This is a genomic window from Musicola paradisiaca NCPPB 2511 (assembly GCF_000400505.1).
GTDB lineage: Bacteria > Pseudomonadota > Gammaproteobacteria > Enterobacterales > Enterobacteriaceae > Musicola > Musicola paradisiaca.
This window is the reverse complement of sequence record NZ_CM001857.1, coordinates 3,296,614-3,348,629: the sequence shown is the minus strand read 5'-3', so window position 1 is coordinate 3,348,629 and position 52,016 is coordinate 3,296,614. Positions and strand designations below refer to the sequence as shown.

General features: G+C 51.5%; 47 protein-coding genes and 1 other annotated feature. Of the genes, 27 read left to right on the top strand and 20 right to left on the bottom strand.

The features are described from left to right. From dxs to xseB, 3 genes are all read right to left on the bottom strand, one after another. Window positions 1–1,849 (bottom strand): 1-deoxy-D-xylulose-5-phosphate synthase (dxs, locus tag DPA2511_RS21890; RefSeq protein ID WP_023638419.1); only part of this gene is annotated, 1,849 nt, incomplete at its 3' end. Between the two features lie 32 nt (window positions 1,850–1,881). After that, window positions 1,882–2,793: a (2E,6E)-farnesyl diphosphate synthase gene (ispA, locus tag DPA2511_RS14875; RefSeq protein ID WP_015854571.1), complete on the bottom strand. Its 912-nt coding sequence runs from the start codon at window positions 2,791–2,793 to the stop codon at window positions 1,882–1,884. After that, the gene (gene xseB / locus DPA2511_RS14870) at window positions 2,790–3,038 is read right to left on the bottom strand and encodes an exodeoxyribonuclease VII small subunit (RefSeq protein ID WP_015854570.1); all 249 of its coding nucleotides are present in this window, start codon (window positions 3,036–3,038) and stop codon (window positions 2,790–2,792) included. The genes ispA and xseB overlap by 4 nt, the downstream gene beginning before the upstream one ends. Before the next feature lie 236 nt (window positions 3,039–3,274). Between xseB and thiI the strand changes: the two genes are divergently transcribed. Continuing rightward, window positions 3,275–4,723, top strand: a complete 1,449-nt coding sequence (gene thiI / locus DPA2511_RS14865) for a tRNA uracil 4-sulfurtransferase ThiI (RefSeq protein WP_015854569.1) — start codon at window positions 3,275–3,277, stop codon at window positions 4,721–4,723. 60 nt (window positions 4,724–4,783) lie between these two features. Here the strand turns inward: thiI and yajL are convergent, their stop codons facing one another. Both yajL and panE read right to left on the bottom strand, forming a co-directional pair. Further along, the gene (gene yajL / locus DPA2511_RS14860; RefSeq protein ID WP_015854568.1) at window positions 4,784–5,374 is read right to left on the bottom strand and encodes a protein deglycase YajL; all 591 of its coding nucleotides are present in this window, start codon (window positions 5,372–5,374) and stop codon (window positions 4,784–4,786) included. Further along, the gene (gene panE / locus DPA2511_RS14855; protein WP_015854567.1) at window positions 5,337–6,245 is read right to left on the bottom strand and encodes a 2-dehydropantoate 2-reductase; all 909 of its coding nucleotides are present in this window, start codon (window positions 6,243–6,245) and stop codon (window positions 5,337–5,339) included. Before panE ends, yajL begins: the two co-directional genes overlap by 38 nt. A gap of 339 nt (window positions 6,246–6,584) precedes the next feature. On the opposite strand from panE, the gene DPA2511_RS14845 reads away from it, so the two are divergent. Then, window positions 6,585–7,076, top strand: coding sequence for a YajQ family cyclic di-GMP-binding protein (locus DPA2511_RS14845; RefSeq protein ID WP_015854566.1), 492 nt, complete (start codon window positions 6,585–6,587; stop codon window positions 7,074–7,076). Window positions 7,077–7,181: 105 nt separating this feature from the next. Here the strand turns inward: DPA2511_RS14845 and DPA2511_RS14840 are convergent, their stop codons facing one another. The 8 genes from DPA2511_RS14840 to DPA2511_RS14805 all read right to left on the bottom strand — a co-directional run bounded on the left by DPA2511_RS14840 (window position 7,182) and on the right by DPA2511_RS14805 (window position 16,025). Continuing rightward, the gene (locus DPA2511_RS14840) at window positions 7,182–8,549 is read right to left on the bottom strand and encodes an MFS transporter (RefSeq protein WP_015854565.1); all 1,368 of its coding nucleotides are present in this window, start codon (window positions 8,547–8,549) and stop codon (window positions 7,182–7,184) included. Between the two features lie 148 nt (window positions 8,550–8,697). Beyond that, window positions 8,698–9,588, bottom strand: coding sequence for a heme o synthase (cyoE, locus tag DPA2511_RS14835; RefSeq protein WP_015854564.1), 891 nt, complete (start codon window positions 9,586–9,588; stop codon window positions 8,698–8,700). Between the two features lie 14 nt (window positions 9,589–9,602). Next, window positions 9,603–9,935, bottom strand: a complete 333-nt coding sequence (locus DPA2511_RS14830; protein ID WP_015854563.1) for a cytochrome o ubiquinol oxidase subunit IV — start codon at window positions 9,933–9,935, stop codon at window positions 9,603–9,605. Further along, on the bottom strand, window positions 9,935–10,546 hold the full coding sequence (locus DPA2511_RS14825; RefSeq protein WP_015854562.1) for a cytochrome o ubiquinol oxidase subunit III: 612 nt from the start codon (window positions 10,544–10,546) through the stop codon (window positions 9,935–9,937). The genes DPA2511_RS14830 and DPA2511_RS14825 overlap by 1 nt, the downstream gene beginning before the upstream one ends. Continuing rightward, a complete protein-coding gene (cyoB, locus tag DPA2511_RS14820; protein WP_015854561.1) occupies window positions 10,536–12,527 on the bottom strand; it encodes a cytochrome o ubiquinol oxidase subunit I in 1,992 nt (663 codons plus the stop codon). Before cyoB ends, DPA2511_RS14825 begins: the two co-directional genes overlap by 11 nt. 19 nt (window positions 12,528–12,546) lie before the next feature. Continuing rightward, window positions 12,547–13,500: a cytochrome o ubiquinol oxidase subunit II gene (gene cyoA / locus DPA2511_RS14815; RefSeq protein ID WP_015854560.1), complete on the bottom strand. Its 954-nt coding sequence runs from the start codon at window positions 13,498–13,500 to the stop codon at window positions 12,547–12,549. A gap of 422 nt (window positions 13,501–13,922) precedes the next feature. Next, a complete protein-coding gene (ampG, locus tag DPA2511_RS14810) occupies window positions 13,923–15,392 on the bottom strand; it encodes a muropeptide MFS transporter AmpG (protein ID WP_015854559.1) in 1,470 nt (489 codons plus the stop codon). Window positions 15,393–15,446: 54 nt separating this feature from the next. After that, window positions 15,447–16,025 carry a lipoprotein gene (locus DPA2511_RS14805; RefSeq protein WP_015854558.1) on the bottom strand — a complete coding sequence of 193 codons (579 nt, stop codon included), beginning with the start codon at window positions 16,023–16,025 and terminating at the stop codon, window positions 15,447–15,449. Between the two features lie 319 nt (window positions 16,026–16,344). Between DPA2511_RS14805 and bolA the strand changes: the two genes are divergently transcribed. The 8 genes from bolA to DPA2511_RS14760 all read left to right on the top strand — a co-directional run bounded on the left by bolA (window position 16,345) and on the right by DPA2511_RS14760 (window position 26,485). Beyond that, window positions 16,345–16,659, top strand: a complete 315-nt coding sequence (gene bolA, locus DPA2511_RS14800) for a transcriptional regulator BolA (protein WP_015854557.1) — start codon at window positions 16,345–16,347, stop codon at window positions 16,657–16,659. Between the two features lie 292 nt (window positions 16,660–16,951). Continuing rightward, window positions 16,952–18,256, top strand: a complete 1,305-nt coding sequence (gene tig / locus DPA2511_RS14795) for a trigger factor (protein WP_015854556.1) — start codon at window positions 16,952–16,954, stop codon at window positions 18,254–18,256. Window positions 18,257–18,788: 532 nt separating this feature from the next. Further along, window positions 18,789–19,412, top strand: a complete 624-nt coding sequence (gene clpP / locus DPA2511_RS14785; protein WP_015854554.1) for an ATP-dependent Clp endopeptidase proteolytic subunit ClpP — start codon at window positions 18,789–18,791, stop codon at window positions 19,410–19,412. A 147-nt stretch (window positions 19,413–19,559) separates the two neighbouring features. Further along, window positions 19,560–20,834, top strand: a complete 1,275-nt coding sequence (clpX, locus tag DPA2511_RS14780; RefSeq protein WP_015854553.1) for an ATP-dependent protease ATP-binding subunit ClpX — start codon at window positions 19,560–19,562, stop codon at window positions 20,832–20,834. 189 nt (window positions 20,835–21,023) lie between these two features. Further along, window positions 21,024–23,384 carry an endopeptidase La gene (lon, locus tag DPA2511_RS14775; protein WP_015854552.1) on the top strand — a complete coding sequence of 787 codons (2,361 nt, stop codon included), beginning with the start codon at window positions 21,024–21,026 and terminating at the stop codon, window positions 23,382–23,384. Window positions 23,385–23,573: 189 nt separating this feature from the next. Next, window positions 23,574–23,846: a nucleoid-associated protein HU-beta gene (gene hupB / locus DPA2511_RS14770; protein ID WP_015854551.1), complete on the top strand. Its 273-nt coding sequence runs from the start codon at window positions 23,574–23,576 to the stop codon at window positions 23,844–23,846. Between the two features lie 251 nt (window positions 23,847–24,097). Beyond that, a complete protein-coding gene (gene ppiD, locus DPA2511_RS14765; RefSeq protein WP_015854550.1) occupies window positions 24,098–25,978 on the top strand; it encodes a peptidylprolyl isomerase in 1,881 nt (626 codons plus the stop codon). Window positions 25,979–26,116: 138 nt separating this feature from the next. Further along, a complete protein-coding gene (locus DPA2511_RS14760; protein WP_015854549.1) occupies window positions 26,117–26,485 on the top strand; it encodes a ComEA family DNA-binding protein in 369 nt (122 codons plus the stop codon). A gap of 114 nt (window positions 26,486–26,599) precedes the next feature. On the opposite strand, the gene queC is transcribed toward DPA2511_RS14760, so the two are convergent. Together queC and DPA2511_RS14750 are read right to left on the bottom strand one after the other, a co-directional pair. Continuing rightward, window positions 26,600–27,295, bottom strand: coding sequence for a 7-cyano-7-deazaguanine synthase QueC (gene queC, locus DPA2511_RS14755; RefSeq protein ID WP_015854548.1), 696 nt, complete (start codon window positions 27,293–27,295; stop codon window positions 26,600–26,602). Between the two features lie 107 nt (window positions 27,296–27,402). Continuing rightward, window positions 27,403–28,479: a PLP-dependent cysteine synthase family protein gene (locus tag DPA2511_RS14750; protein ID WP_015854547.1), complete on the bottom strand. Its 1,077-nt coding sequence runs from the start codon at window positions 28,477–28,479 to the stop codon at window positions 27,403–27,405. A 120-nt stretch (window positions 28,480–28,599) separates the two neighbouring features. Here DPA2511_RS14750 and DPA2511_RS14745 point away from each other — a divergent pair, with 120 nt between their 5' ends. The 6 genes from DPA2511_RS14745 (at window position 28,600) to DPA2511_RS14720 (ending at window position 36,136) form a co-directional block, all read left to right on the top strand. After that, window positions 28,600–29,061, top strand: coding sequence for an Lrp/AsnC family transcriptional regulator (locus tag DPA2511_RS14745; RefSeq protein ID WP_015854546.1), 462 nt, complete (start codon window positions 28,600–28,602; stop codon window positions 29,059–29,061). Window positions 29,062–29,142: 81 nt separating this feature from the next. Further along, window positions 29,143–30,912, top strand: a complete 1,770-nt coding sequence (locus DPA2511_RS14740; RefSeq protein WP_023638417.1) for a SmdA family multidrug ABC transporter permease/ATP-binding protein — start codon at window positions 29,143–29,145, stop codon at window positions 30,910–30,912. Next, complete coding sequence (locus DPA2511_RS14735; RefSeq protein WP_015854544.1) at window positions 30,909–32,693, top strand: SmdB family multidrug efflux ABC transporter permease/ATP-binding protein; 1,785 nt, start codon at window positions 30,909–30,911, stop codon at window positions 32,691–32,693. The genes DPA2511_RS14740 and DPA2511_RS14735 overlap by 4 nt, the downstream gene beginning before the upstream one ends. 304 nt (window positions 32,694–32,997) lie before the next feature. Then, window positions 32,998–33,336 (top strand): P-II family nitrogen regulator, encoded by a 339-nt coding sequence (glnK, locus tag DPA2511_RS14730; protein WP_002208627.1) that lies wholly within the window; start codon window positions 32,998–33,000, stop codon window positions 33,334–33,336. A gap of 42 nt (window positions 33,337–33,378) precedes the next feature. Beyond that, entirely contained in the window at window positions 33,379–34,671 is a 1,293-nt protein-coding gene (amtB, locus tag DPA2511_RS14725; protein ID WP_015854543.1) for an ammonium transporter AmtB, read from the top strand. A gap of 142 nt (window positions 34,672–34,813) precedes the next feature. Further along, the gene (locus DPA2511_RS14720) at window positions 34,814–36,136 is read left to right on the top strand and encodes an IS4 family transposase (protein ID WP_015854542.1); all 1,323 of its coding nucleotides are present in this window, start codon (window positions 34,814–34,816) and stop codon (window positions 36,134–36,136) included. Window positions 36,137–36,182: 46 nt separating this feature from the next. Here the strand turns inward: DPA2511_RS14720 and DPA2511_RS14715 are convergent, their stop codons facing one another. Continuing rightward, window positions 36,183–36,977, bottom strand: coding sequence for a cytochrome C assembly family protein (locus DPA2511_RS14715; RefSeq protein WP_015854541.1), 795 nt, complete (start codon window positions 36,975–36,977; stop codon window positions 36,183–36,185). A 166-nt stretch (window positions 36,978–37,143) separates the two neighbouring features. Here DPA2511_RS14715 and ffh point away from each other — a divergent pair, with 166 nt between their 5' ends. From ffh to rplS, 5 genes are all read left to right on the top strand, one after another. Further along, window positions 37,144–38,505, top strand: coding sequence for a signal recognition particle protein (gene ffh / locus DPA2511_RS14710; protein ID WP_015854540.1), 1,362 nt, complete (start codon window positions 37,144–37,146; stop codon window positions 38,503–38,505). A 158-nt stretch (window positions 38,506–38,663) separates the two neighbouring features. Then, the gene (gene rpsP / locus DPA2511_RS14705; RefSeq protein WP_015854539.1) at window positions 38,664–38,912 is read left to right on the top strand and encodes a 30S ribosomal protein S16; all 249 of its coding nucleotides are present in this window, start codon (window positions 38,664–38,666) and stop codon (window positions 38,910–38,912) included. Window positions 38,913–38,930: 18 nt separating this feature from the next. Next, entirely contained in the window at window positions 38,931–39,479 is a 549-nt protein-coding gene (rimM, locus tag DPA2511_RS14700) for a ribosome maturation factor RimM (RefSeq protein ID WP_015854538.1), read from the top strand. 38 nt (window positions 39,480–39,517) lie between these two features. Beyond that, entirely contained in the window at window positions 39,518–40,267 is a 750-nt protein-coding gene (gene trmD, locus DPA2511_RS14695) for a tRNA (guanosine(37)-N1)-methyltransferase TrmD (protein ID WP_015854537.1), read from the top strand. A 71-nt stretch (window positions 40,268–40,338) separates the two neighbouring features. Continuing rightward, entirely contained in the window at window positions 40,339–40,686 is a 348-nt protein-coding gene (gene rplS, locus DPA2511_RS14690) for a 50S ribosomal protein L19 (protein ID WP_012768745.1), read from the top strand. Between the two features lie 275 nt (window positions 40,687–40,961). On the opposite strand, the gene DPA2511_RS14685 is transcribed toward rplS, so the two are convergent. Then, complete coding sequence (locus tag DPA2511_RS14685) at window positions 40,962–41,330, bottom strand: DUF2799 domain-containing protein (RefSeq protein ID WP_071597678.1); 369 nt, start codon at window positions 41,328–41,330, stop codon at window positions 40,962–40,964. Between the two features lie 651 nt (window positions 41,331–41,981). Here DPA2511_RS14685 and DPA2511_RS14680 point away from each other — a divergent pair. Together DPA2511_RS14680 and tyrA are read left to right on the top strand one after the other, a co-directional pair. Then, window positions 41,982–43,046 carry a 3-deoxy-7-phosphoheptulonate synthase gene (locus tag DPA2511_RS14680; protein ID WP_015854535.1) on the top strand — a complete coding sequence of 355 codons (1,065 nt, stop codon included), beginning with the start codon at window positions 41,982–41,984 and terminating at the stop codon, window positions 43,044–43,046. An 11-nt stretch (window positions 43,047–43,057) separates the two neighbouring features. After that, entirely contained in the window at window positions 43,058–44,179 is a 1,122-nt protein-coding gene (tyrA, locus tag DPA2511_RS14675) for a bifunctional chorismate mutase/prephenate dehydrogenase (protein ID WP_015854534.1), read from the top strand. A gap of 47 nt (window positions 44,180–44,226) precedes the next feature. Here tyrA and pheA read toward each other — a convergent pair whose 3' ends face one another. From pheA to bamD, 3 genes are all read right to left on the bottom strand, one after another. Next, a complete protein-coding gene (pheA, locus tag DPA2511_RS14670) occupies window positions 44,227–45,384 on the bottom strand; it encodes a bifunctional chorismate mutase/prephenate dehydratase (protein WP_023638415.1) in 1,158 nt (385 codons plus the stop codon). A 24-nt stretch (window positions 45,385–45,408) separates the two neighbouring features. Beyond that, window positions 45,409–45,533: a sequence feature (Phe leader region), on the bottom strand. Between the two features lie 105 nt (window positions 45,534–45,638). Further along, a complete protein-coding gene (gene raiA / locus DPA2511_RS14665) occupies window positions 45,639–45,974 on the bottom strand; it encodes a ribosome-associated translation inhibitor RaiA (protein ID WP_015854532.1) in 336 nt (111 codons plus the stop codon). A gap of 286 nt (window positions 45,975–46,260) precedes the next feature. Then, window positions 46,261–46,992: an outer membrane protein assembly factor BamD gene (gene bamD / locus DPA2511_RS14660; RefSeq protein ID WP_015854531.1), complete on the bottom strand. Its 732-nt coding sequence runs from the start codon at window positions 46,990–46,992 to the stop codon at window positions 46,261–46,263. A gap of 134 nt (window positions 46,993–47,126) precedes the next feature. Between bamD and rluD the strand changes: the two genes are divergently transcribed. The 4 genes from rluD (at window position 47,127) to DPA2511_RS23535 (ending at window position 51,783) form a co-directional block, all read left to right on the top strand. Then, window positions 47,127–48,104, top strand: a complete 978-nt coding sequence (gene rluD / locus DPA2511_RS14655) for a 23S rRNA pseudouridine(1911/1915/1917) synthase RluD (protein ID WP_015854530.1) — start codon at window positions 47,127–47,129, stop codon at window positions 48,102–48,104. 4 nt (window positions 48,105–48,108) lie between these two features. Continuing rightward, a complete protein-coding gene (yfiH, locus tag DPA2511_RS14650; RefSeq protein ID WP_015854529.1) occupies window positions 48,109–48,834 on the top strand; it encodes a purine nucleoside phosphorylase YfiH in 726 nt (241 codons plus the stop codon). A 134-nt stretch (window positions 48,835–48,968) separates the two neighbouring features. Then, window positions 48,969–51,542 (top strand): ATP-dependent chaperone ClpB, encoded by a 2,574-nt coding sequence (gene clpB, locus DPA2511_RS14645; protein WP_015854528.1) that lies wholly within the window; start codon window positions 48,969–48,971, stop codon window positions 51,540–51,542. Next, complete coding sequence (locus DPA2511_RS23535) at window positions 51,517–51,783, top strand: hypothetical protein (protein WP_153247107.1); 267 nt, start codon at window positions 51,517–51,519, stop codon at window positions 51,781–51,783. The genes clpB and DPA2511_RS23535 overlap by 26 nt, the downstream gene beginning before the upstream one ends. Window positions 51,784–52,016 lie beyond the last annotated feature (233 nt).

Below are 52,016 nucleotides of genomic sequence, written 5' to 3'. Positions count from 1 at the left end.
GGATGCGGCGCTCAATACCCACGGCGTCCAGCCCCAATTGTGTTCGGATTTCGTCCTGTGTGCCTTGTGGAATAAAATAGTCCGGCAGGCCCAGATTCAATACGGGAACCAGCGCCCGGTGCGCCATCAGCAGTTCATTGACGCCACTCCCCGCGCCGCCCATGACGGCATTTTCTTCCACGGTCACTAGTGCCTGGTGCGTGCCTGCCAACGACAGGATCAACGCTTCATCCAATGGTTTCACGAAACGCATGTCAACCAGTGTGGCATTAAGCGCTTCCGCCGCTTGACGCGCTTCCGGCATCAGTGTGCCGAAATTCAGGATGGCGATATTTTCTCCCTGACGGCGCATCACGCCTTCGCCGATCGGCAGCGTTTCCAGCGGCGTTAACGGTACACCCACGGCGGTGCCACGCGGGTAACGCACCGCGACCGGGCCGTGTGGATAGTGGTAGCCGGTATGCAACATCAGACGGCACTCGTTTTCATCACTGGGCGTCATGATCACCATGTTAGGGATACATCTCAGGAAAGAGAGATCAAATGCACCCTGATGGGTTTGCCCGTCGGCGCCGACGATACCGCCGCGATCGATAGCGAACAGTACCGGCAGATTCTGGATGGCGACGTCGTGAATCACTTGATCATAAGCGCGTTGCAGAAAAGTCGAGTAAATTGCCACGACCGGACGATAACCGCCAACAGCAAGCCCAGCGGCGAAGGTGACGGCGTGCTGCTCGGCGATAGCCACATCGAAATATTGCTGCGGGTATTGGCGGGAGAAAGCCACCATGCCGGAGCCTTCACGCATGGCAGGGGTAATCGCCATCAGCCGGCTGTCGCCTGCGGCGGTTTCCGTCAGCCATTGACCAAAGACGGCAGAGTAGGTGGGCAGCGCCCCTTCCTTGCTTTTAGGCAGAGTACCGCTGGCTGGATCGAATTTAGGCACGGCGTGCCAACTGATCGGATCCTGTTCGGCGGGGGCGTAGCCTTTGCCTTTCTTGGTCATGATGTGCAGCAATTGCGGCCCTTTGAGGCTGCGCATATTTTTGAGCGTTTGCGCCAGCGCCTGCACATCATGCCCATCCACCGGGCCGATATAGTTAAAACCGAGTTCTTCAAATAGCGTACCTGGAACAACCATACCTTTGAGGTGTTCCTCGGTGCGTTTGACCAGCTCTTTGATGGGCGGCAACCCCGACAGCACTTTCTTACCGCCTTCGCGCAGAGTGGAGTAAAGCTTGCCGGAGAGCAATTGCGCCAGGTGGTTGTTCAGTGCGCCGACGTTTTCAGAAATCGACATTTCGTTGTCGTTGAGTACCACCAGCATGTCCGGCCGAATATCGCCCGCATGGTTCATGGCTTCGAACGCCATGCCGGCGGTGATCGCGCCGTCGCCGATGACACATACGGTACGCCGTCCTTTACCTTCGCGCTCGGCGGCCACCGCCATGCCGAGACCGGCACTGATGGAGGTGGATGAGTGGCCGACGCTCAGTACGTCGTATTCGCTTTCTCCACGCCACGGGAACGGATGCAGGCCGTCTTTCTGACGAATGGTGGCGATCCGGTCGCGACGCCCGGTCAGGATTTTGTGCGGATAAGCCTGATGACCGACATCCCATACCAGGTGATCGAACGGCGTGTTATAGACGTAATGCAACGCCACCGTCAGTTCAACCGTACCCAGGCCCGATGCGAAATGTCCGCTTGAGCGACTAACGCTATCCAGCAGGTACTGTCTCAGTTCGTCACACAGTTTCGGCAGGCTGTCCCGGGGCAACAGGCGTAAATCGTCAGGATTTTCCACCAGTGCCAGTGTAGGGTATTTCGCAATATCAAAGATCATCGGATGCTCGTTACGCGGTGTTGGTGTTGCAATTATTTATCTCGTTCGACGATATAGTTCGCCAGTGACCGAAGGGGCAATATGGCTGCCGGGTGGGCGATGGCGGCTTCCAGTTCGTCAAGTGCGGCAAGGGATTCCTGATACAGCTCCAACGCTTTGGCTTTGGCCTGCGCCAGCCCGAGCAGTGCCGGATAGGTGCTTTTCCCCAGTTGCTGATCGGCCCCCTGCCGTTTGCCGGTGGTGGCGCTGTCGCCAATGACGTCAAGGATATCATCCTGCACCTGGAAGGCGAGTCCGATGGCGTTGGCGTAACGGTCAAGACTCGGCATGACCTGGCGTCCGGCTTCACCCGCTGCCAGCGCGCCTAGCCTGACGGAGGCCCGAATCAACGCGCCGGTTTTGTGCCGATGGATCTGTTCCAACGCGGCGAGGTCGACCTGACGACCTTCCGCCTCGAGATCCAGCGCCTGGCCGCCGCACATACCGCCCACGCCGCTGGCGGAGGCAAGCTCGGCTATCATCGACAACCGATCGCGATCGCTGACGCGGGGCATCTCGGTGCCCGCCAGTATGGAGAACGCCAGGGTTTGCAACGCATCGCCTGCCAAAATAGCGTTGGCTTCGCCGAATTTGACATGGCAGGTTGGTTGACCGCGGCGCAAGTCGTCATCGTCCATGGCCGGCAAGTCGTCGTGGATCAGCGAGTAGGCGTGAATACATTCTACCGCGGCTGCAGGTACGTCGAGGCTTTCAAGCGGCAAATTGAATAGCCTACCCGTGGAATACACCAGAAATGGCCGCAGACGTTTGCCGCCAAGCAGCGAGCCGTAAGCCATAGCTTCGATCAGCGGTATCTGCTGGAAAGGCAGGGCGGAGATGAATCGGCGCAACGTGGTGTTGATTCTCTGGTGGTGAGCATGTAGTTGCTCCAAAAAATCTGTCATAGCGACTCATTATCCGGTGTAAATGGGGACAGAGGGCTTTCAGGATCATCATTCAGCAGGATTTGTACCCGCTGTTCGGCTTGCTGTAATTTCAATTGACCCTGGCGTGCAAGCTGGATCCCCTGTTCGAAAGCGCCCAGTGCTTCTTCTAATGGAAGCGAGCCGGATTCTAGTCGTGAGACAATCTGTTCCAGCTCATTGAGTGCTGTCTCGAAGCTGACGGGAGTGTCGTTTTTTTTCGGCATAGGTTTTCTTCAATCCTGTCTGTCTGCGTCGGCTTTGCCTGCGGTATGGTCTTCACGCCGCAAAGGACGTCAATTATGCGCTTAACCAGCGCAGCTTACCTCAATATGGTGGTATACTTCGCGCCCTGGATGTTATTGGTAAAACCATCACACGTCTGCTGGTGTTACCGATAACGCGATTTTTCAGTAATCAGGCTGTAAGCCTGATGTTTTCAAGCCTGGTAACGACCGCCGCCATGAAGTTTATCATTAAATTGTTCCCGGAAATCACCATCAAAAGCCAATCTGTGCGGTTGCGCTTTATAAAAATCCTTACCGGTAACATTCGCAATGTCCTCAAACACTACGATGAAACACTAGCGGTTGTCCGCTATTGGGATCATATCGACGTCAGAGCTAAAGACGAAAGCCAGCGTGATGCTATTCGCGATGCATTGACCAGGATCCCCGGAATTCATCATATCCTGGAGGTTGAAGACCACGCCTATAACGATATCCACCATATTTTTGAGCAGACGCTGGCCATGTACCGTGAGCAACTTGAAGGTAAAACCTTCTGCGTGCGGGTTAAACGTCGCGGTAAACATGAATTTAACTCTCAGGGTGTCGAGCGTTATGTCGGTGGTGGGTTGAATCAGCATATTGAAAGCGCGCGCGTCAACCTCACTGCGCCGCAGGTGACGGTTCATTTAGAAATCGATCAGGATCGCCTGTTGTTGATCAAGGGACGCTATGAAGGCATCGGTGGTTTCCCCATCGGCACCCAGGAGGATGTCCTGTCACTGATTTCCGGCGGGTTTGACTCCGGTGTGTCCAGTTATATGCTGATGCGTCGCGGATGCCGGGTACATTACTGCTTCTTCAATCTGGGCGGCGCCGCCCACGAGATTGGTGTAAAACAGGTGGCGCATTATTTATGGAACCGGTTTGGCAGTTCCCATCGGGTTCGCTTTGTGGCGGTGGATTTTGAGCCCGTAGTCGGCGAAATCCTGGAAAAAGTGGATGATGGCCAGATGGGCGTGGTGCTCAAACGCATGATGGTGCGTGCGGCATCAAGAATCGCCGAGCGCTATGGCGTTGAAGCGCTGGTCACTGGCGAAGCGCTGGGGCAGGTCTCCAGCCAGACGCTGACCAACCTGCGTCTTATCGATAATGCGAGCGATACGCTGATTCTGCGTCCACTGATTTCCCACGATAAAGAGCACATCATCAAGCTGGCGCGCGAGTTGGGAACGGAAGATTTCGCCAAAACCATGCCGGAATACTGCGGCGTGATTTCCAAGAGCCCGACGGTGAAAGCGGTCAAAGCGAAAATCGAGCATGAGGAAGCAAATTTCGATTTCGCCATTCTGGATAAGGTGGTCAGCGAAGCGCGCAATATTGATATTCGTGAGATTGCGGAGCAGACCAGCCAGAACGTGGTTGAAGTGGAAACCGTCGGCGCGCTTGGTGCCAGCGATGTACTGTTGGATATCCGTTCACCGGATGAGCAGGAAGACAAACCGCTGACGATGGAGCATGTGACAGTGCAGTCCCTGCCGTTCTACAAACTGGGCACAGGTTTTGGCGATCTCGATCAGAATAAAACCTATCTGCTGTACTGCGAACGTGGTGTGATGAGTCGTTTGCAGGCGCTGTATCTGCGGGAGCAGGGATTCACCAATGTGAAGGTCTATCGTCCCTAATAACATTCTGAGCGCAGCACAATTACGATGAGGCTGAAGTTCAGCCTCATCGACGACTGATCAGTCCTGATAGTTATAGATGCCGGGCGGTAGCACCAGTTGTGATGCGACATCCGCCGCTTTCGCTTTTCCCGCGAGCAGGTCGATCAGTTTTAACGCGAAATCAATGCTGGTACCCGGCCCTTGACTGGTCAGCAGATTGACGCGCGGATCGTAGACCACGCGCTTTTCCTGCCATTTATCGGCCGAGATACGCTCTTTTAGCGTGGGATAACCGGTCATGTTTCCTACCGGAAACAGCTTGTGGTATTCCAGCACTACTGCTGGCGACGCGCAGATCGCCGCAACGATTTTGCCTTCCTGATGCGTTTGGCGCAGCCGCTCGACCAGTAATGGGCTATCTCGAAAACATTCCGCCCCCCGCATTCCTCCGGGCAGCACCACCGCGTCAAACTCCTCATCTGCAACGCTAACCAATGGCGCATCGGCAATCAGGCGGACGCCGCGGGAACAGGTGATTTCCAGCGCGCCATCGCTGGCCACACTGGCAGTAGTGACTTTGATGCCCGCTCTGACCAGCAGGTCAATGGCGGTAACGGCTTCGATTTCCTCGCTACCAGGCGCCAGACAAACCAGTACCGATGCGGTCATATTCACTCTCCTTTTGTTTGATGTATTCGAATAGTCGGCGATTTTCCGGCAGGGATAACCCATGAGCCCGGGCACGGCGCAGCAGATAGCCGGTAATGTAGTCGATTTCCGTATGACGCTGCGCCAGAACATCTTGTCGCATGGAAGAGGTATTGGCTGCCGTGTTCTGAATAATCTGGTGGGCATAGTGCAGCAAGTTTTCCGCCGAGGTGTGAAACCCCTCGCGTTCCATGAGACGGGCGATCTCCTGACTGAGTGTCGCTAGCGTTTCCGGGTAAGCCATCAACCCACCGTTGGTGCACTCATGCAGGACGGTGAGCGGGTTGATCATGCAGTTGGCCGCCAGTTTCAGCCAGCAGGTCGCATTGATATTGTTATGCCAGGCGACGTCCGGCAACGCCTGGTGCAATATTTCCGAGAAATGACCGAAGTCGTCAATACCATTGACCGCGCCGATATGCGTTACGCCTGCGGCCACATGTACGACAGATGTCGGATCGCGGCGGGCTGCATGCGTTGTGACGCCGAATAACAGCGGCTGCGTCATGGTAGGGAGTTCTTCCCGAGTCCCCATACCGTTGTGCAACAGCAGGATCGTACAATCGCCGTGAAGTCGGGGAAGCAACGGCACTATGGCGTTGGAGACTTGCCAGGCCTTCAGCGTCACCAGCAGCAGCCGACTTTGCGACAAATGCTCCGTATCGTTTGCTTTCAGGCTGAATTCGCAGTTCTCGCCGTTAAGCATCGTGACATTGACCCGGCATGCGGCTTGCGGGATGCGTAACCATCCTTGCACGTCATGTCCTTGTCGGTGCAGCGCCGCAAGCCAAAGCTGACCAATTGCGCCGCAGCCAAGAACGGTAATCTTCATGCATTCTTCCTTTGTCCGGTGAAAATGCTACCGGTACGGTAACTCTTTTCCCTGCGCCTAATCATCAACGCGATGCCCATCGAAATTGTGCCCAATGACGCGGTATTCGTTGAAAACACATCCATCAGCGTTCTGTTTAACCATGCGGCATCTAATCGCCGTGTGTAACAGAACTGCATCTATCATAGGGGATTCATTGTCGCTTTGCCCGCACCATATCCTGATGGCAGACCTCTGAGTGGTAAAGACCGTGAATGCCGATTCTGGAAGCGCTACGCATTTTGTTTATTAGTGGGTAGCGGTTATTATGCTCGGCAGCTAATTGTCAGGAGAAAAATGATGCCATCTTTCGATATCGTATCGGAAATTGATATGCAGGAAGTTCGTAATGCGGTGGAGAATGCGTCTCGCGAGTTGGGCACTCGTTGGGATTTTCGCAATGTTGCTGCCAGCTTTGACATTAATGAAAAAGCGCAAACGATCAAAGCCAGCAGCGAGTCGGATTTCCAGGTCAAACAGTTAGTGGATATCCTGCGTGAAAAACTGGCCAAGCGCGGTATTGAAGGTGGCTCGCTGGAAATTCCTGATGAGATGGAGCACAGCGGCAAGACCTACAGCATTGAAGCCAAGCTGAAACAGGGTATTGAGGCTACGCTGGCCAAAAAAATCGTCAAACTGATCAAGGACAGCAAACTGAAAGTACAGGCGCAGGTTCAGGGAGAGCAGGTGCGTGTCACCGGTAAATCACGTGATGATTTACAGGGCGTCATTGCACTGATTCGCGGCTCTGATCTTGGACAACCCTTCCAATTCAACAACTTCCGCGATTGATACTCTACACAGCCTGAGTAAACGGCCACCTGTCCGCGAGGTTCAAGCCAGGTGAGGTGGAGTCTCACCCCACCTGGATGACATCGATATGCCGAACCTGGCTCGCTAACTATATTGACTCACCAACTGCTCCAACTGCTGGCGGTTGGTTTTTTTGCGGTCGATTTTTATGTAAGCGCTCGCTTCGTCCGGCACAATGACGACATCTGCTACGCCAGGGTGTTGCTGCAGTTTTTGCGGCAGCCCGGCATCCTGAAGGGCGGTATCCGTCAGCGTAATACGCAGACTGCTGAGATAGGGGGGTTCCTTCATGGTGCTACTGACCAGCAGCCAAACTAAACCCAGCCCGATTCCGGCGCTAAAAACCAGCGATGCGCCCTGAAGGTCGTAAAGCGCACCACCCAGGCTGCCCCCCAATGCGACCCCGATGAACTGAGTCGTCGAATAGACGCCCATCGCGGTTCCCTTATAACCTGTTGGCGCTTCTTTACTGATCAGTGACGGTAGAATAGCTTCCATCACGTTGAATCCGATGAAGAAAATCTGAATGCCGATCAACGTTTGTTCCAGCGAGTGCTGGCTTTGCAGCAGTACCAGCTCCGCTGCGGTGAGCAGCATAACGCAGATAATAAATACTTGTTTCATCCGCCGCCTGATTTCCGCATACATGACAAACGGCACAACGGCGACAAACGATACCAGCATAGTAACCAGATACACTTTCCACTGATCTTGCGGTGCGAGCCCTGCCTGCTCCATAACCCGGGGAAGGGCGACAAAGCTCGACATCAACAGTATATGCAAACACATGATCCCGAAGTTGAGCTTCAGCAACTGGCTGTTAGCGAGAACCTTGCGGATCCCGCTACGGATAATGGCTGATTCACGGTTTAACACATGTGCTGATGCTGAAGGAATCACCAAAATGGTGATGGCGATGGCTACCAGCGAAAGCAGCGCAATTCCCCAAAATAATGCCTGCAACCCGAAAGCATGAGTGACAATCGGGCCGATAACCATGGCAATGGCGAATGTGACGCCGAAACTAACGCCGATAAATGCCATGGCTTTGGTTCTATTTTGCTCGCGGGTCAAATCGGAAAGCAGGGCCATAACGGCGGAGGAAATTGCACCGGCTCCCTGTAACGCCCGGCCCAGAATGATCCCCCAAATGGAATGGCTGAGTGCGGCAATGACGCTACCAAGGATAAAGATCACCAAACCGCCAATGATGAGGGGTTTACGCCCAAGCCGATCGGACATTAGCCCGAAAGGAATCTGAAATATCGCCTGCATCAGACCATAGATGCCAATGGCCACGCCGATGAGTGACTCGCTGGCCCCCTGTAAGGCCATACCATAAGTGGCCAGCACGGGGAGCACCATAAACATGCCCAGCATACGCAGGGAAAAAACGGCGCCTAGCCCCCACGTCGCCCTTAACTCAACAGGCGTCATTTTATTATCGTTCATTGCTACCTCTGTATTTTGCTGGCGCTATTTTAGGTTTCGCATGTCGGGGCGTAAATGACAGGTTTGTTACTTGATTTGGCAATTGGAGGGCGAAATAAAAAAACAGACGGCGGAACCGTCTGTTTTTCGAGGCTGAACGCCGGCTGCGTCAGCGGATATAGGTAAGCAGTACGTCCTGCATTGGACTCATGGAGTCCACCGACATCATGACGCTCAGCGAGGTGATGGCCACGATTGAGAAGACGAACAGTTTACGGGCCCATACCCGGTCATCATTCAGGTTTTTGTAACCTGAAATCGCCATCCCAAGCCACCAGATACTGACGGACGCGGCAACTACCAGATATTTGTAGCCGGCATATCCGCCAAGAGAGAGCATCAGAGTCGCAACCATAAACGCCACGATATAAAGCGTAATATGATGTTTAGCCACAGAAATGCCTTTAACAACCGGAAGTACCGGAATATTGGCAGCCTGATAATCCTTAAGACGGAAAATAGCGATGGCGTAAGAGTGGGGCATTTGCCACAGGCTGAATATCAGCAGCAGAATCAGCGCACCAGCGTCAAACTGGTTGCTGACGGCGCAGTAGCCAATGACTGGCGGCGCCGCGCCGGACAGGCTGCCAATCAAGGTGCCGTAAACAGAATGCCGTTTCATGTAGAGGCTATAAACACCGACATACACAACGAAGCCCATCACCGCCAGCCACATGGCCAGCGGATTTGCCGCGATATACAGTAACCCGAAGCCTGCAATACCTAACAGCGAGGCGTAAACCAGCGTTGTCCTCAGTGGAATCAGCCCTTTAACCATTACCCGGTTCTTGGTTCTCTCCATTTTCTTATCGATGTCGCGATCGATCACGTTGTTGAAAACACAACCTGATGCAACCACTAGCGATACACCAACCAGTGTTGCCAAAAACAGCGGATAACTGATCGTACCCTTAGCGGCGAGTAGAAACCCCCCGATAACGGAGATGAGGTTGCCAAAAATAATGCCGGGTTTAGTGACCTGCAGGTATTGCTTAATCATCGTCGCCTGCCTGGTTACTGAATCATCATATTATGGTGCGCGCTCATCATGATCCATATGGATCCAACCACCACGATGGCGATGATCAGAACGGTGAATACAATGGCGACCACGTTCCAGCGTTCTTCCGATGCGGTGTTCAGATGCAGGAAGTACACCAGATGGACAAGTATCTGCACGACGGCGCATCCCAGTACAGTCAACAGAATAATACTGTGTGCAGTGGTACCGTTCATGACCATGCTGAAAGGGATCACTGTCAGAATGATCGACAAAACGAACCCCATCAGATAGGACTTGACGCTACCATGGCTGGCGCCTGAATGATCGTGTGCTGAATGACTCATTACATTGCCCCCATCAGATAAACAACGGTGAAGACGCAAATCCATACCACATCAAGGAAGTGCCAAAACAGGCTCAGACACATCAGGCGGGTTCTGTTCGTCGCTGTCAAACCACGACCGGCGACCTGCGTCATCATGATGGCAATCCAAATCAGGCCGGAGGTGACGTGGATACCGTGGGTTCCGACCAGGGCGAAAAACGCCGACAGGAACGCGCTGCGGTCAGGCCCGAAACCTTCTTCGATCAGCTTGTGGAACTCGTAGATTTCCATGCCGATGAACACCAGCCCAAACAGAAATGTCAGCGCCAGCCAGGTGTTGACCTGTGATTTACTGTTCTTGTTCATGGCGATCATCGCCATGCCGTAGGTGATGCTACTGAACAGCAGGGCGAAGGTTTCGACCAGCACAAATTTCAAATCAAAAATATCTTTGCCGGACGGGCCGCCGGCGGTGCCATTTACCAGCACTGCATAGGTGGCGAATAGCATGCCAAACAGGATGCAGTCGCTCATCAGGTAGATCCAGAAGCCGAAAACTTTCGTCGCTCCCGTATCATGGTGCCCATGCTCAGCATGGGCGACATTGCGATGTAAAGTATCAGTGGCCATTTTTCACGCCTGCCTTGGTGATTTGCTCGAAGTGCTGATTTTCGATGTCTTCAATTTCTTTAACCGGCACGTAGTAGTCCACGTTCTGGTTGAAACTGTGCACGATCCAGGTTGCGATCATGCCGACAAAGCCGATGATGGCCAGCCACCAGATGTACCAGATCATCGCGAAGCCAAACGCCAGACTAAACGCGGAGATAATGACGCCCGCACCGGTATTTTTGGGCATATGAATTTCTTCATATTTTGCCGGCTTACGATAAGCATCGCCTTTCTCCTTGGCATCCCAGAATGCATCGCGTTCGGAAATCTGCGGAACAATGGCGAAGTTATAGAATGGCGGCGGTGACGAAGTCGCCCATTCCAGTGTTCGTCCGCCCCAGGGATCTCCCGTCAAATCGCGGTTCTGGTCACGGTCGCGAATACTCACTACGTACTGAATAACCTGGCACAGGATTCCGATAGCGATGAGCACGACGCCAAACGACGCTACGACCAGCAACGGATGGAATTCCGGGTTGATCTGCTGACTCAGACGGCGGGTCATCCCCATAAAGCCCAACGCATACAACGGCATAAAGGCAACGAAGAAGCCAATCAGCCAGAACCAAAAGGCGCGTTTGCCCCAGGTTTCGTTCAGTGTGAAGCCCAATGCTTTCGGGAACCAATAGGTGATGCCAGCAAAGCAGCCGAAGACTACGCCGCCGATAATCACGTTATGGAAGTGCGCGATCAGGAACAAACTGTTGTGTAGTACGAAGTTGGCGCCAGGTACGGCAAGCAGCACACCAGTCATACCGCCGATGGAGAAGGTAATGATGAATCCGGTTGTCCACAGCATGGATGTGTGCGGTTGGATACGGCCCTGGTACATGGTAAACAGCCAGTTGAAAATCTTAACCCCGGTGGGGATCGAGATAATCATGGTCGCTATGCCGAAGAAGGCATTGACATTGGCTCCAGAGCCCATCGTAAAGAAGTGATGCAGCCATACGATGAATGACAATACGGTAATAGCGATGGTCGCCCATACCAGCGAGGTATAGCCGAACAGCCGCTTTTTACAGAAGGTGGCCACCACTTCGGAGTAGACCCCGAAAATCGGTAGCACCAGGATGTACACTTCCGGATGGCCCCAGGCCCAGATCAGGTTGATGTACATCATCATATTGCCGCCCATGTCATTGGTGAAGAAATGGGTGCCGAGATAACGATCCAGCGTCAGCAACGCGATAGTCACCGTCAAAATTGGAAATGCGGCAATAATCAGTACGTTAGTGCACAGTGCGGTCCAGGTAAATACCGGCATTTTCATCAGTGTCATACCGGGAGCGCGCATTTTCAAAATGGTGGCGAAGAAGTTAACCCCGGTCAATGTGGTACCGACGCCGGAAATCTGCAAACTCCATATCCAATAATCCACCCCTACGCCGGGGCTGTACTCTTTGCCGGATAGCGGTGGATAGGCAACCCAGCCGGTTTGGGCGAATTCGCCGATGCCGAGAGACAGGTTGATCAGAACCACACCGGCGACGAACAGCCAGAAGCTAAGGGAGTTCAGGAAGGGGAATGCCACGTCGCGAGCACCGATTTGCAACGGCACGACCAGGTTCATTAGACCGACTACGAACGGCGTCGCCACGAAGAAAATCATGATGACGCCATGAGCGGTAAAAATCTGATCATAATGGTGGGGATTCAGGAATCCCGCTTCACCGGCGGAGGCAAGAACCTGCTGGCCACGCATCATGATGGCATCGGCGAAACCACGCAGCATCATCACCATACCGACGATGATATACATGATCCCGATCTTTTTATGGTCGACAGAGGTGAACCATTCGGACCACAGCCATTTCCACTTGCCAAAATAGGTTATTGCCGCCAGTAGCGCCAATCCGCCGAGAACAATTCCCGCTACGGTAACCATGATAATGGGTTCGTGGTACGGAACCGCATCAAGAGTTAATTTTCCGAACATCGTATTATCCCTCGACTCCTCAATGAGAGGAGTGTTCGCTCATGTTCATGCCGGTGTGGTTTGGCGCGCCTTCTTCTTTTTGGCTCGGCTCGCCTTCGCCATGGTGCTGCATGGTCATGTTGTTGCCAATGAATTTGGTAATGATCTGATGGAACAAATCGGGCTGTACCTGAGAATAATACTCTACCGGGTGGTATTCGCTCGGCTGCGCCAGTTTGTCGAAGTCATTCGTTGTACCCAACGTCTTGGACGACTTGCGGACAGTATCAACCCATTGGTCGAACGTTTGCTGATCAGGTGTCGCGATGGCGGTAAACTTCATGCCGGAAAAACCTTTGCCGCTGTATCCGCCTGAAATCCCCTCATATTTCCCGGGTTCATTGGCGATAAGATGCAGTTGGGTCTGCATACCGGCCATGGCATAAATCTGACCACCGAGACGCGGGATAAAGAATGAATTCATCACCGAATTCGACGTGATTTTAAAATCGACGGGAACATTGGCCGGGAAGGCAAGTTCATTGACGGTAGCGATACCAAGATCCGGATAGATGAACAACCATTTCCAGTCAAGTGATACTACTTCGACATTAACGGGTTTTACCTTGGAATCCAGCGGCTTGTACGGGTCAAGCGAATGGGTCGTTTTCCAGGTGATAGTCCCGAGAATGAGGATGATAATGATGGGAACCGTCCATACGACGGCTTCTATTTTGTTGGAGTGCGACCAGTCTGGCGTGTACTTCGCCTTTTGGTTGGAAGCTCTGAACTTCCAGGCGAAGGCTAACGTCATAATGATCACTGGGATAACAACGATCAGCATCAAACCAAGTGCGGTAAGAATGAGCGATCGTTGTTCTAACCCGACCTGTCCTTTGGGGTTCATTAATGCCATATCGCAGCCACTGAGAAGCAGAGTGGTTACGATTAAAGACAACATCCCAAAAATTTTATTGTATTTCCTGAGTCTCATCTAGCGACCTCAATTACAAGGGCTCTATTGTCATTTCACGCGAGCGGGCATTTTACGGGAAGGTTACTACACTGTAAACATGATTAAAGAGATGTCAGCTCACTGTTGCCGACTTTTGCCCCGCATGTCACAGATGCAGTGTGTTGTTAAAAATTTTTTTAAAAACAGCTATTAACATGCTTTCAAAAAAGTATGTATCACTTTTTAAGAATTACAACTTCTTCTAAAATCTATTTTGTTATTACTGTTAATAATTGGTTTGTTTTTTGTTGTAATGAAAATCAGGAAAGAAAGAATTATGATTTTATTGAAAAGACTGAAATAAATGTTAGGGGCGGAAAACGCCAGAGAAAAATAGTTTAATAAAGCAGTAGCATATAATTAATATGCTACTGCTTGTAATTATTCCCTGGCGGCAGGATTTACTTTTTCTTTATTGATAAGTAGTCAAGAGTCGCGCCGGATAACACGGCGCCGATGGCGATAATGCTGCCGACGCTTGTCAGAAGCTGGCTTGCCTCTGTGTCGTTGAGCCATGACAGTCTATTCGCCCCCCAGATTATTATGCCAAGGACAAACAACAGGATGCCGAACAGAAGGCTCTTGCTTACCCATAAATATTGGCGGGCGAAATACATTCGCTGAATAAAGGCCGCGTCTGGGGACGACAATGTCAGCGTGCGGCGACAAATCAGCAGCAGTAATAGACCCGGTATGGATATCAGGATGGAAAACAGATAAAACCATGCCCAACCATAAAGTTCCACGAACCATCCGGCAATAGGGCCGACATAGACTCTTCCTACCGCAGCCAGTGCTGAAAGGAGTGCGAATTGTGTTGCAGAGAATGATTTGTTGCACAGCGTCATTAATAGTGCGACGAATGCTGCGGTACCCATGCCGCCGCATAGATTTTCAAGAAATACGGCGCCCGCCATACTGAACAGCTGTTTTTCGGTAATCGCCAGCAGCCAGTAACCCGCGTTGGATATCGCCTGCAGCAGCCCAAAGATAATGAGTGCCTTGAACAAGGACCAGCGCTGCATGAGAAGGCCGCCATACAGTGCGCCGACGATCGTAGCCAGTAACCCCAGCGTTTTGTTGACCAGACCGACATCACCGGGATTGAACCCTACACCCCGAATCAAAAATGTTGTACTCAAGCTGACCGCAAAAGCGTCCCCCAGTTTATAGAGAACGATCAACAGCAGCAGCAGCCAGGCATTATTGCGGTTGAAAAAATCCTTCAGCGGAGCGACGACAGCCTGTTCAAGCGTTCGGGGCGCTGGCTGTGTATTATCTGGTTCCGGAGCGAGCCAGGTCGCTAGCGTGCAAACCAGCATCAACACAGCCATAAGCCAGTAGGTACCGAGCCATCCAAGAAAGCGGTCGGCCATCCAAAGTGCGAGGCCGCCGGAAACCAGCATGGCCAGACGATATCCAAAGACGGATATTGCCGCTCCGCTTCCTCGTTCTTGCGGCGGCAATAGATCGGTTTTATAGGCATCGAACACGATGTCCTGTGACGCAGAACAGAAAGCAATCAATACGGCCAGTACGGCCAGCCATGCCAGGTGGCTGGAGGGGGAGAGCGCTCCCATCAGGGTAATGAAAACGCATAGCATCAGTTGCGTTATCAACAACCAGCCTCGCCGGCGTCCCAAAAATGAAGGCGTATAGCGATCCATGAACGGGGACCAGAGAAACTTAAATACGTAAGCCTGGCCAACCAGCGAAAAAAAACCGATGGTTTTCAAATCCATGTTTTCTACTGTCATCCATGCCTGAAGTGTACCGGATGTCAATGCCAGCGGCAGACCGGAAGCAAAGCCAAGTATCAGGAGGATGACGCTATTGCGATCGCGGAAAAGAGAGGCTATACGGCTAAACATGAGGTGTCCTCTCTCCCTTGCGCCTGATATCAGGGCAAGGGAGACGGGAATCCCTTAACGGGCGTTAGTTTTGATGAAGGTGCTTACGCTGGTGTCCTGCGCCATGTCGCTGATGACGTCATTCAGAACCTGGTTGACCGCTGCGGCGATTTTATCATTGGTGGCGGTAAGTGCGCCCTGGACGTTGTAGTTGGCGCGGTAGTTTTTCACCTGTTTGTTGCCATTGGCTGCCTGCGCGATGATCGAAATATCCGCTTTGGTGGTGATGTTGTAACGCAGGTTGCCTTCAGCCACGTCGGCATACAGGGTGTTGACGACCACCTGCAGAGATACCGGCCCACCGGCGCCAATCATATAGCCACGAGCAGCCATTTGTTTCTCAAGCACTTCCTGAAGCAGGAACCGCAAATCGCGAGACGGCGTCAAGGCGGTGAGCTGGCCGTCGCGATTGACTCTGGCAAGGGATTGATCGGCACGCTGGTCTGCGCCATTAATGCTAATGGTGACGCCCATCAGGCTTGGATCCTGAGACGGCAGGGTGATCTTTGGCGTGACATCTAATGTATTGCTTTTGCCGGCACATCCAGCTAACACCAGCGCGGCGAACAGGGGAAAAATGAATTTTTTTAACATGCGTATTTTCTCACTCATGGAGCGTTGATTTGCTGATAAATGTTCTGGCTATCATATCATTGCCGTAGATAAGGAAAAGAGTGGAAAGTAAACAACATTCTTCGGCCATCTCTCCTTGTTCCCGTCCGAAACAGCCGGCAGTGTTCTATCATACCTTGCCGATGGAAAAATATGATATGGATCCGGTACGGCGATTGGATATCGCAAGTGAAGCGATACGATGACATCGAGTTTTGAGCTGAAATAGAATTGAATTGGATAAAACACCCCGCCATAACAGGAAACACAAGTTTCCCGACGTCTCACAGAAGGTATACGTATGATTCGTGAAATGATTGAAGCCAAATTGCGCGCGGAGTTTGTACCCGAGCATCTTGAAGTGATTAATGAAAGCTACCGCCATAACGTTCCGGCAGGCTCTGAAAGCCATTTCAAAGTGGTGCTGGTCAGTGAGCATTTTAACGGCGAGCGGGTTATTGGGCGCCATAGAGCGATTTATAAAGTGTTGGCCGACGAACTGGAGGGTGCGGTACATGCGTTGGCGCTTCATGTTTATACGCCGCAAGAGTGGCGGGATCTCCAGATGGTGGTTCCATCTTCTCCGCCTTGCGGTGGGGCTGGAATCGAACGTTAACCTGTTGACTGTCGGCGGAATTGTGGAAATAGCTGACGATAAAACGTCAGAGTGTGAGTTTACTGCGGTAATAGACCGGTTACTCTTCTCGACTCGTCTTGTCTATACCGCTATAATGCCGGGTCTTTATTTTCCGGAATGTATTCGGGACGCTTCTGACAACAGGGAATGGGGCCGGCTGAGTGGCTGTCCTGGTTCCGTGAGGACTGTGATCGGAAAGGCTGCCCCTGGGGCGCCTGATGATAACGGCTTCTGAGGTTGACCGAGCACTGTGATTTTTTGAGGTAACAAGATGCAAGTTTCTGTTGAAACCACTCAAGGCCTTGGGCGCCGTGTAACGATTACTGTTGCTGCAGCCAGCATTGAAGATGCTGTTAAAAGCGAACTGGTTAGTGTGGCTAAAAAAGTTCGTATCGATGGCTTCCGCAAAGGCAAAGTGCCGGCGAAAATTGTTGAGCAGCGTTACGGCGCTTCCGTGCGTCAGGATGTGCTGGGTGACTTGATGCAGCGTCATTTCGTTGATGCCATCATCAAAGAAAAAATCAATCCGGCTGGCGCCCCTAGCTATGTCCCGGGCGAATACCAGGTCGGCGGCGATTTCACTTACTCTGTTGAATTCGAAGTCTATCCGGAAGTTGAATTGAAAGGTCTGGAAAGTATCGAAGTCGAAAAACCGCTGGTTGACGTCACTGACGCCGATGTTGACGGCATGCTGGAAACATTACGTAAACAGCAGGCTGAATGGAAAGTGGCTGAGCGCGCCGCGGCGGCTGAAGATCGCGTAACCATCGATTTTACCGGCTCTGTCGACGGCGAAGAATTTGAAGGCGGTAAATCTTCCGACTTCGTACTGGCCATGGGCCAGGGCCGCATGATTCCGGGCTTTGAAGACGGCATCGTTGGTCATCAGGCTGGCGAAGAATTCACCATCGATGTGAAATTTCCGGAAGACTACCACGCGGAAAACCTGAAAGGTAAAGACGCCAAATTTGCGATTGTATTGAAGAAAGTTGAAGAGCGCGAGCTGCCTGAGCTGACGCCTGATTTCATCAAACGTTTCGGTGTGGAAGATGGCTCTGTAGAGGGGCTGCGCGCTGAAGTTCGTAAGAATATGGAGCGCGAGCTGAAAGGCGCTATCCGTAATCGCGTTAAATCTCAGGTTATTGATGGTCTGGTCAATGCGAACGAAATCGACGTTCCGGCTGCATTGATTGATGGTGAAATCAATGTTCTTCGCCAACAGGCCGCTCGTCGTTTCGGCGGTAATGAAAAACAGGCGAATGAACTGCCGCGCGAACTGTTCGAAGAACAGGCCAAACGCCGTGTCGTTGTTGGCCTGTTGCTGGGTGAAGTGATTAGCACCAACGAATTGGAAGCTGATGAAGCCCGCGTAAATACGTTGATCGATGAGATCGCTTCCGCGTATGAAGATCCGCAGGAAGTCGTTAGCTACTATCAGCAAAACAAAGAAATGCTTAACAACATCCGTAACGTTGCCTTGGAAGAACAGGCAATCGAGACGCTGTTGTCCAAAGCTAAAGTTGTTGAAAAAGCCGTCAGCTTCAATGAATTGATGAATCAGTCTGTCCCAGCCTGATAGCCAAAGCCGACACTTTTTTGAATAGCCCGCAGCTAAGCTGCGGGTTTTTTGTTTTTTGATTGGCTATCTAGAGTAACCAGCTTCGAACAACACGTCTTTGACTATGCTTATATGGTGTGTGATGTGTCCTTCATAATAGAGCAACAGTGCTGTCAGGATAGCGATTTCCTGGTAGCGCGTTTGTTGAGAGATCACTTGGGAATGAATCTTTCCGCATAGAGGCGGCAGACTTATGGTGGGGAGGTAATATTGCTTTAACCCGAATTCCTCGCGGGTGTAAGCTTGAAATTCATGCATTGTGCACCCATTGTTTCTCTATCTGCATTGCCTTGACTGGAACAGTCGTTCTTGGATGTGGCGCAGAAGACATGTGCTGGAGGCTGAGGCGTGTTCGAATGCGCGGGCGGTGTCGACAGTGAGCTTGCTCTGTGATGAAAGGCCGACGCAGCATCCAGAGCATGGTTATTGTTTTATATCTCAAGTAGAATCAGATACTACGCGCCAAAAGCATTTTATCTAGGAGACGTTAATGTCATACAGTGGCGAACAGGAAAAGCAAACCCCTCATATGGCTCTGGTGCCAATGGTTGTGGAGCAAACCTCTCGTGGGGAACGCTCTTACGATATTTATTCCCGGTTGCTGAAAGAACGTGTGATCTTCCTGACGGGGCAGGTCGAAGATTACATGGCCAATCTTATTGTGGCTCAGATGCTATTTCTGGAAGCAGAGAATCCGGAAAAAGATATCTATCTGTATATTAACTCTCCGGGCGGGGTCATTACTGCTGGGATGTCGATTTATGACACCATGCAGTTTATCAAGCCGGATGTTAGCACTATCTGTATGGGGCAAGCTGCATCAATGGGCGCTTTCCTTCTCACCGCAGGGGCGAAAGGGAAACGTTTTTGTCTACCTAATTCCCGTGTAATGATTCATCAACCTTTGGGCGGGTTCCAGGGGCAGGCGACAGACATTGAAATACACGCCAAAGAAATCCTTAAAGTGAAAGCCCGTATGAATGAGTTGATGGCTAAACATACAGGTCAGTCGCTTGATATTATCGAAAGAGATACGGAGCGTGACCGTTTCCTCTCTGCTGGCGAGGCCGTAGAGTACGGGTTGGTAGATTCCGTGCTGACCCATCGGGAATAACCGGGTTTCCTGTTACCCGGGAAATTCGTATTCCCTGCGATGCGGATTTCTGCTTAGGTATTCGGCTATGTGGTTGTGTCGGCGTTTGCTATGACGCTGTCGTGATGTGGTTGGCCCACGGGCAAGAACTAAAGAAGAGGTTTACTGATGACAGATAAGCGCAAAGACGGTTCAGGAAAGTTACTGTACTGCTCTTTTTGCGGCAAAAGTCAGCATGAAGTACGCAAGCTGATTGCCGGGCCGTCAGTGTATATTTGCGATGAGTGCGTGGACTTGTGCAACGACATCATTCGCGAAGAAATAAAAGAAGTGGCTCCACACCGTGAGCGTAGTGCGTTGCCAACACCGCATGAAATCCGCCGTCACCTGGATGATTATGTCATTGGTCAGGAGCCGGCGAAGAAAGTGCTGGCTGTAGCCGTTTACAATCATTACAAGCGTCTGCGTAATGGTGAAGCCAACGGTGGTGTTGAGTTAGGTAAAAGCAACATTCTGCTGATTGGCCCGACGGGTAGCGGTAAAACGTTACTGGCGGAAACACTGGCGCGTTTTCTGGATGTTCCGTTCACCATGGCAGATGCCACTACGTTGACCGAAGCGGGTTACGTGGGGGAAGACGTGGAGAATATCATTCAGAAACTGTTGCAGAAGTGCGATTACGATGTGCAGAAAGCGCAGCGTGGCATCGTCTACATCGATGAGATCGATAAAATTTCCCGTAAGTCGGATAATCCGTCCATTACCCGGGACGTATCCGGCGAAGGTGTTCAGCAGGCGCTGCTGAAATTAATTGAAGGCACTATTGCTGCGGTTCCTCCTCAGGGGGGGCGTAAGCACCCTCAGCAGGAGTTTTTGCAGGTTGATACTTCAAAGATTCTATTCATTTGCGGCGGTGCGTTTGCGGGTCTGGACAGAATTATCGAGCAGCGTACCGATACCGGGCGCGGTATCGGTTTTAATGCCACGGTAAAAGGTTCGACTCAGAAAGCGACCGAAGGTGAGTTACTGGGGCATGTGGAGCCGGGTGATTTGATCAAATTTGGTCTTATTCCTGAGTTCATCGGCCGTTTACCGGTCGTCGCGACGCTGAAAGAACTCGACGAGGAAGCATTGATTCAGATTCTGCGTGAGCCGAAGAATGCGCTGACCAAGCAGTATCAGGCGTTATTCAAACTGGAAGGTGTGGATCTGGAGTTCCGTGATGAAGCGCTGACGGCCATCGCCAAAAAAGCCATGATACGTAAAACTGGTGCACGCGGTTTGCGTTCCATTGTGGAAGCAGCATTGCTGGATACTATGTACGATCTGCCTTCGTTGGAGAACGTCGATAAAGTGGTGATCGACGAGTCTGTCATTTCCGGCCAGTCCGAGCCTCTGCTTATCTATGGCAAACCAGAAGCCCAGCAGGCTTCTGGTGAATAATTAGCCGAAAAAACAACGTTGAACGACAAAATGGGGGGTTTTAGCCCCCCATTTGTTTTTACATACTTTCAGTCGTTGAATGTGACATATTTATCCCCATATACTCGATTACCTATAGGTGAGCCCCGTGAAGTCCGCATTTCACGAGATTTCCTTAACCTGGCGGAAACGAAACTAAGAGAGAGCTCTATGAACCCTGAGCGTTCCGAACGCATAGAAATCCCCGTATTGCCGCTGCGCGATGTGGTGGTTTATCCGCACATGGTCATTCCGTTGTTTGTTGGTCGGGAAAAGTCAATTCGATGCCTTGAAGCCGCGATGGATCATGACAAGAAGATCATGCTGGTGGCACAGAAAGAAGCCTCAACGGATGAGCCTGGTGTTAACGATCTTTTCTCGGTAGGGACGGTCGCCTCTATTCTTCAGATGCTGAAACTGCCGGATGGTACTGTAAAGGTTTTGGTTGAAGGTCTGCAGCGGGCGCGCATTACAACCTTGTCTGATAGTGGCGAACATTTTGCCGCTCAGGCTGAATATCTGGATTCGCCGGCGATTGAGGAGCGCGAGCAGGAAGTGCTGATGCGCACGGCGATCAATCAGTTTGAGGGTTACATCAAACTGAATAAGAAAATCCCACCTGAAGTATTAACTTCCCTGAACAGTATTGATGATGCGGCCCGCCTGGCTGATACCATCGCTGCTCATATGCCGTTGAAGCTGGCCGACAAGCAGTCGGTGCTGGAAATGTCAGACGTCACTGAACGTCTTGAATATCTGATGGCGATGATGGAGTCGGAAATCGATCTGTTGCAGGTTGAGAAACGGATCCGTAGCCGCGTCAAGAAGCAGATGGAGAAAAGCCAGCGAGAGTATTACTTGAATGAGCAGATGAAGGCCATTCAAAAAGAGCTTGGCGAGATGGACGATGCGCCGGACGAACAGGAAGCGTTAAAACGTAAGGTTGACGCCGCCAATATGCCGAAAGAGGCGCGGGAAAAAGCGGAAGCCGAACTGCAGAAACTGCGTATGATGTCCCCCATGTCGGCGGAGGCTACGGTCGTCCGCAGCTATATCGACTGGATGGTACAAGTTCCCTGGCATGCCCGCAGCAAGGTGAAGAAAGATCTGGTCAAAGCGCAGGAAATGCTGGATAGCGATCATTATGGTCTGGAGCGGGTCAAAGAACGCATCCTGGAGTATCTGGCAGTTCAAAGTCGTGTTAGCAAAATTAAAGGGCCGATTCTGTGTCTGGTGGGGCCGCCAGGGGTAGGGAAAACCTCGTTGGGGCAGTCCATCGCCAAAGCTACTGGCCGTAAGTATGTGCGTATGGCGTTGGGTGGCGTGCGTGATGAGGCGGAAATTCGCGGCCACCGTCGCACCTACATTGGTTCCATGCCCGGTAAGTTGATCCAGAAAATGGCAAAAGTTGGGGTGAAAAACCCGCTGTTCCTGCTGGATGAAATTGACAAGATGTCTTCCGACATGCGTGGCGATCCGGCGTCAGCGTTGTTGGAAGTGCTTGATCCAGAACAGAACGTAGCGTTCAACGATCATTATCTGGAAGTGGATTACGATCTGTCTGACGTCATGTTTGTGGCAACCTCCAACTCCATGAATATACCTGCGCCGTTGTTGGATAGGATGGAGGTAATCCGTCTGTCGGGATATACCGAAGATGAAAAGCTTAACATTGCCCGTCAGCACCTGCTGCCGAAGCAGATTGAGCGTAATGCCTTGAAAAAAGGCGAGTTGACGGTGGAAGACAGCGCTATAGTCGGCATTATCCGCTATTACACCCGAGAGGCTGGCGTTCGTAGCCTGGAGCGCGAGATCTCCAAACTGTGTCGCAAAGCGGTTAAATCATTGCTGATGGATAAAACCATTGGGCACATCACTATCACAGGCGATAACCTGAAAGAGTATCTGGGGGTTCAACGCTTTGATTATGGGCGTGCGGATGAAGAAAACCGGGTTGGGCAGGTAACGGGTCTGGCGTGGACGGAGGTCGGCGGCGACCTGCTGACTATTGAAACCGCTTGTGTACCGGGTAAAGGTAAACTGACCTATACCGGCTCGCTGGGTGAAGTCATGCAGGAGTCGATCCAGGCTGCGTTGACCGTAGTGCGGGCCAGAGCGGAAACGCTGGGTATCAATGCGGATTTCTATGAAAAGCGCGATATCCATGTGCATGTGCCTGAAGGCGCTACGCCGAAAGATGGCCCCAGTGCGGGTATCGCCATGTGCACGGCGTTGGTCTCTTGCCTGACCGGCAATCCAGTGCGTGCCGACGTGGCGATGACCGGCGAAATTACCCTGCGTGGTTTGGTTCTGCCGATAGGCGGTCTGAAAGAAAAACTATTGGCGGCCCATCGCGGTGGAATCAAAACCGTGCTGATTCCCGAAGAGAACAAGCGTGATTTGGAAGATATACCGCAGAATGTCATTGCCGATCTGGATATCCATCCGGTGAAACGGATTGAAGAAGTGCTGGCTTTGGCGTTGCAGGATGCGCCTTATGGGATGGAGGTCGTCACTTCTCCGGCAAAATAGTGACCTATCGCAAAAACCACTGACAAAATAAAGGCTGGTAAGTTAAATGATGCTTGCCAGCCTTTTTTCGTGCCGCTAAGTTAGAGCACTGTTACCGGTAGGCTGGTTGACCGGTTGTTAGATTCGACAGAAAGCTATATGACGCGCGGATGATCTGCGTGAATACTGAATTTCAGAGGGGATGAAAGAGTGAACAAGTCACAATTGATCGACAAAATTGCCGCCGACGCTGATATTTCCAAGGCGGCTGCAGGACGAGTGTTAGATGCAATTATTGGATCTGTTACTGAATCTCTGAAAGCAGGAGATGATGTTGCTCTGGTTGGTTTCGGTACGTTCGCCGTTCGTGAACGTTCAGCCCGCACCGGTCGTAATCCACAGACCGGGAAAGAGATCAGCATTCCTGCCGCAAAAGTGCCGGGCTTCCGTGCTGGGAAAGCGCTGAAAGACGCTGTGAACTGATTATAAAATAGCAGATTCGTTTGGCAGGACGGTTTGTAGCCTAAACATCGCCTGACGTGGCGCGATGGGTAAGGTAATATAGAGGCGCATCATGCCATGATGTGCCTTTTTTTACGGGTAATTCGAATTACTGTTATCAGGTATCTGTTTGAGTGCGCCCTGGCCGGATTCGGCTACAGCAACAGCATGGAAGCATGGCTACGGCCTGCGCAGGGAGTGTTATCCATTCTACAGCGGAGTGTTGTCACATTATGATGGACAATTTACGCGCGGCCGCTAACAACGTCGTGCTTAAAGTTATTCTTGCTTTGATCGTTGGTTCATTTGTATTGACTGGGGTAGGTGACTATCTGATCCGTGGTTCAGGTGATTACGCCGCCAAGGTTAATGGTCAGGAAATCTCCCGCGCGCAGTTGGAACAGGCGGTACAAAATGAACGCAACCGTCAACAGGAGATGTTGGGCGAGAATTTTTCCGCACTGGCTGCGAACGAAGGGTATATGCAGCAGTTGCGCAAACAAGCATTGAGCCAGTTGATCGACGATACGTTAATTGATCAATTCGCCCGTAATCTGGGGCTGAATATCAGTGATGAACAGGTAAAACAGGCTATTTTCTCTGTTCCCGCCTTCCAGACTAATAATCGCTTTGATAACGAAAAATACCTTGCCCAGGTACAGCAATTAGGATTAACGCCGGATGTCTATGCGCAACTGTTGCGCAAACAATTGGTGACGCAACAGTTGGTTCGTGGTCTGGGCGGCAGTAATTTCCAGTTGCCGCAGGAGATCGACAATCTGGTCGCTATAGCAGCGCAGGATCGTACTATCCGTACCGCGACCATTGATTTGGATGCCCGGGCGAAAACCCAGACGGCTTCCGATGATGAAATACAGAATTTCTACAACCAGAACAGCTCGCGCTACCTGGCGCCGGAGCAGTTCAAAGTCAGCTACATCATGCTGGATGCCGCTGCCATCATGGACAAAATCTCGGTAGATAGCGCGGCTGTCAGCAGTTACTACGAGCAGCACAAGAGCGAATTCACTCAGCCGGAGCGTCGTAAATACAGCATTATTCAGTTAAAAAATGAGGCTGATGCTAAAGCCGTACTGGAACAGCTGCATAAAGGTGCGGATTTCGCCGCACTGGCGAAAGAGAAGTCAACGGATATTGTATCCCGTCGCAATGGCGGCGATCTGGGGTGGATGGACGGCAATTCCACCGTTGACGAGATTAAGCAAGCCAATCTACAGCAGAAAGGGCAGTTGTCTGATGTAGTTAAGTCATCTGTGGGGTATCTGATCGTGCGTCTGGACGACATCCAGGTGCAGCGTGTTCGTTCTCTGGATGAGGTACGCGGTGATCTGGGTGATAAGGTTAAACGCGAAAAAGCATTGGACGAGTTTTACGCGCAACAGCAGAAGCTCAGTGAAGCGGCCAGCAATGATAATGAATCGCTGGTTTCGGCGGAAAAAGCTTCTGGCATCAAAGCGCGTCAAACTGACTGGTTCACTCGCGACAATATCCCCGCCGCGCTGGATTTTCCTCAGGTGAAACAGGCGATTCTGAACGGTACCCTGACTGGAGAAAATGGAGCGCCCGGTAGCAACTCGGACGTTATTAATGTGGATGGCGATCGGGCTTTCGTTCTGCGTATCAGCGAACACAAACCGGAAGCTACCCAGCCGTTAGACAAGGTGCGTGACCAAGTTGTTCAGGCGATAAAGCGCCAGAAAGCCGAGCAGCAGGCGCGCGTTGATGCCGAAAAGATTCTGGCTGACCTGAAGCAGGGCAAGAATGACACGCTTACCGCTGCTGGTCTCAGTTTCAGCGCCCCTCGGGTTATGTCTTCCGTCGGTCGCGGCGATGTAATGTCAGAGGCCGTATTCTCTTTACCGCATCCGCAGAAGGACAAGGTGTCCTATGGGATTGCCCAGGATCAAGTCGGCAACATTGTGATCGTGGCGCTGGATAATGTGAAGGCGCGTGAGCTTGAAGCCGCACAGAAGAAGCAATTTGCCGCTCAGATAGAGCAGAGCGCTTTAGCGACGCTGTTTGATTCTCTGATCGCCAATCTGCATGACGAAGCCAAGATAAAACTGGGGGATGCGGCGCAGGACGCGCAATAGCCCTCGCAAAATTCTGCAATTCCTTGCAACTGACAAAGGCCGCTTTCGCGGCCTTTTCCACATTTTGACTTTGCTGTTTGCTGCCGATAGTTGGCTGAGGCAATGTAGCTTCGCTGTCAAATACAAGGAGGAAACAGCATGAGAAAATCTGGAATCAAGGCGCTTTGTTTGCTTATGGGGATGGCGTTGGGTGGGATCTCTCCCTGGTTGCAGGCGGCAACGCCTAAAGCCGAACCGGAGAAATCGTCGGTTAGCGCGGCGGCTGAACATCAACAGGGCAAAAACGCCAAATCAGCCCTTACCACGGATGAAGAAGAAGTAAGTATCAATACGGCAAGTGCGGAACAACTGGCCGCGGCGCTTAACGGCGTCGGTCTGAAGAAGGCTCAGGCGATTGTGGCCTACCGCGAGCAGAATGGCCCTTTTACCCAGATAGAACAACTGCAGGAGGTTCCGGGGATTGGCGCGGCGTTGGTGGAGCGCAACCAGTCGCGCATCAGGCTGTAATATGCGCAGGGTGATGTTCCGTCGGGGCTTTTCTCATCGATGGGGAAAGCCTCCGAACCTGTAAAGAAACGGGAGCCAGACCGGAAGCTGACGTCTCTGGTCTGGCCTTCGAGGTTATTTCAGACCGGTTTTACTCTTCAGCGAGGCGATGACGGCTGCTCTGTTTTGCTGGTACTGGGTAAGCCCTTGGGCGCGTAGGTGACAGGCTGCACACTGACCGCACCCTTCTCCTTTGATGCCGTTATAACAGGTCAACGTATGGTGTTTTACCGTGTCTAACTGATGATAGTAATCCGCCAATGCCCAGGTTTCTGCTTTGTTAAGCCACATCAGCGGCGTGACGAAACGTATCTCTCTGGCAAGCCCCAACGACACCGCCTGATTGAGCGCTTTGACAAACTCGTCGCGGCAATCCGGGTAGCCGGAAAAATCGGTTTCGCATACACCGGTGATGACACTTTCTGCGCCGACCTGGTAAGCGTAAATGGATGCCAATGTCAGAAAAAGAATATTGCGGCCTGGCACAAAGGTGCTTGGCAGCCCTTCACTTGTTTCGTCGTATTCAGGAACCGGGATACTGTCTCGGGTAAGGCTGCTGACTGCCAATTGATTAAGTAGCTCGACATTCAGAATTTTGTGGGCACGGGCCCCCAGACGTTGTGTCAGCTCAGCTGCCGCATCGATCTCCGCGCGGTGTCGTTGCCCGTAGTCGAATGTGACGCAATGAACTTCATCATATTGTTGTAAAGCCTGAATCAGACAAGTGGTGGAGTCCTGTCCGCCACTGAAAACCACAACTGCGCATGACATTTCCAATTCTCCTTTTGTGAATAAGTGTGAGATGCGGTCGGGAAAGAACGTCATTAACGCATATGGTAACTGAAATCCCTTCACGCTTCAGCGCGAAGGGATACTCGTCAGGCTGGTTGCGGCTCTTTGGCATTCTGTGGAGTGGTATGAGCGGTAAGTTGGGCAAAGTAGGGGGAGATATCGCCGATGTGCGCGTTTACCCAACCGTGATTGTAATAGGTGTCGAGATAGCGATCGCCGCTGTCGCACAACAGCGTAACGATGGCCCCTTGCCTGTTCTCGGCAACCATGCTCTTCGCCACTTGCAACATGCTCCAGACGTTGGTTCCGGTGGATGGGCCTGCCTTGCGCCCCAGAATGCGTTCGAGCCAGTAGAGGGTAGCAACGCTGGCGGCGTCAGGCACTTTTACCATTTCATCGATAACATCGGGGATAAAAGAGGGTTCCACGCGCGGGCGGCCGATTCCTTCGATACGGCTGCTGCATTTGCCCATGATTGAGCGATCACGCTGGTGGTAATAGTCGTAGAACACGGAGTTCTCCGGGTCTGCCACCAGCAAACGGGTGTCCAGCCCTTTATAGCGGATATAGCGTCCTAAGGTGGCGGAGGTTCCGCCGGTTCCGGCGCTCATCACCAGATAATCAGGAATAGGGAAAGGTTCGCGCTCCATCTGGCGGTAAATGCTATCGGCAATGTTGTTATTGCCGCGCCAGTCGGTTGCGCGTTCGGCGTAGGTGAATTGATCCATGTAGTGACCATTTAATTCACGGGCCAACTGTTCGGAAGCGGCATAGATCTGGTCGGAATGTTCCACGAAGTGGCACTTGCCGCCATAGAAGGAGATTTGCTCGATTTTCCTTTTCGCCGTGCAGGACGGCATCACCGCGATGAACGGCAAGCCCAGTAAACGGGCGAAATAAGCCTCGGAGACGGCGGTACTGCCGGAGGACGCTTCAATAATGGTGGTATTTTCCTTAATCCAGCCATTGGACAATCCGTAAAGAAACAGCGAGCGCGCCAGGCGGTGTTTCAGACTGCCGCTGGGATGCGTGCTTTCGTCTTTAAGATAAAAGTAGATGCCGGGGTATGCCGGCAGCGTAAAACGGATCAGGTGCGTGTCGGCTGAACGCTGAAAATCAGCTTCTATGGCGCTGATGGCGTTTTTTACCCAGGTGTTGGTCATGATGATGTGTCCTGCTCTGTATTGTTATGATGCTAGCCTACTCTGTGTATTGGGAAAAAATATTGCTTTTTTAGTCGTCATTGTGGGTAATAAGAGAAAATTTTTCTATAAGGTTGCTTTATGTTAGATAAAACTGACCGAATGTTGCTCTCTTTGCTGCAACGGGATTGTACGCTGTCGCTGCAGGCGTTGTCGGAAGCGGTGAACCTGACGTCGACGCCTTGTTGGAAGCGCCTAAAACGCTTGGAAGAAGAGGGCTATATCACCGCGCGCGTGGCATTGCTGGATAGTGACAAAGTGGGTTTGGGATTAACGGCGTTCGTGTTGCTGAAAACTCAGCACCATAACAGCACCTGGTATCGTGAGTTTTCCGGCTTCGTTTCGGAGATGCCGGAAGTGCTGACATTTTACCGTATGGCTGGCGAATACGATTACCTGATGCAGGTGCAGGTCGCCGATATGAAGAGTTACGACAATTTTTACAAACGGCTGGTGAATGGCATTCCGGGGTTGGTGGACGTCACCTCCAGCTTTGCCATGGAACGCATCAAGCATACGACGGCGTTACCGCTGCAGGTATAAAATTATCCGCTGTGTACTTCATGTATAATGTGCCGCTTGTTGCGCCACAACCTTGATCTTCAGCTATCGGACGACTATTGCGTGAGACTTTTTGTTCAATTGGGATGGTATTTTCGCCGCGAATGGAAGCGTTATCTGGGGGCGGTAATCCTGTTGATGGTGATCGCTATCCTGCAATTGCTGCCGCCGAAATTGGTCGGCGTTATCGTGGATGGCGTAACCCGCGACAATATGTCGGCATCGACGATATTGCGCTGGATAGGCGTGATGCTGGCGATCGCGGCGCTGATTTATTTGCTGCGTTATTTTTGGCGTATCTGGCTTTTCGGCGCGGCCTATCAACTTGCGGTCGAGCTGCGGCAAGGCTTCTATCAACAACTTAGCCGACAACACCCCGCTTTTTATCTGCGTCATCGCACTGGCGACCTTATCGCCCGCGCCACCAATGATGTCGATCGCGTTGTGTTTGCTGCCGGTGAGGGGGTGCTAACGCTGGTGGATTCGTTGGTGATGGGCTGTGCGGTGTTGGTGGTGATGTGTACCCAACTCAGTTGGCAACTGACGCTGCTGGCGCTGATCCCCATGCCGCTGATGGCGTTGGTGATCAAGCATTACGGCTCGCAGTTACATCAGCGTTTCAAGCTATCTCAGGCGGCGTTCTCATCGCTGAATGATCAGGCGCAGGAGAGTTTGACCAGTATCCGCATGATTAAGGCGTTTGGTCTGGAGGACTATCAGTCTCGCCGTTTTGCCGAGGTGGCGGCGGATGCCGGGGCCAAAAACATGCGAGTGGCGCAGGTTGATGCCCGTTTCGATCCGACAATTTACATTGCGGTGGCTATGTCCAATTTGCTGGCCGTGGGCGGAGGCAGTTGGATGGTTATTCACGGTTCTCTGACCTTGGGGGCATTAACCAGTTTTGTGATGTATCTGGGATTGATGATCTGGCCGATGTTGGCGTTGGCGTGGATGTTCAACATCGTTGAACGTGGTAGTGCTGCGTATAGCCGTATTCGTCATCTGTTGTCCGAAGAGTTGGTCGTGATGGATGGCGTGTGGGATCTACCGGAAACAGCCGGCCTGCTGACGGCTGATATCCGTTCATTTCATTACCCGCAAAGCTTGCCGTCGGTGCTCAATGACGTCAGCTTTACATTGGAACCAGGTAAAACCTTGGGGTTATGTGGGCCCACCGGCTCGGGGAAAAGTACCCTGCTGGCGCTGCTGTTGCGTCATTTTGACGTAGCGGAAGGGAAGATTGAATACCACCGCTTGCCGTTGCCCGACATCCGTTTGGATGTACTGCGCAGCCGGTTTGCCGTCGTAGGGCAAATGCCATTTCTTTTTTCAGATACGGTGGCGAACAACATCGCTCTGGGTCGTCCAGGGGCGACGTCGTTGCAGATTGAGGAAGCGGCTCGCCTGGCCAATGTGCATGACGACATTCTGCGTTTGCCTCAGGGGTATCAGACGGAAGTGGGGGAGCGCGGCGTGATGCTTTCCGGCGGGCAAAAACAACGTATAGCGATTGCCCGAGCGTTGCTGCTGGAGGCGGAAGTGCTGGTTTTGGATGATGCGTTATCGGCGGTCGATGGGCGAACCGAGCATCAGATATTGAGTAATCTGCGCCAATGGGGGCACAAACGGACGCTGATTATCAGCGCTCACCGTCTGTCCGCGTTGGCTGATGCCGATGAGATTCTGGTTTTACAGCAAGGCCATGTGGCACAGCGTGGTTCACATCAACAGCTTTCCCAATCGACTGGCTGGTATCGGGATATGTATCGTTACCAGCAACTGGAAGCTGCACTGGATGATGTGCCTGTAGAAGAAGAGGTACAAACAGCATGACGTCTTCCCGTTCATTATGGCCCACGCTGAAACGGTTGTTGGCATACGGTATACCGTGGCGTAAATCGCTTGGCGGGGGCGTGTTGTTGCTGTGGCTCGCGGCGGCGGCCGAGGTCTCTGGGCCTGCGCTGGTCAGTTATTTTATCGACCATGTGATCGCTCGGGGCGAGTTTCCTGTTCAACTGGCGCTCGGGTTGGCGGTAGGGTACGTGGCGCTTCAGGCGCTGGCTGCGCTGCTGCACTATGTACAGGCGCTGATGTTTAATCGGGTGGCGGTTGGTGTTGTGCAGCAATTGCGTACCGATGTGATGGATGCGGCGTTGCGGCAGCCGTTGGGAGTATTTGATACGCAACCCGTAGGGCAGTTGATTTCCCGAGTCACTAACGATACCGAAGTTGTCAGAGACCTGTACGTAATGGTGGTCGGCAGTGTGTTGCGAAGCACCGCGCTGATTGGCGCCATGCTGATAGCCATGTTCAGCCTCGATTGGCGTATGGCACTGGTATGTATGGCAATTTTCCCTGCGGTACTGGTCGTGATGGTGATCTATCAGCGCTACAGTACGCCGATTGTGCGCCAGGTCCGCAGTTATCTCGCTGATATTAATGATGGTTTTAATGAGGCCATTAATGGCATGAGCGTGATTCAGCAGTTCCGCCAACAGGGGAAGTTCGGCCGTGTGTTGAGTCAGGCCAGTTGGTCGCACTACGAGGCGCGAATGCAGACGCTGCGTCTGGATGGTTTTCTGCTCCGTCCGTTGCTTAGCTTGTTTTCCGCCATGGTACTTTGTGGGCTATTGATGTTGTTCGGTTTTAGCCCTGTCGGTACCGTCGGTGTGGGCGTGTTGTATGCGTTTATCAACTACCTTGGCCGTTTGAATGAGCCGCTTATCGAACTGACGACGCAACAGTCGATCCTGCAACAGGCGGTAGTCGCCGGCGAGCGGATCTTTGAGCTGATGGATGGTGAGCGTCAGCAGTACGGCGAAGACGCCAGGGCGCTGGCTAGCGGGCGCATCGGTATTAACGATGTCACGTTCTCCTACCGCGCCGGTAAACCTGTGCTGAGTCATATTTGCTTGCAGGTGCCTGATCGCGGTTTCATTGCATTGGTCGGCCATACCGGCAGCGGCAAGAGTACGTTGGCAAATTTGCTGATGGGGTATTACGTGCCGGACTGTGGTGATATCCAGCTTGACGGTCGGCCGTTGTCTTCGCTTTCCCATCAGGTTCTGCGTCAGGATGTGGCGATGGTTCAACAGGATCCCGTCGTTCTGGCCGATTCGATGTATGCCAATGTGACATTGGGGCGCGATATCAGTGAAGACGGTGTCTGGCACGCATTGGAAGCGGTGCAGTTGGCCGATTTGGTGAGAGCGATGCCTGAGGGAATTCACAGTCGTATTGGCGAACAAGGCAATAATCTGTCGGTTGGCCAGAAGCAATTGTTGGCGTTGGCCCGGGTTTTGGTGCAAACGCCGAGGATTCTGATTCTGGATGAGGCGACTGCGAATATTGATTCCGGTACTGAACAGGCTATCCAACGTGCTCTGCGCCTGGTGCGTGACCATACTACGTTGGTGGTGATCGCGCATCGTCTTTCCACTATCGTCGAGGCCGACAGCATTCTGGTGCTGCATCATGGCCGAACGGTAGAGCACGGCTCACATGAACAACTGCTGGCTCAGCAAGGCCGCTATTACCAGATGTATCAGCTGCAGCAGGCCGGACAACAGTTAGTGAGCGCAGATCTCTGTCGTACAGCAGGCATGGTGCCCTGAAGCACCATGAAATCGGGCATAACGTAACACTTCGCACCATAACTTGGCAGCCTGGTGCCCTTGCATTCATCGTGGTGCACTGAAAGCAGGCGCGATGCACTTTTTTTGTGCGCTTCGCGCTCCTGTTTTTCCCGTCATTGTCCATACTTTATACGGTCTATATCTTCTCACCCTTGAGACCGTCGCTTTTTTCTCGTTTTGACCAGATAAATCATTTATGGCACATGATTTGCTTTAGTGATCGCGTCGACATATTTGAGAGTGACGGGCGCAGGCCTGAACTTACATGGTTAGGGGGATGAGAATGAAACTGGTTACTGTCGTAATTAAACCGTTCAAGCTGGAAGATGTGCGTGAAGCGTTATCTTCTGTGGGCATCCAGGGGCTCACCGTCACTGAGGTGAAAGGGTTTGGACGCCAGAAAGGTCATGCTGAATTGTATCGTGGCGCGGAGTATAGCGTTAACTTTCTGCCCAAGGTGAAGATCGACATTGCTATTGCCGACGATCAACTGGACGAAGTTATCGATGTGATTAGCAAAGCTGCTTATACCGGAAAAATTGGCGACGGCAAGATTTTCGTTGCTGAATTGCAGCGTGTCATCCGTATTCGTACCGGTGAAACCGACGAAGCTGCATTATAAGAAACTGCCTGATTTAGCCTTTAAATAGGGATGAGTGAAAAAATGAAGAAACTTTCTTTGTCGTTAGGTCTTGGTGCTGCTGCCATGCTGCCAGCATGGGTGTTGGCCGATACGCCAGCACCTGTCGTTGATAAAGCGGATAATGCGTTTATGATGATTTGTACCGCTCTGGTGCTTTTCATGACAATTCCCGGCTTGGCGCTGTTTTACGGTGGTCTGATTCGTGGCAAAAACGTTTTGTCCATGTTGACTCAGATTTTTGTAGCGTTTGCGTTGGTCTGTATTCTGTGGGTGATTTACGGTTACAGCGTGGCTTTCAGTACCGGCAGCCCGTTCTTCGGCGGCCTGACTAACTTCATGCTGAACGGCATCACGATCAATTCCCTAAGCGGTACTTTCTACCAGTTTATCCATGTTGCCTATCAGGCTTCTTTCGCCTGCATTACCGTTGGCCTGGTTATTGGTGCCTTGGGTGAGCGCATCCGCTTCTCTGCGGTACTGATTTTCTCCACATTGTGGTTCACGCTGTCCTATCTGCCGATGACCCATATGGTTTGGGGCGGTGGTTATCTGGCTGCTGATGGCGCTCTGGACTTTGCGGGTGGTACCGTTGTACATATCAACGCCGCTGTTGCTGGTTTGGTTGGTGCGTTGTTGCTGGGCAAACGTGTCGGTTTCGGTAAAGAAGCGTTCAAGCCGCATAACTTGCCGATGGTGTTCTTGGGAACTGCGATTCTGTACATCGGTTGGTTTGGCTTTAATGCCGGTTCCGCCGCTGCGGCCAACAATATTGCCGGTCTGGCGTTTTTGACCACGGTAGTTGCGACTGCTGCTGCGATTCTGGCATGGGTTATCGGCGAGTGGGTTGCTCGTGGCAAACCCTCTCTGCTGGGGGCTTGCTCCGGTTGTATTGCCGGGCTGGTTGCCATTACTCCGGCTGCGGGTACTGTTGGGATTGGCGGTGCCATGATTATCGGTTTCGCGGGTGGTTTTGCCGGCCTATGGGGTGTCACCGTGCTGAAAAGATGGCTGCGTGTTGACGATCCTTGCGACGTGTTCGGTGTTCACGGTGTATGCGGTATCGTCGGCTGCTTGCTGACCGGTATTTTTACCTCCGCTTCTTTGGGCGGCATAGGTTATGCCGATGGCGTAACGATGGCGCATCAATTCTGGGTTCAGCTGTTCAGTGTTATCGTCGCCATTGTGTGGTCCGGCGTTGCAGCTTTCATCTCTTTCAAAATTGCTGATATCGCCGTTGGTCTGCGTGTACCTGAAGAACAGGAACGCGAAGGTCTGGACGTCAACAGCCATGGCGAAAATGCTTACAACCAGTAATCCTCTTCTGGATGGCGCCGGCAACGGCGCATAATGACAATAAAAAAACACCCGTTGGGTTAATGCCGATCGTTTAAGGATCGGTTGACCGATCCGGTGGCTGATGTAAAAAGGGTTCATGTCTTCACATGGACCCTTTTTAATGGAACTTTCACAGGCCCTCGGCATTATCAATCTTACCGCTCCCGATGAAGTTCAGAGTCTTGCCGACCTCCTTTCCCCCGACCTTATTCAGCAGGCCTTTACCCTCACGGATACCGTGACGCTACGTAAGCGTAAGCTTCCCCTCGAATCCATGGTCTGGCTGGTTATAGGTATGGCTATTTTCAACAACAAGCCTGTGTCCCATATCGTCAATCTGATGGACATCGCTGACCGGACTGGCAGACCTTTTACCGCACCCAGCTCCGTCATTGCCCGCCGCAAAACGCTGGGTGAGGATGCCATTAGAGTGCTGTTCGAACTGACACAACAGCACTGGCATGAGGGAGCCCGGCATCCGCTCTGGAACGGGCTGACGCTGAACGCCGTTGATGGCGTGGTCTGGCGAACGCCCGACACACCGGAAAATGCCGCTGCCTTCGCGAAAGCGGAAAATCAGTACGGTGAAAAAGGCTTCCCGCAGGTCCGCATGGTGTGTCTGATGGAACTGAGCAGTCACCTGCTGCGCGCCAGCGTGATGGGCCGGTATGACGTTAATGAGATGCGGCTGGCGGCAGGACTGGCAAAGCAGGCACCGGATAATAGCGTGACGTTGTTCGACAGGGGCTTCTGGTCAACAGGCCTGCTACATGACTGGCACAGGGCAGGTGAGAACCGCCACTGGTTGTTGCCGCTGAAAAAGGGCACGCAGTATGAGGTGATACGCAGACTGGGCAGGCAGGATGAACTGATAACGCTGAAAACCTCGCCACAGGCAAGAAAACAGTGGGAAGGTCTGCCGGATGAGCTCACTGTCCGGTTAATCAGCAGGAAGGTTAACGGTGTGGAACGTCAGGTTGTCACCTCGATGACGGACGCGATGCGTTACCCGGCGGCAGACATAGCAGAACGCTACAAACACCGGTGGGAAATCGAACTGGGGTATCGTGAGGCGAAGCAGTTCCTGTGCGGCAACCGTTGGACGCTGAGAAGTAAATTACCGGAGATGGTGAGACAGGAGCTGTGGGGGAGACTACTGACATACAACCTGGTGCGGTATCAGATGGTGAAAATGGCGTTCAGCCTGAAAGGAGATTATCTGCCGTATCAGCTGAGCTTCAGTGGTTCGGTGGCAGAAATAATGCGGCTGTTAATCGGGCTGCCATGGTCCTCACCGGGGGCAGTGCCGGGACACCTGAAGCACTTCTACAGCAATGCCGCGATGCTGAAACTGCCGCCGAGACGGGAGCGGGAGTATGAAAGAGAAGTGAGGCAAAAAAAGCCCAAATACCCTTTTAAAAACAATGCCAGTCACCTTAAGTGACTGGCATTAGAGCTAAGGCTCTCTTTTTTATTATCGGAAACTCATATCAGGCGGCGAGAAAATTTTGAATAACCCTGCTGCCGAAATAGGCCAATGTCAGCATCAATGCACCAATCAGATTGAACCATACGACGCGGCGTCCGCGCCATCCTTCATGATAGTGTCCCCATAGCAGCAGGATGTAGACAAACCACGCCAATAGAGAAAACAGCGCTTTGTGCAAATTCTCTTTATTCGTGATCAGATCGTTCATATAAACCATGCCGGTACAGAGCGTCAGCGTCAGCAAGATGACGCCGACTTGAGTGATATGAAACATCTTTCTCTCAATACCCAATAACGGTGGCATGTCCGCTGCAAAATTCAGACGCTTGGTTTTTAACATATAATCGAGCAGCGCGAGCTGTAATGCATACAATGCTGCGATCAGCAATGTCGCATAGGCAAACAGCGCCAGACCAATGTGGATCATAAGGCCGGGCGTGGCTTCCAGGTGTGTAATGAATTCGCCGGGAATAAAACTAGCGAATGCCAGATTGATAAAGGCAAAGGTATACACAATGGGCAATAGAAACCAGCCGCGGTTGCGGGAGGCGACGATGGTCATTACGGCGCAGATGATGAGGCTAATCAACGACCCGATATTCAACAAGCTGAGATTCTGCCCGGTATACACATCAAAGATACGTTGATACAACGCAACGGCATGGCTGATTAGAGCGAGTATGGCCGATACCACAGCCAGACGGCGGTAGGCTCCGTTTTTCCGTACAATACTGGGAATGATGAGTCCCAGACTGACGAAATAAGCCACCAAGGCGACAATCGCGAACACAGACATGGCGGTTTTTAATGTTAACTGAGTAAAATGGAGGGTCAGTATAGCCTTAGTCGTTACGGGCACCAACCGGTATCCACACACAGCAGAGACAGTGTGGCTTTCGTGTTATACTCCACCCCATTTATTTATGTCGCGATGGCGGCCTCTTTCACATTGAGCATGAGATATGTTTGAGAATTTAACCGATCGATTATCGCGCACGCTGCGCAACATCAGCGGCCGGGGGCGGCTGACGGATGACAATATTAAGGACACGCTGCGCGAGGTCCGTATGGCATTGCTGGAAGCGGATGTGGCATTGCCGGTGGTACGGGAATTCATCAACCGGGTGAAAGAGCGCGCCGTAGGTCATGACGTCAATAAAAGCCTGACTCCAGGGCAAGAGTTCGTGCGTATCGTCCAGAATGAACTGGTTGCCGCTATGGGGGAAGAAAATCAAGCGCTGAATTTGGCGGCGCAGCCGCCGGCGGTGGTGTTGATGGCCGGTCTGCAAGGGGCCGGTAAAACCACTAGTGTGGCGAAGTTGGGTAAGTTTCTGCGCGAGAAACAGAAGAAGAAAGTGTTGGTCGTCTCTGCGGACGTCTATCGCCCAGCGGCGATTCGTCAATTGGAGACACTGGCCGAATCCGTTGGCGTAGATTTTTTCCCTTCGGATGTTAGCGAAAAACCGGTGAATATCGTCGGCCAGGCTCTGCAGCATGCCAAATTGAAGTTTTATGACGTCCTTCTGGTGGATACCGCAGGGCGTCTGCATGTCGATGACGCCATGATGGATGAGATCCGCCAGGTTCATGCGGCGATTAACCCGGTTGAAACCTTGTTTGTCGTGGACGCCATGACCGGCCAGGATGCGGCCAATACTGCCAAAGCCTTTAATGAAGCGTTACCTTTGACCGGGGTCATTCTGACTAAAATCGACGGCGATGCCCGGGGCGGGGCAGCATTGTCTATCCGGCATATCACTGGAAAACCGATTAAATTCCTTGGCGTTGGTGAGAAAACCGATGCGCTAGAGCCTTTTCATCCTGATCGTATTGCTTCCCGTATTCTTGGCATGGGGGATGTGCTCTCCCTGATTGAGGAACTGGAGAGCAAAGTTGATCGTTCCCAGGCCGAGAAGCTGGCAAAGAAACTGAAGAAGGGTGATGGTTTCGATTTGACCGATTTTCTTGAGCAGCTTCGACAGATGCGCAATATGGGTGGAATGGCGAGCATGATGAGTAAGCTGCCGGGAATGGGACAAGTTCCCGACAACGTCAAATCTCAGATGGATGACAAAGTTCTGGTACGGATGGAAGCTATTATTAGCTCCATGACATTGCAGGAGCGCGCTAAGCCGGAGATTATTAAAGGTTCCCGTAAGCGTCGTATCGCTCAGGGGGCTGGTATGCAGGTGCAGGATGTCAATCGTCTGCTGAAGCAGTTCGACGATATGCAACGGATGATGAAGAAGATGAAAAATGGCGGTCTTGCCAAGATGATGCGTGGTATGAAAGGCATGCTGCCGCCGGGATTTCCCGGACGTTGAGCTCGGAAATTGGTCTGACGGAGCAGAAAGGTTAAGGCGGTTATACGCTTTAGATTGCTTTTTGTTCCCAAATGAGTAAAATTTTCGGGCTTTTTATATGACTACCGGGCCCCGTTCCTCGATGGGGCCTGGTTGTTTTATTCACTAAAGAGGATGTTATGGTAACAATTCGTTTGGCACGTGGCGGCGCTAAAAAACGCCCGTTCTATCAAGTCGTAGTGACCGACAGCCGCAATGCGCGCGATGGTCGTTTCATTGAGCGCGTAGGTTTCTTCAACCCGGTTGCTACCGGTAATGCAGAATCTCTGCGTCTGGATCTGGATCGTATCGAGCACTGGGTTGGTTTGGGTGCAACCGTTTCTGATCGCGTGTCTGCGCTGATCAAAAACGTTAAAAAAGCAGCGTAATCTGTTCTGGTGGTGGCGATGAGCAAGCAACTTGGTCCGCAGTTTCCTGTTAACCCAATTGTTCTTGGGAAAATAGGGTCAACATACGGTATTAGAGGTTGGCTCAAGGTATTTTCATCCACCGAAGAGGCCGATAGCATTTTTGATTACCAACCCTGGTTTATCCAGAACAAGGGGCAGTGGCAGCAGGTAGAAATCGAAAGCTGGCGCTACCACAACCAAAGCTTGATCATCAAGATTAAACATGTTGACGATCGGGATGCGGCGAATCTGCTGACCAATTGCGAAATTGTTGTAGATTCAACGCAGTTACCTGAGCTGGATGATGGGGAGTTTTACTGGAAGGATCTTATCGGCTGTGATGTCGTGACCGTTAGCGGTTATGAACTGGGAAAAGTCATCGATATGATGGAAACCGGTTCGAACGATGTTCTGGTTGTAAGAGCCAACCTGAAAGATGCTTATGGCGTGAAGGAGCGGTTGATTCCGTTTCTGAACGAACAGGTTATCAAGCATATCGACCTTTCTGCTCGTCGTATCGAAGTGGATTGGGATCCTGGTTTTTGATCTCTGAACAATCGCCAGTAATTTAGTGGAACGATGTTATGTGGATTGGGGTTATTAGCCTGTTTCCTGAAATGTTCCGCGCCATTACCGATTATGGAGTCACTGGCCGGGCAGTTAAGAATGGCTTGTTGAGCGTGCAGTATTGGAGTCCTCGTGATTTCACATACGATCGGCATCGCACAGTGGATGATCGTCCATATGGCGGTGGTCCGGGCATGCTGATGATGGTTCAACCCTTACGGGATGCCATTCATGCAGCAAAAGCGGCGGCAGGCGAAGGCGTGCGGGTGATATATCTATCGCCGCAAGGCCGTAAATTGGATCAGCAAGGTGTACGCCAACTCGCTGCCAACCAGAAGTTAATTTTGGTATGCGGCAGGTATGAAGGTATTGATGAGCGTGTAATTAAGGCCGAGATTGATGAAGAGTGGTCAATTGGCGATTATGTGCTCAGTGGTGGTGAGCTACCAGCGATGACGCTGATTGATTCAGTTTCCCGCTTTATTCCGGGAGTTCTGGGCCATGAAGCTTCGGCAGAAGAAGATTCTTTTGCTGAGGGATTACTGGATTGCCCCCATTATACCCGGCCTGAAGTGTTGGAGAGTATGGCTGTACCAGCGGTTTTACTGTCTGGCAACCATGCGGAAATACGCCGCTGGCGTTTGAAGCAGTCGCTGGGCCGAACCTGGCTTAGAAAACCTGAACTTCTGAAAAGCCTAGCTCTGACTGACGAGCAAGCGACGCTGCTGGCTGAGTTTCAACAGGAACATCAGTCTGAGCAGCATTGAGTATTAAGGGGCGCACTGAAGAACTATCAGGCGGGCCCAAATATCAGTTTACCTAGGGTAAGAGAGTAATTATGAGCAACATTATCAAACAGCTTGAACAAGAGCAGATGAAGCAAGACGTACCTGCATTCCGTCCGGGTGACACCGTGGAAGTTAAGGTATGGGTCGTTGAAGGTTCCAAAAAACGTCTGCAGGCATTCGAGGGCGTGGTTATCGCAATTCGTAACCGCGGTCTGCACTCTGCATTCACTGTTCGCAAGATTTCCAACGGCGAAGGCGTAGAACGTGTGTTCCAGACTCACTCGCCGGTAGTGGATAGCATTACCGTTAAGCGTCGTGGTGCTGTGCGTAAAGCCAAACTGTACTACCTGCGTGAACGTGCTGGTAAATCCGCTCGTATCAAAGAGCGTCTTAACTAAGCATACGTTTTCGCGACATCCGAAAGCGAGAAGGGTAGCCTACAGCTACCCTTTTTTATTGCCTGTTTGGAATTGTTTCTATGCTGTGCAGAGATGGGTTCCCAGCCATTTGTAATTGTGTGTTGTCAGGCTAGGGTGGTTGGCTAGCGGATGATAACTAGCGCTCGCTTCTGAATAAAAATGATCCGATACAGTGCTATCGTCGTTATCTGCTTCAGGTAATGTGCTGAATTTACTAATATATCATGCAACATTATCATCGTTTTTGGGGACTATTATCGAGATGTGGCGTTGTCGATACTTTCCTGCCATGTCCTCCTTAACTGTTCAGCATGATTATCGCTGCTACAGCCGAGTGGAAATGGTTTCCCATCCTTTCCCCATAAACGTATATTTCCCGGGTGGCATAATACCGCTTGCCCTGCGGTGTATCCCTGAAGATAGGATTCGCGATCAACCTGAGGATCGCCAAACCATTCGGACAACGTATCATTATCCCTGACTTCTGAGCCTGCGACCGCGTCCTGATAACCTGCTTCATACCAGACAGAAACCTCATCTCTGGCGGTTTGGGGAACGGGAACATTGGGGTGACAGCCGGTGAGCAGCACTATACCCAGCGACCATATACAGTTTTTCAGCATCAGTTCTGTCACCGGAGAGCCGGTGCCTCTATAACAAGCCTGGTAGTTTCCGGTTTTCTTGCAATCGATTTTGGTAGAGCATCATACGAGATCTCCCGGCCATGGTGGGAGCGCGTTCCATCAATTGGAAGATCAGTAATTAGCCTGTATTGCTTGCCGTATCATGTAAACGACGAATTTTCCTGCCATTTTCCAGTGATAGCTAAGTATACCCGGATTGATAAGTTTCAACGATATGGATACAGCTCAATCGCAATGTGTGAAAAATCGATTTTTTCGCCATATGGGATTGAGAGAGATCGGTATATGGATATGTGTATATATTTATTTACGGGTTTATCTTTTCTTCAATGACTCAATGCTTACATCAGGTGTGTGTACTTAGTTTTTCACAGGTAGTTGAATATGCAGCCATACAATACTCGTCTTAACTCATTGCCTTATATGATGAAATAATCCCATCATATTAATATTTATTGTTTTATTTTTTGTGTGGCATATTTTTCGAATGATATGTGTTTTTCTTGTGTGAGTAATTTTTTCTTTACACATATGGTTTTAAAGATTTACATGCTGTGGTATGGTGTGATCCAGATGTGGTTATTGATGCAATCGCTCACTGTAACGTAAGGAAGAGACAGGATCACCATCATGCAAAAAGACACGCTTAATAACATCAATATCAGCGAAGAGCAGATTCTTATTACCCCCGATGAGTTGAAAGCCAAATTTCCCCTGGATGATCAACAGCAGCAAGCAATAGCGCGTGCCCGCAGAACGATTGCAGATATCATTCGCGGTAATGATAAACGGCTGCTGGTCGTGTGTGGCCCTTGTTCTATTCACGATACCGATGCGGCGCTGGAGTACGCACGTCGTCTGAAGGCACTGTCAGCTGACTTGAGCGACCAGTTGTATATCGTCATGCGCGTCTATTTTGAGAAACCCCGAACCACTGTCGGTTGGAAAGGGTTAATCAACGATCCTTACATGGATGGCTCCTTTGATGTGGAAGCCGGGTTGCATATTGCTCGTGAGCTGTTGCTGCAGTTGGTCAATCTGGGGTTGCCGCTGGCGACAGAAGCTCTGGATCCGAATAGTCCACAATATCTGGGTGATCTTTTCAGTTGGTCGGCTATCGGCGCCCGCACTACAGAATCACAGACACACCGTGAAATGGCGTCGGGTCTTTCTATGCCTGTCGGTTTCAAGAATGGTACGGATGGGAGCCTGGGCACGGCCATCAATGCGATGAAAGCTGCGGCCATGCCACATCGTTTTGTGGGCATCAATCAATGCGGACAGGTTTGTTTACTGCAGACCCAGGGGAATCCTGACGGCCATGTGATTTTGCGCGGTGGTAAAAAGCCAAATTACAGCGCGGCCGATGTGGCTGAATGTGAAAAACAAATGCGGGATGCAGGACTGAATCCGGCGCTGATGATAGATTGTAGCCACGGTAATTCGAACAAAGATTACCGTCGTCAGCCGCTGGTGGTGGAATCAGCGATTGAGCAACTGAAAGCGGGTAATCACTCCATCATTGGGCTGATGCTGGAAAGCCATATTCATGAGGGTAATCAGTCTTCCGAACAGCCCCGTTCGGAAATGCGTTATGGTGTATCCGTGACAGATGCCTGCATCAGTTGGGAAAGTACCGAAACGTTATTGCGTTCGGTTCATCAGGAACTTTCCGCAATCCGCGCCAATTTGTGAGGAGAAAATAAATGGTCGCTGAACTGACCGCTTTACGTGATCAGATCGATGAAGTTGATAAAGCATTATTGGCACTGTTATCGCGTCGACTGCAACTGGTTGCAGAAGTCGGCGAAGTAAAAAGCCGTTACGGATTGCCAATTTATGCGCCTGATCGGGAAGCGGCGATGCTGAGTTCACGACGTGAGGATGCTGAGGTGTTGGGTGTCCCTCCTGATTTGATCGAGGATGTGCTGCGGCGGGTGATGCGTGAATCCTATACCAGCGAGAATGACAAGGGGTTTAAAACGCTGCGCCCGGAGCTGCGGCCGATCGTTATTGTCGGTGGACGTGGGCAAATGGGGCGAATGTTTGACAAGATGCTCACGTTGTCCGGGTATCAGGTACGGATCCTTGAACAAGGTGATTGGTCGCAGGCTGATGCTTTGCTGGCGGATGCGGGAATGGTGATCATCAGTGTGCCGATTCATATCACCGAGCAGGTGATCGCCCGTCTGCCGAAATTACCGGATGATTGTATTCTGGTTGATCTGGCCTCTGTGAAAAATGCCCCGCTTCAGGCCATGCTGGCGGCGCATCAGGGGCCGGTTGTTGGGTTACATCCCATGTTTGGGCCTGATACCGGCAGTCTTGCCAAGCAGGTAGTGGTGTACTGCGATGGTCGTCAGCCGGAAGCTTATCAATGGCTGCTGGAACAAATTCAGGTCTGGGGAGCTCGATTGCATCGTATCAGCGCCGTTGAACACGATCAGAATATGGCGTTCATTCAGGCGCTTCGGCATTTCGCCACTTTTGCCTATGGGCTGCATCTCGCCGAGGAAAACGTACAGCTTGAACAATTGCTGGCGCTTTCATCGCCCATTTATCGGCTTGAACTGGCGATGGTGGGGCGGTTGTTTGCACAGGATCCCCAACTGTATGCCGACATCATCATGTCATCAGGCAATAATCTGGCGTTGATTAAGCGTTACTATCGGCGTTTTGGTGAAGCGCTCGCTTTGTTGGAGGCCGGTGACAAAGAGGCATTTGTTGCCAGCTTCCGAAAAGTAGAGCACTGGTTTGGCGATTATGCACGCCGATTCATGGCAGAAAGCCGAGCCTTGCTGCGTCAGGCGAACGATATCCGACAATGAAGGTTCTATTGATTAAAAAAGCGCGCCGTTAAAACGGCGCGCTTTTTTTATGCGGGCTCGACTGGAATGACGTTCTCGCTGGGATAACAACCGAGAACCTTGAGAGAACGGGTGATAGCTGCGAGTTCCTGCAGCGCTTTTTGGGTTGGTTCACTGCGTAGATTTGCCTGTACGTCGATATAAAACATTTCTTCCCACGGGTTGCCGTGGATTGGGCGCGACTCCAGTTTGGTCATGACAATGCCGTGTTCCCTAAGTACCAGCAACGCTTCTACCAGTGCTCCCGATTGTTGACCGGTCGCCATAATTAGCGTGGTCTTCGCCGGGACTTGTTCTGTAACATCAATCGGTTTGCGCGCCAGTACGATAAAGCGGGTGATATTCTGCGCCTGATTGGCCAGGTTGTGTTCCAATACCTGTAATTGATAGAGCATACCGCCGGCTTCGCTGCCTAACGCCGCCACATCGGGTGTGTTCAGCTCGGCGACTTTGGCCATTGCTGCCGCCGTACTCTCGCAATACTCAATTTTCCAGTGGGGAAACCGATTGATAAAGTTGCTGCATTGCTGGAATGGTTGCGGATGGCTGTAAACCGTTTTGATTTTATCGAGTTCGGTATCAACGGCGACAAGCACGCAATGGTCAATGGGATTGTTCAGCTCGCCAACAATCGATAACCCTGTATGTTGCAGGAGATCGTAGACGTCGTTGATTGAGCCTGAACTGGTGTTTTCAATAGGCAATACCGCATAATCGGCCTGGCCGGTTTCCACCAAATTGACAATATCCTGAAAGCGCTGACAGCCGCACTCGACAATTTGCTCGAAGTGACGGGCTGAATATTGCCTGGCGGCGAGGTGAGAGTAAGAACCTTTGGGGCCCAGGAAGGCGATTCTGGCGGAAGGAATGCCGCCGGGGTTTAGGTGCTGTTGCAACAATGCCTGCTGGGTGAGAACCGAGTCTTCGATAATCAGTTGGAAGAGGCGCGTAATATAGTGGCCGTCCAGATGACGTTTCTTGCCTTCCTCCACTAACTGGGAGAGTAAGTCCCGCTCGCGCTCCTTGTCTCTGATCGGTCGATGTGAATGCTGCTTGGCGCGAGCTACATCCAGCGCCAGTTCACGTCGTTGTGCCAGCAGGTCGAGCAGTTGCGTATCCAGTGTGGTAATGCGCTCGCGCAGCGCCTGTAATGGATTATCGGTCATTGTGTATACCTGTTTGCTGTCCATATAAAAAAAGCCCCCTGGTCGGGGGCTTTTTTGTTCGTCTTCGTATTCTTACTTACACGACACGCTCGCCCCACGAAGTGGAGAGGGTAAAAAAGAATACGAAGAAAAACGGGCGTGGTGTCATTAGCAAAATCCTTAAGATCGATGCAGGTAAGGTACCTGCTGCCTTTTCATCCTGTCAATAAGAAACGCGCCTTTCGGCGCGTTGATATCAACAGCGGCAAAACTGTTTATTCTGCCGGTGCCTGCAGATTGGCATCTTTGATACAACTATCGGCGCGGCGCGATTCGCTCTTGTGCTGAACTTTGTTTAACTGACGTTCCAGTTTGTTTATCAACTCATTCACAGCGGCGTACATATCTTCGTGTTTGGCGCTGGCTACTAATGGGCCGTTTGGGGTGTTAATTGTTGCATCCACTACAAAGTACGGCGCTTCTTTCGACAGGATAATGTGCGGATTTATCAAGTGCGCTTGCCACTTATCCAGTTTGCTGAGACGGTCTTCGACATGCTGACGAATTGCGGGGGTAATCTCCATTTGCTTACTGGTAATATTGATAGTCATAAATACTTACCTCTCTGTCTTGTCCGTCCTGAATGATTTCAGCATACCCCGAGATATCGCAAATTGGGTGATTATGATCACTTTTTTTTGCTACTTTAGCCTGATAAATACCGATTTGTGAGATGCCTTCTGGAACGTGCGGTGCAAGCTTGTGGAGACACATCCGCTGTGCCAGAATCAATAAGATTTATTGGTTCAGTTCGGCGGTGTTTTTTATGCCAATCTGCTCCTGATATAGAAAACGGCAGCCGAAGCTGCCGTTTTAAATGGTTTTTTTGGTGTTTTTTTATGCAGGGTTCGCGGCGATGATTTTCGCTACTTTGTCTGCTTCCCCGACTAGCTGCAACTCCCGGTAGGCGTTCTCCATCAGCGGCAGGGCTTTTCTGGTGGCCTGCGTGTCAGGATAATCCTTCAACATTTGCTCTACCCGATTCACTACCGCCACATAAGCCCCACGTTTCGTGTAGTATTGCGCAACGGAGAACTCATATTTGGCCAAACGTTCCTTAATGTAAGCCAGACGTTTGCTGGCATCGGTTGCGTACTGGCTGCGCGGATATTCCTGAACCAATTGACTGAACGCTTTGAAGGCTGAGCGAGCATATTGAGGATCCCGATCCGAGCGATCGACACCAAAGAAGCCCTGCAGTGCGCTATCATCCAGCGCCATGTTGGTCAATCCACGCATATACAGCACGTAATCTACGTTAGGATGTGTCGGGTTCAGTCGAATAAAACGATCTATTGACGCCTGAGCTAGAGACAGATCGGCGGATTTATAGTAAGCGTAGATCAGATCCAACTGTACTTGCTGAGAGTATGGGCCGAATGGATAACGGTTATCCAACGCTTCCAACTGAGTGATGGCTGCTTTAAAGTTGCCGCTTTGTAATTTTTCCTGGGCGGTGGCGTACAGTTCTGCAGGCGGACGATCGGGAACTGTATCTTTTGAATTGGAACAACCAGCCAGCGCCAGGCTCAACGTGGCAGCAGCCACCAGGTATTTCATACGCGTCATGACGTTTTGATTATCCTCAGTGTGTTTTTTCCGGGAAACTGTCCGTTAAGCTCCCGATGAAGACCAGCTACAATAGTACATTATTTTAAACGGCGTCGCCGTTAAAACCCAACGTTAATAAAGAAGCTGCAAATATGCCCCAACAAGTACAACTCACCGCGACGGTGGATGAATCTCAACTAGGTCAACGGTTAGATCAGGCTTTGGCCGAATTGTTCCCTGATTATTCGCGTTCCCGCATAAAAACATGGATTCTGGAGCAAAGAGTACAAATTAACGGCAATGTAATTGATAAACCCAAAGAAAAAGTGCTTGGCGGGGAGTCCGTGTCAATTACTGCCATAATCGAGGAAGACGTCCGTTGGGATGCTCAGCCGATTCAACTGGATATTGTGTATGAGGATGAGGATATTCTGGTCATCAACAAGCCGCGGGATTTAGTGGTACACCCAGGAGCGGGGAACCCTGACGGCACGGTCCTGAATGCGCTGCTGCATCATTATCCGGCAATCGCCGATGTTCCCCGGGCTGGAATTGTACACCGTCTTGATAAGGACACGACGGGGTTGATGGTGGTCGCTAAAAATGTTCCGGCGCAGACGCGCCTGGTCGAGTCGTTGCAGGCAAGGGAGATTACTCGCGAGTATGAGGCGGTTGCAAATGGCACGATGACGGCAGGAGGCTCGGTTGCTGAACCGATTGCACGCCATCCGACTAAGCGCACGCATATGGCCGTGCATCCTATGGGCAAACCTGCGGTGACGCATTATCGCATCATGGAGCATTTTCGTGCCCACACGCGCTTGAGACTCCGCCTGGAAACCGGCAGAACCCACCAGATTCGTGTCCATATGGCGCATATTAATCACCCATTAGTGGGCGATCCGTTATACGGCGGGCGCCCGCGTTTTCCTAAAGGCGCATCGGATGAATTCCTGACGGTGCTGCGTCATTTTGATCGTCAGGCATTACATGCCACGATGCTACGACTTTATCATCCTATCAGCTGTATCGAGATGGAGTGGCATGCGCCGTTACCTCAGGATATGGTGGAGCTGATTGCTGCGCTTAAAGCAGATACTGAAGCTTTCAAAGATCAACTCGATTGGTGATTGTATGTTACTCAAGCCGGATTGGCCTGCGCCGGAAACAATTCGTGCCTGTACTACCACCCGGAATGGCGGTGTTAGCACTCATCCTTATGGAACCTTTAATCTGGGGAACCATGTTGGCGATGAACCTCTTTCCGTTGAGACGAACCGGAAGCATCTGGTCTCAATGGCCTCCTTGCCGGCCATGCCATTCTGGCTGGAACAGGTACACGGTACCCATGTCGTCAATCTTGATCCCAAACAGCCTGATACGCAGACCGGCGACGCGGTGTATACCACGCGCCGTGATCGTGTCTGCGCGGTGATGACAGCTGATTGCTTACCAGTGCTGTTCTGTTCTGCCGATGGTAAAGAAATTGCAGCCGCACATGCTGGATGGCGAGGGCTACAGGCTGGGGTGCTGGAACAGACGATCAGCGTGTTTCGTGCGCCTCCTGAGGCGATCATGGCCTGGATGGGGCCGGCGATTGGGCCGAGCCGGTTCGAAGTCGGTGGGGAGGTTAGAGACGCTTTTGTCAGTAGTGATACGGCGACAAATTGTGCTTTCGTCCCCCACAATAATAAATTCTTCGCGGATATCTATCAGCTTGCCAGATTACGCCTGCAACGTGCCGGTGTGACCCAAATTTTTGGCGGGAACGCGTGTACCGTCAGCGAGAGCGATAAATTTTTTTCCTACCGGCGAGATGGCGTGACCGGACGTATGGCAACTTTGATTTGGCTGATATAACCTATTGAATTAAGGCGATCCAGAACGATTAACGTTTTTCCTCCATTATTACTGGCAAAATAATCTTGAAATTTTGAGGGATGACCTCATTTAATCTCCAGTAGCAATTTTGACCAGTATGTATGGGAGGAGTTATGCGTCTGGATCGTCTTACCAATAAATTCCAGCTTGCCCTCGCTGATGCCCAATCTCTTGCTCTTGGGCGAGATCATCAATTCATCGAACCTTTGCATTTAATGAGTGCGCTTGTTTCTCAGGAAGGTGGGACGGTTGCGCCGTTGTTAACGGCCGCTGGCGCTAACATTGGACGGTTAAAACAAGACATTGCTCAAGCGATTGCGCGTCTTCCTCAGGTGGAAGGAACCGGGGGGGATGTTCAACCATCCGGTGAGTTGGTTCGTACTCTCAATATCTGCGATAAGCTGGCGCAAAAGCGCGGCGATACGTTTATTTCGTCCGAGTTGTTTGTGTTGGCTGTGTTTGAAGCTCGCGGTACGTTAAGCGATTTGTTGAAGAGTGCTGGCGCTACGTCTGAAAACGTCAATAAAGCCATTGAGCAGATTCGTGGTGGTGAGCAGGTCAATGAGCAAAGCGCCGAAGATCAGCGGCAGGCGTTGAAGAAATTTACCATCGATTTAACCGAGCGGGCTGAACAAGGCAAGTTGGATCCCGTCATTGGGCGTGATGAAGAAATTCGTCGCACTATCCAGGTATTGCAACGCCGAACCAAGAACAACCCGGTGTTGATTGGTGAACCAGGGGTCGGTAAAACCGCTATTGTCGAAGGGCTTGCACAACGGATTATCAATGGCGAAGTCCCTGAAGGTTTGAAACACAAGCGTGTGTTGGCGTTGGATATGGGCGCTCTGGTTGCCGGGGCCAAGTACCGTGGTGAGTTCGAGGAGCGTCTGAAAGGCGTCCTGAACGATCTGGCTAAACAGGAAGGCAACGTTATTCTGTTCATTGATGAACTGCATACCATGGTCGGTGCCGGTAAGGCCGACGGTGCCATGGACGCAGGCAATATGCTCAAGCCAGCGTTGGCGCGCGGTGAGTTGCACTGTGTTGGCGCAACGACGCTGGACGAATATCGTCAGTATATTGAAAAGGATGCGGCACTGGAGCGCCGGTTCCAGAAGGTATTTGTTGCACAACCGACAGTTGAAGACACCATAGCCATCTTGCGAGGGCTGAAAGAACGTTATGAGTTGCACCATCATGTGCAAATTACCGATCCGGCGATCGTCGCCGCAGCCATGTTGTCCCACCGGTATATCTCAGATCGCCAGTTGCCGGATAAGGCGATCGATTTGATCGACGAGGCTGCTTCTAGCATTCGTATGCAGATTGATTCTAAACCGGAGCCGCTTGATCGCCTGGATCGGCGCATCATTCAGTTAAAGCTCGAACAGCAGGCGCTCAAGAAAGAGTCCGACGATGCCAGCCTGAAACGGTTGGAAATTCTGAATGCGGAACTGGAACAGAAAGAGCGTGAATATTCCAAGCTGGAAGAGGAATGGAAGGCGGAGAAAGCCTCTCTGACTGGAACGCAAAACATCAAAGCGGCTCTGGAACAAGCTAAGTTGGCGTTGGAACAGGCGCGGCGTCAGGGCGATTTAGGCCGGATGTCTGAATTGCAGTATGGCAAGATTCCTGAACTGGAAAAGGAACTTGCGGCGGCAAATCAGGTGGAAGGGAAAACTATGCACCTATTGCGTAACCGCGTAACCGATGCAGAGATTGCCGAGGTGCTTGCCCGCTGGACGGGAATTCCGGTATCCCGGATGCTGGAGAGTGAGCGTGACAAACTGCTGCGTATGGAGCAGGAAATGCATCAGCGTGTTATCGGTCAGAATGAAGCCGTTGAAGCTGTCGCCAATTCTATCCGGCGTAGTCGCGCGGGGCTGTCTGATCCCAATCGGCCCATCGGCTCATTCCTGTTCCTTGGGCCGACCGGGGTGGGGAAGACGGAGCTTTGTAAAACGTTGGCCGCATTTTTGTTCGATAGCGATGACGCTATGGTTCGCATTGATATGTCTGAGTTTATGGAGAAGCATTCTGTTTCTCGTCTCGTCGGCGCCCCTCCTGGATATGTGGGGTATGAAGAAGGCGGTTATTTGACGGAGGCCGTTCGTCGTCGTCCTTACTCTGTAATTTTGTTGGACGAAGTAGAGAAAGCCCACCCGGATGTATTCAATATCTTGCTGCAAGTGTTGGATGATGGGCGGTTAACCGATGGGCAAGGTCGCACCGTGGATTTTCGCAATACGGTTGTGATTATGACGTCGAACCTGGGTTCCGATTTGATTCAGGATCGATTCGGTGACATGAATTATGGCCAAATGCGCGATATGGTACTGAATGTCGTGAGTCACCATTTTCGGCCTGAGTTCATCAACCGTATTGATGAGGTGGTGGTATTCCATCCCTTGGCGCGAAATCACATTGCTTCTATTGCCCAGATTCAACTGCAACGGCTCTATAAACGTCTGGAAGAACGTGGATATAGCGTTTCTATCTCTGATGCCGCATTGGAATTGTTGGGAAAATCCGGATTTGATCCGGTCTATGGGGCACGGCCGCTGAAACGGGCCATCCAGCAAATGATAGAAAACCCATTGGCGCAGCGGATTCTGTCGGGTGAACTGCTTCCAGGAAAGCCTATTGTTCTGGATGTGCAGGATGAGTCTATCGTCGCACATCAGTAGCAGTGATGGAGTGAAAGTAAAAGCCCGGACACGACTTCCGGGCTTTTTAGTGAAAAAGACTGCTTGTGATGAAAAAATAGCTTATTGGTTTAAAAGTGAGCGCTTGTTCGGTTTTTTGAAAATTAACGCTTGTCAGGTCAGAAGAAGTCCCTATAATGCGCCACCACTGAGACGCGCTGATGCACAGCACAACGCGGTTCAGGACGGAGAAAGGCTAAAAAAAGTCGTTGACTCCGAATGAGGAAGGCGTAGTATACGCCACCTCGCGACAGCAGGCTGAGGCCGGTCGCAGCGCTCTTTAACAATTAATCAGACAATCTGTGTGGGCACTCGCAGGACACTTCGGAACGAAAGAACTGAAAGTCTTGAAGAGTGAACAACAGTTAATTCATTACGAACTAACAACAGTAAATTCTTGAGCACCGCTTCACGAGCAGAAGCAAATCAAACTTTAAATTGAAAGAGTTTGATCAT

Coding starts and splice junctions, on each gene's coding strand:
- ispA (WP_015854571.1), bottom strand. CDS start 2,793: ATGACAGATTTTTTGGAGCAACTACATGCTCACCACCAGAGAATCAAC.
- tig (WP_015854556.1), top strand. CDS start 16,952: ATGCAAGTTTCTGTTGAAACCACTCAAGGCCTTGGGCGCCGTGTAACG.
- DPA2511_RS14825 (WP_015854562.1), bottom strand. CDS start 10,546: ATGGCCACTGATACTTTACATCGCAATGTCGCCCATGCTGAGCATGGG.
- clpP (WP_015854554.1), top strand. CDS start 18,789: ATGTCATACAGTGGCGAACAGGAAAAGCAAACCCCTCATATGGCTCTG.
- DPA2511_RS14680 (WP_015854535.1), top strand. CDS start 41,982: ATGCAAAAAGACACGCTTAATAACATCAATATCAGCGAAGAGCAGATT.
- cyoB (WP_015854561.1), bottom strand. CDS start 12,527: ATGTTCGGAAAATTAACTCTTGATGCGGTTCCGTACCACGAACCCATT.
- DPA2511_RS14750 (WP_015854547.1), bottom strand. CDS start 28,479: ATGACCAACACCTGGGTAAAAAACGCCATCAGCGCCATAGAAGCTGAT.
- DPA2511_RS14845 (WP_015854566.1), top strand. CDS start 6,585: ATGCCATCTTTCGATATCGTATCGGAAATTGATATGCAGGAAGTTCGT.
- rimM (WP_015854538.1), top strand. CDS start 38,931: ATGAGCAAGCAACTTGGTCCGCAGTTTCCTGTTAACCCAATTGTTCTT.
- yajL (WP_015854568.1), bottom strand. CDS start 5,374: ATGACCGCATCGGTACTGGTTTGTCTGGCGCCTGGTAGCGAGGAAATC.
- cyoE (WP_015854564.1), bottom strand. CDS start 9,588: ATGATTAAGCAATACCTGCAGGTCACTAAACCCGGCATTATTTTTGGC.
- ppiD (WP_015854550.1), top strand. CDS start 24,098: ATGATGGACAATTTACGCGCGGCCGCTAACAACGTCGTGCTTAAAGTT.
- DPA2511_RS23535 (WP_153247107.1), top strand. CDS start 51,517: ATGAGTCTATCGTCGCACATCAGTAGCAGTGATGGAGTGAAAGTAAAA.
- DPA2511_RS14840 (WP_015854565.1), bottom strand. CDS start 8,549: ATGAACGATAATAAAATGACGCCTGTTGAGTTAAGGGCGACGTGGGGG.
- bolA (WP_015854557.1), top strand. CDS start 16,345: ATGATTCGTGAAATGATTGAAGCCAAATTGCGCGCGGAGTTTGTACCC.
- DPA2511_RS14745 (WP_015854546.1), top strand. CDS start 28,600: ATGTTAGATAAAACTGACCGAATGTTGCTCTCTTTGCTGCAACGGGAT.
- rpsP (WP_015854539.1), top strand. CDS start 38,664: ATGGTAACAATTCGTTTGGCACGTGGCGGCGCTAAAAAACGCCCGTTC.
- queC (WP_015854548.1), bottom strand. CDS start 27,295: ATGTCATGCGCAGTTGTGGTTTTCAGTGGCGGACAGGACTCCACCACT.
- yfiH (WP_015854529.1), top strand. CDS start 48,109: ATGTTACTCAAGCCGGATTGGCCTGCGCCGGAAACAATTCGTGCCTGT.
- thiI (WP_015854569.1), top strand. CDS start 3,275: ATGAAGTTTATCATTAAATTGTTCCCGGAAATCACCATCAAAAGCCAA.
- ffh (WP_015854540.1), top strand. CDS start 37,144: ATGTTTGAGAATTTAACCGATCGATTATCGCGCACGCTGCGCAACATC.
- tyrA (WP_015854534.1), top strand. CDS start 43,058: ATGGTCGCTGAACTGACCGCTTTACGTGATCAGATCGATGAAGTTGAT.
- trmD (WP_015854537.1), top strand. CDS start 39,518: ATGTGGATTGGGGTTATTAGCCTGTTTCCTGAAATGTTCCGCGCCATT.
- DPA2511_RS14830 (WP_015854563.1), bottom strand. CDS start 9,935: ATGAGTCATTCAGCACACGATCATTCAGGCGCCAGCCATGGTAGCGTC.
- raiA (WP_015854532.1), bottom strand. CDS start 45,974: ATGACTATCAATATTACCAGTAAGCAAATGGAGATTACCCCCGCAATT.
- xseB (WP_015854570.1), bottom strand. CDS start 3,038: ATGCCGAAAAAAAACGACACTCCCGTCAGCTTCGAGACAGCACTCAAT.
- DPA2511_RS14715 (WP_015854541.1), bottom strand. CDS start 36,977: ATGTCTGTGTTCGCGATTGTCGCCTTGGTGGCTTATTTCGTCAGTCTG.
- rplS (WP_012768745.1), top strand. CDS start 40,339: ATGAGCAACATTATCAAACAGCTTGAACAAGAGCAGATGAAGCAAGAC.
- clpB (WP_015854528.1), top strand. CDS start 48,969: ATGCGTCTGGATCGTCTTACCAATAAATTCCAGCTTGCCCTCGCTGAT.
- glnK (WP_002208627.1), top strand. CDS start 32,998: ATGAAACTGGTTACTGTCGTAATTAAACCGTTCAAGCTGGAAGATGTG.
- cyoA (WP_015854560.1), bottom strand. CDS start 13,500: ATGAGACTCAGGAAATACAATAAAATTTTTGGGATGTTGTCTTTAATC.
- DPA2511_RS14735 (WP_015854544.1), top strand. CDS start 30,909: ATGACGTCTTCCCGTTCATTATGGCCCACGCTGAAACGGTTGTTGGCA.
- lon (WP_015854552.1), top strand. CDS start 21,024: ATGAACCCTGAGCGTTCCGAACGCATAGAAATCCCCGTATTGCCGCTG.
- ampG (WP_015854559.1), bottom strand. CDS start 15,392: ATGTTTAGCCGTATAGCCTCTCTTTTCCGCGATCGCAATAGCGTCATC.
- DPA2511_RS14805 (WP_015854558.1), bottom strand. CDS start 16,025: ATGTTAAAAAAATTCATTTTTCCCCTGTTCGCCGCGCTGGTGTTAGCT.
- DPA2511_RS14760 (WP_015854549.1), top strand. CDS start 26,117: ATGAGAAAATCTGGAATCAAGGCGCTTTGTTTGCTTATGGGGATGGCG.
- clpX (WP_015854553.1), top strand. CDS start 19,560: ATGACAGATAAGCGCAAAGACGGTTCAGGAAAGTTACTGTACTGCTCT.
- amtB (WP_015854543.1), top strand. CDS start 33,379: ATGAAGAAACTTTCTTTGTCGTTAGGTCTTGGTGCTGCTGCCATGCTG.
- rluD (WP_015854530.1), top strand. CDS start 47,127: ATGCCCCAACAAGTACAACTCACCGCGACGGTGGATGAATCTCAACTA.
- bamD (WP_015854531.1), bottom strand. CDS start 46,992: ATGACGCGTATGAAATACCTGGTGGCTGCTGCCACGTTGAGCCTGGCG.
- pheA (WP_023638415.1), bottom strand. CDS start 45,384: ATGACCGATAATCCATTACAGGCGCTGCGCGAGCGCATTACCACACTG.
- DPA2511_RS14685 (WP_071597678.1), bottom strand. CDS start 41,330: ATGCTGAAAAACTGTATATGGTCGCTGGGTATAGTGCTGCTCACCGGC.
- DPA2511_RS14720 (WP_015854542.1), top strand. CDS start 34,814: ATGGAACTTTCACAGGCCCTCGGCATTATCAATCTTACCGCTCCCGAT.
- panE (WP_015854567.1), bottom strand. CDS start 6,245: ATGAAGATTACCGTTCTTGGCTGCGGCGCAATTGGTCAGCTTTGGCTT.